52 protein-coding genes and 1 tRNA gene (2 of these 53 cut by a window edge) are annotated in these 56493 nt (G+C 67.5%); 32 read left to right on the forward strand and 21 right to left on the reverse strand.

The features are described from left to right. From BM198_RS14395 to BM198_RS14410, 4 genes are all read left to right on the forward strand, one after another. On the forward strand, positions 1-514 hold the 3' portion of the coding sequence (locus BM198_RS14395) for an amino acid ABC transporter substrate-binding protein (protein ID WP_074970800.1). Its footprint begins 515 nt before the window's first position; the window shows 514 of its 1029 coding nt (coding positions 516-1029); the start codon falls outside the window, past its left edge; its stop codon occupies positions 512-514. Between the two features lie 63 nt (positions 515-577). Continuing rightward, positions 578-1762 carry an amino acid ABC transporter permease gene (locus BM198_RS14400; protein WP_074970802.1) on the forward strand — a complete coding sequence of 395 codons (1185 nt, stop codon included), beginning with the start codon at positions 578-580 and terminating at the stop codon, positions 1760-1762. Positions 1763-1772: 10 nt separating this feature from the next. Further along, a complete protein-coding gene (locus BM198_RS14405) occupies positions 1773-2867 on the forward strand; it encodes an amino acid ABC transporter permease (RefSeq protein WP_074970804.1) in 1095 nt (364 codons plus the stop codon). 10 nt (positions 2868-2877) lie between these two features. Further along, the gene (locus BM198_RS14410) at positions 2878-3639 is read left to right on the forward strand and encodes an amino acid ABC transporter ATP-binding protein (RefSeq protein WP_044411703.1); all 762 of its coding nucleotides are present in this window, start codon (positions 2878-2880) and stop codon (positions 3637-3639) included. A 203-nt stretch (positions 3640-3842) separates the two neighbouring features. On the opposite strand, the gene BM198_RS14415 is transcribed toward BM198_RS14410, so the two are convergent. After that, on the reverse strand, positions 3843-4796 hold the full coding sequence (locus BM198_RS14415; RefSeq protein WP_074970806.1) for a GlxA family transcriptional regulator: 954 nt from the start codon (positions 4794-4796) through the stop codon (positions 3843-3845). A 124-nt stretch (positions 4797-4920) separates the two neighbouring features. Here BM198_RS14415 and BM198_RS14420 point away from each other — a divergent pair, with 124 nt between their 5' ends. From BM198_RS14420 to BM198_RS14435, 4 genes are all read left to right on the forward strand, one after another. After that, a complete protein-coding gene (locus BM198_RS14420) occupies positions 4921-5391 on the forward strand; it encodes a nuclear transport factor 2 family protein (RefSeq protein ID WP_074970808.1) in 471 nt (156 codons plus the stop codon). Between the two features lie 80 nt (positions 5392-5471). Then, on the forward strand, positions 5472-6170 hold the full coding sequence (locus BM198_RS14425; protein ID WP_044411694.1) for a glutathione S-transferase family protein: 699 nt from the start codon (positions 5472-5474) through the stop codon (positions 6168-6170). Next, positions 6167-6475: a GIY-YIG nuclease family protein gene (locus tag BM198_RS14430; protein ID WP_074970810.1), complete on the forward strand. Its 309-nt coding sequence runs from the start codon at positions 6167-6169 to the stop codon at positions 6473-6475. The genes BM198_RS14425 and BM198_RS14430 overlap by 4 nt, the downstream gene beginning before the upstream one ends. 50 nt (positions 6476-6525) lie before the next feature. After that, entirely contained in the window at positions 6526-7458 is a 933-nt protein-coding gene (locus BM198_RS14435) for a glutathione S-transferase family protein (RefSeq protein ID WP_074970812.1), read from the forward strand. 21 nt (positions 7459-7479) lie between these two features. Here the strand turns inward: BM198_RS14435 and BM198_RS14440 are convergent, their stop codons facing one another. The 5 genes from BM198_RS14440 to BM198_RS14460 form a co-directional block, all read right to left on the reverse strand. Next, positions 7480-9882, reverse strand: a complete 2403-nt coding sequence (locus BM198_RS14440; protein WP_074970814.1) for a TonB-dependent siderophore receptor — start codon at positions 9880-9882, stop codon at positions 7480-7482. Between the two features lie 92 nt (positions 9883-9974). Beyond that, complete coding sequence (locus tag BM198_RS14445; RefSeq protein ID WP_074970816.1) at positions 9975-10922, reverse strand: FecR family protein; 948 nt, start codon at positions 10920-10922, stop codon at positions 9975-9977. Further along, the gene (locus BM198_RS14450; RefSeq protein ID WP_074970819.1) at positions 10919-11425 is read right to left on the reverse strand and encodes a sigma-70 family RNA polymerase sigma factor; all 507 of its coding nucleotides are present in this window, start codon (positions 11423-11425) and stop codon (positions 10919-10921) included. Before BM198_RS14450 ends, BM198_RS14445 begins: the two co-directional genes overlap by 4 nt. A 158-nt stretch (positions 11426-11583) precedes the next feature. Then, positions 11584-12591: a nucleoid-associated protein YejK gene (gene yejK, locus BM198_RS14455; protein ID WP_074970821.1), complete on the reverse strand. Its 1008-nt coding sequence runs from the start codon at positions 12589-12591 to the stop codon at positions 11584-11586. 172 nt (positions 12592-12763) lie between these two features. Further along, positions 12764-13147, reverse strand: a complete 384-nt coding sequence (locus BM198_RS14460; protein WP_074970823.1) for a hypothetical protein — start codon at positions 13145-13147, stop codon at positions 12764-12766. Positions 13148-13363: 216 nt separating this feature from the next. Between BM198_RS14460 and BM198_RS30165 the strand changes: the two genes are divergently transcribed. Continuing rightward, on the forward strand, positions 13364-18328 hold the full coding sequence (locus BM198_RS30165) for a C39 family peptidase (protein ID WP_074970825.1): 4965 nt from the start codon (positions 13364-13366) through the stop codon (positions 18326-18328). Positions 18329-18376: 48 nt separating this feature from the next. On the opposite strand, the gene BM198_RS14470 is transcribed toward BM198_RS30165, so the two are convergent. Next, positions 18377-19717: a TAXI family TRAP transporter solute-binding subunit gene (locus tag BM198_RS14470; RefSeq protein ID WP_074970827.1), complete on the reverse strand. Its 1341-nt coding sequence runs from the start codon at positions 19715-19717 to the stop codon at positions 18377-18379. Positions 19718-19855: 138 nt separating this feature from the next. Here BM198_RS14470 and sbcD point away from each other — a divergent pair, with 138 nt between their 5' ends. Next, positions 19856-21076 carry an exonuclease subunit SbcD gene (gene sbcD / locus BM198_RS14475; protein WP_074970829.1) on the forward strand — a complete coding sequence of 407 codons (1221 nt, stop codon included), beginning with the start codon at positions 19856-19858 and terminating at the stop codon, positions 21074-21076. 4 nt (positions 21077-21080) lie between these two features. On the opposite strand, the gene pdxR is transcribed toward sbcD, so the two are convergent. Further along, a complete protein-coding gene (gene pdxR / locus BM198_RS14480) occupies positions 21081-22565 on the reverse strand; it encodes a MocR-like pyridoxine biosynthesis transcription factor PdxR (protein WP_074970831.1) in 1485 nt (494 codons plus the stop codon). 152 nt (positions 22566-22717) lie between these two features. On the opposite strand from pdxR, the gene BM198_RS14485 reads away from it, so the two are divergent. Then, the gene (locus tag BM198_RS14485; RefSeq protein ID WP_074970833.1) at positions 22718-26140 is read left to right on the forward strand and encodes an AAA family ATPase; all 3423 of its coding nucleotides are present in this window, start codon (positions 22718-22720) and stop codon (positions 26138-26140) included. A gap of 390 nt (positions 26141-26530) precedes the next feature. Here BM198_RS14485 and rlmF read toward each other — a convergent pair whose 3' ends face one another. Further along, the gene (gene rlmF / locus BM198_RS14490; RefSeq protein ID WP_074970835.1) at positions 26531-27517 is read right to left on the reverse strand and encodes a 23S rRNA (adenine(1618)-N(6))-methyltransferase RlmF; all 987 of its coding nucleotides are present in this window, start codon (positions 27515-27517) and stop codon (positions 26531-26533) included. A 207-nt stretch (positions 27518-27724) separates the two neighbouring features. On the opposite strand from rlmF, the gene BM198_RS14495 reads away from it, so the two are divergent. Beyond that, the gene (locus BM198_RS14495; protein WP_074970837.1) at positions 27725-28186 is read left to right on the forward strand and encodes a bacteriohemerythrin; all 462 of its coding nucleotides are present in this window, start codon (positions 27725-27727) and stop codon (positions 28184-28186) included. An 11-nt stretch (positions 28187-28197) separates the two neighbouring features. Here BM198_RS14495 and BM198_RS14500 read toward each other — a convergent pair whose 3' ends face one another. The 8 genes from BM198_RS14500 to BM198_RS14535 all read right to left on the reverse strand — a co-directional run bounded on the left by BM198_RS14500 (position 28198) and on the right by BM198_RS14535 (position 37732). Continuing rightward, positions 28198-30027 carry an SLC13 family permease gene (locus BM198_RS14500; protein ID WP_044406051.1) on the reverse strand — a complete coding sequence of 610 codons (1830 nt, stop codon included), beginning with the start codon at positions 30025-30027 and terminating at the stop codon, positions 28198-28200. A gap of 35 nt (positions 30028-30062) precedes the next feature. Further along, positions 30063-30359 (reverse strand): winged helix-turn-helix domain-containing protein, encoded by a 297-nt coding sequence (locus BM198_RS14505; RefSeq protein WP_074970839.1) that lies wholly within the window; start codon positions 30357-30359, stop codon positions 30063-30065. A 51-nt stretch (positions 30360-30410) separates the two neighbouring features. Next, positions 30411-30875: an SRPBCC family protein gene (locus BM198_RS14510; protein ID WP_074970841.1), complete on the reverse strand. Its 465-nt coding sequence runs from the start codon at positions 30873-30875 to the stop codon at positions 30411-30413. 14 nt (positions 30876-30889) lie between these two features. Further along, positions 30890-32239 (reverse strand): sodium:proton antiporter NhaD, encoded by a 1350-nt coding sequence (gene nhaD / locus BM198_RS14515; protein ID WP_074970843.1) that lies wholly within the window; start codon positions 32237-32239, stop codon positions 30890-30892. Between the two features lie 79 nt (positions 32240-32318). Next, positions 32319-35168, reverse strand: a complete 2850-nt coding sequence (locus tag BM198_RS14520; protein ID WP_074970845.1) for a valine--tRNA ligase — start codon at positions 35166-35168, stop codon at positions 32319-32321. Positions 35169-35258: 90 nt separating this feature from the next. Next, positions 35259-35762, reverse strand: coding sequence for a DNA polymerase III subunit chi (locus tag BM198_RS14525; RefSeq protein ID WP_074970847.1), 504 nt, complete (start codon positions 35760-35762; stop codon positions 35259-35261). A gap of 8 nt (positions 35763-35770) precedes the next feature. Continuing rightward, positions 35771-36190: a DNA polymerase III subunit chi gene (locus tag BM198_RS14530; protein ID WP_074970849.1), complete on the reverse strand. Its 420-nt coding sequence runs from the start codon at positions 36188-36190 to the stop codon at positions 35771-35773. Positions 36191-36247: 57 nt separating this feature from the next. Beyond that, positions 36248-37732, reverse strand: a complete 1485-nt coding sequence (locus BM198_RS14535; protein WP_074970851.1) for a leucyl aminopeptidase — start codon at positions 37730-37732, stop codon at positions 36248-36250. A gap of 141 nt (positions 37733-37873) precedes the next feature. Between BM198_RS14535 and lptF the strand changes: the two genes are divergently transcribed. Together lptF and lptG are read left to right on the forward strand one after the other, a co-directional pair. Beyond that, on the forward strand, positions 37874-38992 hold the full coding sequence (gene lptF, locus BM198_RS14540; protein ID WP_044406030.1) for an LPS export ABC transporter permease LptF: 1119 nt from the start codon (positions 37874-37876) through the stop codon (positions 38990-38992). Further along, complete coding sequence (lptG, locus tag BM198_RS14545; RefSeq protein WP_074970853.1) at positions 38985-40046, forward strand: LPS export ABC transporter permease LptG; 1062 nt, start codon at positions 38985-38987, stop codon at positions 40044-40046. The genes lptF and lptG overlap by 8 nt, the downstream gene beginning before the upstream one ends. 49 nt (positions 40047-40095) lie before the next feature. On the opposite strand, the gene BM198_RS14550 is transcribed toward lptG, so the two are convergent. From BM198_RS14550 to BM198_RS14560, 3 genes are all read right to left on the reverse strand, one after another. Beyond that, on the reverse strand, positions 40096-40593 hold the full coding sequence (locus BM198_RS14550) for an RDD family protein (RefSeq protein ID WP_044406027.1): 498 nt from the start codon (positions 40591-40593) through the stop codon (positions 40096-40098). Positions 40594-40698: 105 nt separating this feature from the next. After that, a complete protein-coding gene (locus tag BM198_RS14555; protein ID WP_044406025.1) occupies positions 40699-40911 on the reverse strand; it encodes a cold-shock protein in 213 nt (70 codons plus the stop codon). 327 nt (positions 40912-41238) lie between these two features. After that, positions 41239-41324: transfer RNA gene (locus BM198_RS14560), tRNA-Leu, on the reverse strand. 106 nt (positions 41325-41430) lie between these two features. Between BM198_RS14560 and queA the strand changes: the two genes are divergently transcribed. The 6 genes from queA (at position 41431) to BM198_RS14590 (ending at position 47594) form a co-directional block, all read left to right on the forward strand. Next, positions 41431-42480: a tRNA preQ1(34) S-adenosylmethionine ribosyltransferase-isomerase QueA gene (queA, locus tag BM198_RS14565; protein ID WP_074970855.1), complete on the forward strand. Its 1050-nt coding sequence runs from the start codon at positions 41431-41433 to the stop codon at positions 42478-42480. 14 nt (positions 42481-42494) lie between these two features. Beyond that, positions 42495-43610: a tRNA guanosine(34) transglycosylase Tgt gene (gene tgt / locus BM198_RS14570; RefSeq protein ID WP_162484937.1), complete on the forward strand. Its 1116-nt coding sequence runs from the start codon at positions 42495-42497 to the stop codon at positions 43608-43610. 57 nt (positions 43611-43667) lie between these two features. Then, positions 43668-44009, forward strand: a complete 342-nt coding sequence (yajC, locus tag BM198_RS14575; protein ID WP_044406020.1) for a preprotein translocase subunit YajC — start codon at positions 43668-43670, stop codon at positions 44007-44009. 60 nt (positions 44010-44069) lie between these two features. Beyond that, positions 44070-45932, forward strand: a complete 1863-nt coding sequence (gene secD, locus BM198_RS14580) for a protein translocase subunit SecD (protein WP_044406018.1) — start codon at positions 44070-44072, stop codon at positions 45930-45932. Between the two features lie 7 nt (positions 45933-45939). Continuing rightward, complete coding sequence (gene secF, locus BM198_RS14585) at positions 45940-46854, forward strand: protein translocase subunit SecF (protein WP_074970857.1); 915 nt, start codon at positions 45940-45942, stop codon at positions 46852-46854. A 173-nt stretch (positions 46855-47027) separates the two neighbouring features. Then, the gene (locus BM198_RS14590) at positions 47028-47594 is read left to right on the forward strand and encodes a glycine zipper 2TM domain-containing protein (protein WP_044406016.1); all 567 of its coding nucleotides are present in this window, start codon (positions 47028-47030) and stop codon (positions 47592-47594) included. 60 nt (positions 47595-47654) lie between these two features. Here BM198_RS14590 and suhB read toward each other — a convergent pair whose 3' ends face one another. Continuing rightward, positions 47655-48470: a type III secretion system regulator SuhB gene (gene suhB, locus BM198_RS14595; RefSeq protein WP_044406015.1), complete on the reverse strand. Its 816-nt coding sequence runs from the start codon at positions 48468-48470 to the stop codon at positions 47655-47657. 152 nt (positions 48471-48622) lie between these two features. Between suhB and trmJ the strand changes: the two genes are divergently transcribed. The 12 genes from trmJ to rlmN form a co-directional block, all read left to right on the forward strand. After that, positions 48623-49396, forward strand: coding sequence for a tRNA (cytosine(32)/uridine(32)-2'-O)-methyltransferase TrmJ (trmJ, locus tag BM198_RS14600; protein WP_074970859.1), 774 nt, complete (start codon positions 48623-48625; stop codon positions 49394-49396). Then, a complete protein-coding gene (gene cysE / locus BM198_RS14605; protein WP_074970861.1) occupies positions 49396-50172 on the forward strand; it encodes a serine O-acetyltransferase in 777 nt (258 codons plus the stop codon). Before trmJ ends, cysE begins: the two co-directional genes overlap by 1 nt. Positions 50173-50310: 138 nt before the next feature. Beyond that, the gene (gene iscR, locus BM198_RS14610; RefSeq protein WP_044406009.1) at positions 50311-50817 is read left to right on the forward strand and encodes a Fe-S cluster assembly transcriptional regulator IscR; all 507 of its coding nucleotides are present in this window, start codon (positions 50311-50313) and stop codon (positions 50815-50817) included. Positions 50818-50847: 30 nt separating this feature from the next. After that, positions 50848-52062, forward strand: a complete 1215-nt coding sequence (locus BM198_RS14615; protein WP_074970863.1) for an IscS subfamily cysteine desulfurase — start codon at positions 50848-50850, stop codon at positions 52060-52062. 30 nt (positions 52063-52092) lie between these two features. After that, complete coding sequence (gene iscU, locus BM198_RS14620) at positions 52093-52479, forward strand: Fe-S cluster assembly scaffold IscU (RefSeq protein ID WP_044406005.1); 387 nt, start codon at positions 52093-52095, stop codon at positions 52477-52479. A 16-nt stretch (positions 52480-52495) separates the two neighbouring features. Next, positions 52496-52819: an iron-sulfur cluster assembly protein IscA gene (gene iscA, locus BM198_RS14625; protein WP_044406003.1), complete on the forward strand. Its 324-nt coding sequence runs from the start codon at positions 52496-52498 to the stop codon at positions 52817-52819. Positions 52820-52827: 8 nt separating this feature from the next. Then, the gene (hscB, locus tag BM198_RS14630; protein ID WP_044406001.1) at positions 52828-53349 is read left to right on the forward strand and encodes a co-chaperone HscB; all 522 of its coding nucleotides are present in this window, start codon (positions 52828-52830) and stop codon (positions 53347-53349) included. Between the two features lie 49 nt (positions 53350-53398). Then, positions 53399-55258 carry a Fe-S protein assembly chaperone HscA gene (hscA, locus tag BM198_RS14635; protein ID WP_074970866.1) on the forward strand — a complete coding sequence of 620 codons (1860 nt, stop codon included), beginning with the start codon at positions 53399-53401 and terminating at the stop codon, positions 55256-55258. 4 nt (positions 55259-55262) lie between these two features. Continuing rightward, entirely contained in the window at positions 55263-55601 is a 339-nt protein-coding gene (gene fdx, locus BM198_RS14640) for an ISC system 2Fe-2S type ferredoxin (protein ID WP_044405997.1), read from the forward strand. A 10-nt stretch (positions 55602-55611) separates the two neighbouring features. Next, the gene (gene iscX / locus BM198_RS14645; protein ID WP_074970868.1) at positions 55612-55812 is read left to right on the forward strand and encodes a Fe-S cluster assembly protein IscX; all 201 of its coding nucleotides are present in this window, start codon (positions 55612-55614) and stop codon (positions 55810-55812) included. 94 nt (positions 55813-55906) lie between these two features. Beyond that, positions 55907-56338 carry a nucleoside-diphosphate kinase gene (gene ndk, locus BM198_RS14650; RefSeq protein WP_044405994.1) on the forward strand — a complete coding sequence of 144 codons (432 nt, stop codon included), beginning with the start codon at positions 55907-55909 and terminating at the stop codon, positions 56336-56338. Positions 56339-56362: 24 nt separating this feature from the next. Continuing rightward, positions 56363-56493 carry the beginning of a dual-specificity RNA methyltransferase RlmN gene (gene rlmN / locus BM198_RS14655; RefSeq protein ID WP_074970870.1) on the forward strand. Its footprint extends 1018 nt past the window's final position, so only the first 131 of its 1149 coding nucleotides appear in the window; it begins with the start codon at positions 56363-56365; its stop codon lies beyond the right edge, outside the window.

A 56493-nucleotide genomic window follows, 5' to 3' on the forward strand; every position in this document is an offset into this window, starting at 1 on the left:
GTACACCCCCATCACCTACGACACCTCCGACGAGAGCGCCAAGTCCCTCGAATCCGGCCGTTGCGACGTGCTGACCTCCGACCAGTCCCAGCTCTACGCCCAGCGCATCAAGCTGGCCGCGCCGAACGAGTACGTGGTGCTGCCGGAAGTCATCTCCAAGGAACCCCTCGGCCCGGCCGTGCGCCAGGGTGACGAAGAGTGGTTCGACATCGTGCGCTGGACCCTGTTCGCCCAGCTGAACGCCGAGGAACTGGGCATCGACTCGAAGAACGTCGAAGCCACCGCCAAGTCCACCAAGAACCCCGACGTTGCCCGCCTGCTGGGCGCCGAGGGTGATTTCGGCAAGGACCTCAAGCTGCCGAAGGACTGGGCCGTCCAGATCGTCAAGCAGGTCGGCAACTACGGCGAGATCTTCGACCGCAACGTCGGTGCCGGCAGCGACCTGAAGATCGAGCGCGGCCTCAACGCCCTGTGGAACAAGGGCGGTCTGCAATACGCACCTCCGGTGCGCTGACCGACCACGCTGCCGCCTGCGGAGGCGGGCGGCAGCGTTCCGTTCCAATCGTCGAGGGCTGTCATGCACAACACTTCCCAAGCCCCGCGTGCCCGAGGGTCGGCACTGACCGATCCCAAGGTGCGCGCGTGGCTATTCCAGATCATCGCCGTGGTCGCCGTCGTGGCCTTCGGCTGGTTCCTCTTCCATAACACCCAGGTCAACCTCGAGAAGCGCGGGATCCTTTCCGGCTTCGGCTTTCTCGACCAGAGCGCCGGCTTCGGCATCTCCCAGCACCTGATCGACTACCAGGAAAGCGACACCTACGGGCGCGTCTTCTTCATCGGCCTGCTCAACACGCTGCTGGTGACGGTGATCGGCATCATCCTCGCCACCATCCTCGGCTTCATCCTGGGCGTGGCCCGGCTGTCGCCCAACTGGCTGGTGCGCAAGCTGGCCACCGTGTACATCGAGACCTTCCGCAACATCCCGCCGCTGCTGCAGATCTTCTTCTGGTACTTCGCGGTGATGCTGCCCATGCCCGGGCCGAAGCAGAGCCTCAGCCTGGCCGACACCTTCTTCATCAACAACCGGGGCGTGTACATGCCCTCGCCCACCGTGGCCGATGGCTTCTGGCCCTTCGCCATTGCCGTGCTGCTGTGCCTGGTGGCCATCTATGCCCTGCGGCGCTGGGCCCGCAAGCGCCAGGACGAGACCGGCCAGCGCTTCCCCGTGCTGCTCAGCGCCATCGCCCTGCTGGTGCTGGTGCCCGGCCTCAGTGCCCTGCTGATCGGCAGCCCCTTCCACTGGGAGGTGCCGCAGCTCAGCGGCTTCAACTTCCGTGGTGGCTGGGTGGTGATCCCCGAGCTGGTGGCATTGATGATGGCGCTGTCCATCTACACCGCCGCCTTCATCGGCGAGACCGTGCGCGCCGGCATCCAGGCGGTCAGCCACGGCCAGACCGAAGCCGCCCACTCCCTGGGCCTGCGCCCCGGCCTGACCCTGCGCCTGGTCATCGTGCCCCAGGCCCTGCGGGTGATCATCCCGCCGCTCACCAGCCAGTACCTGAACCTGGCGAAGAACTCGTCCCTGGCGGCCGGCATCGGCTACCCCGACATGGTCTCGCTGTTCGCCGGCACCACGCTCAACCAGACCGGCCAGGCCATCGAGGTGATGGGCATCACCATGAGCGTCTACCTGGCCATCAGCATCAGCATTTCGCTGCTGATGAACGCGTACAACAAGCGCATCGCGCTGATCGAGCGGTGAGGGCACAGCCATGAACACCCATACCTTCAAGCCCGATCTGCCGCCGCCGAGCAACGTCGTGGGGCCGGTCGCCTGGCTGCGCCACAACCTGTTCGCCAGCCCGCTGCACGTCGTGCTCACCCTGCTGTCGCTGTACCTGTTGTGGCTGATCCTCCCGCCGCTGCTGAACTGGGCGGTGATCCACGCCACCTGGAGCGGCACCACCCGCACCGACTGCACCGGCGAGGGCGCCTGCTGGGTCTTCATCCAGCAACGCTTCGGCCAGTTCATGTACGGCTTCTACCCCAGCGAACTGCGCTGGCGGGTGGACGTCACCGTGTGGCTGGCGATCATCGGCGCTGCGCCGCTGTTCCTGAAGAAGATGCCCCACAAGGCCCTGTACGGGATCGGCTTCCTGGTGGTCTACCCGCTGCTGGCCTTCTGGCTGCTGCACGGCGGGCTGGGCCTGCAGGAAGTGTCCACCAGCCGCTGGGGCGGCCTGATGCTGACCCTGGTGATCGGCTACGTCGGCATCGCCGGCGCCCTGCCGCTGGGCATCCTGCTGGCCCTGGGGCGGCGCTCCAAGCTGCCGGCGATCAAGGTCATCTGCGTGACCTTCATCGAGTTCTGGCGCGGCGTGCCGCTGATCACCGTGCTGTTCATGTCCTCGGTGATGCTGCCGCTGTTCCTGCCCGAGGGCATGAACCTCGACAAGCTGCTGCGTGCCCTGGTGATGGTGATCTTCTTCGAGGCGGCCTACGTCGCCGAAGTGGTCCGCGGCGGCCTGCAGGCCATCCCCAAGGGCCAGTACGAAGCCGCCGCCGCCCTCGGCCTGGGCTACTGGCGCAGCACCGCGCTGGTGATCCTGCCGCAGGCGCTGAAGCTGGTCATCCCCGGCATCGTCAACACCTTCATCGCCCTGTTCAAGGACACCAGCCTGGTGATCATCATCGGCCTGTTCGACCTGCTCAACAGCATCAAGCAGGCGACCACCGACCCCAAATGGCTGGGCATGTCCACCGAAGGCTACGTATTCGCCGCCCTGGTCTACTGGATCTTCTGTTTCAGCATGTCGCGCTACTCCATGAGGCTGGAGCGCAAGCTGCATACCGGGCACAAGCGTTAGGAGAATCTGAATGAGTGAAGCAATCCGCAATGACGCCGCTGCGCCGATCATCCAGCTGCAGGGCGTGAACAAGTGGTACGGCCAGTTCCACGTGCTCAAGGACATCAACCTGAACGTCAAGCCGGGTGAGCGCATCGTCCTCTGCGGCCCGTCCGGCTCCGGCAAGTCCACCACCATCCGCTGCATCAACCGACTGGAAGAGCACCAGCAGGGCCGCATCGTGGTCGACGGCACCGAGCTGACCAACGACCTCAAGCAGATCGAGACCATCCGCCGCGAAGTGGGCATGGTGTTCCAGCACTTCAACCTGTTCCCGCACCTCACCGTGCTGCAGAACTGCACCCTGGCACCGATGTGGGTGCGCAAGATGCCCAAGCGCCAGGCCGAAGAGATCGCCATGCACTACCTGGAGCGCGTGCGTATCCCCGAGCAGGCCCACAAGTTCCCCGGCCAGCTCTCCGGTGGCCAGCAGCAGCGCGTGGCCATCGCCCGCGCCCTGTGCATGAAGCCGAAGATCATGCTGTTCGACGAACCCACCTCCGCCCTCGACCCCGAGATGGTGAAGGAAGTGCTCGACACCATGGTCGGCCTGGCCCAGGACGGCATGACCATGCTCTGCGTGACCCACGAGATGGGCTTCGCCCGCACCGTGGCGGACCGGGTGATCTTCATGGACAAGGGCGAGATCGTCGAACAGAACGAACCCAACGCCTTCTTCGACAACCCGCAGAACGAGCGCACCAGGCTGTTCCTCGGGCAGATCCTGCACTGATCGTCAGCGCGATACGGAAAGGGGCCTTCGGGCCCCTTTTTCGTTTCCGCCGTAGCCCGGACTTCAGTCCGGGAGCGCCGGTTATTCCATTCCTGGGCTGAAAGGCTTCGCGAGCAGAGCTCGCTCCTACGGTCCGGCTGGACACGAGTAGCCCGGACTTCAGTCCGGGAATGCCGGCCACTCCGCACGGTGCATGAAGCGGATCACGCCTGTTCCCGCAGGCGCCTGCGGAAGGCCCCTGGCGTTTCCCCGCACACCTGCTTGAACAGCTTGGCGAAGGTCGCCCGGTCGCCGTAGCCCACCTGCGCCGCCACCTGCTCCAGGGAGCGGCCCGGGTGGCGCAGGGCGAGCTGGGCGGCGCCGATGCGCAGGCGCTGCACGTACTCGTTCGGGGTCAGCCCGGTCACCGTGCGGAAGCGCCGCAGCAGGGTGCGGGTCGAGCAGTGGGCCCGCGCCGCCAGGCCCGGCAGGTCGATGGGCTCGGCGTAGTGGGCCTGCAGCCAGGCCAGCAAGGCACCCAGTTGCGGGTCGTCCAGGCCGGCCTCGGGGACCAGCGGGGCGAAGCGGTTCTGGCCGCCGCGTTCGCGCTCCACCACCAGCGCGCTGGCCACCCGCTGGGCCAGCCACTCGCCGGCGTGCCGGGCGATCAGGTGCAGGCACAAGTCCAGCCCGGCCTGGGCGCCGCCGGAGCAGAAGCGCTCGCCGTCCTCGGTGTACAGCGCATCCGCCTCCAGGCGCACCCCGGGGAAGCGTTGGCGAAAGGCGCCGGCCAGGGCCCAGTGGGTCGTGGCACGCCGGCCTTCCAGCAGCCCGGCGGCGCCCAGCAAGAAAGCGCCGCTGCACAGGCTGGCCACCTGCTGCCGGGCGGGCCGCTGCGCCAGCCAGTGCAGCAGCTCCGGGTTGGCGGCGATGGTGCGTTCCACCGCGCTGCCGGTGGCCGGCAGCATCACCAGGCGCGCACCTTCGGCCAGGCCCAGGTCGCCATCCACGCGGATGCTGGCCATGCCCAGGTCCACCGGCTGGCCATCCCGGCTGACCCTTAGCACCTCGAACAGCGCCTCGCCCGCCAGGGCATTGGCCAGGCGGAACGCGTCGTCGGCCATGGCCAGACTGGAGCAGACCGTCTGTGGGCAGACCAGCAGGGCGATTCGGATCATCACAAGGCTCGGCACGGGGGAGGGAAGGGTGGCGATTATTGCCACAAAGATGGCGATACAGCCAATCGCCGCCCAGCGGAAAGGCGTCGATACTCTCCTCACCCCACTTGCCGCGAGCCGCCCCATGAGCCACCCCAACGCCGCCCTCATCGAACGCTTTTACCGCGCCTTCCAGGCCCTGGACGCCGAGACCATGGCCGCCTGCTACGCCGCCGACGTGCGCTTCGCCGACCCGGTGTTCACCGACCTGCGCGGCAGTGAGGCGGCGGACATGTGGCGCATGCTGACCCAGCGCGCCCAAGCCTTCTCCCTGACCTTCGACGGTGTCGAGGCCGATGACCGCGAGGGCCGCGCGCGCTGGGTCGCCACCTACCTGTTCAGCCAGACCGGGCGCACCGTGGTCAACCGCATCGAGGCGCGCTTCCGCTTCGAGAACGGCCTGATCGTCGAGCACCGCGACAGCTTCGACCTGTGGCGCTGGGCCCGCCAGGCCCTCGGCGCCAAGGGCCTGCTGCTGGGCTGGCTGCCGCCGGTGCAGGCGGCGATCCGCCGCCAGGCCGCCCACGGGCTGGCCGCCTGGCGCGCCAACCACTGAGCAGCCGGAGCCGGGGTGGCGCGATGCCACCCGGGCAACCTGCTAAGCTCGCCGGCGGATTGTTCACCGGTAACTTCTTCATGATCAGGCTCTACCAGTTCCCTGCCGGGTTCGACGTGCCCAACGTCAGCCCCTTCTGCCTCAAGCTGGAGACCTTCATGCGCCTGGCCGGCGTGCAGTACCAGGTGCGTGCGCTCCGCGACCCGCGCAAGGCCCCCAAGGGCAAGCTCCCCTACATCGACTTCGACGGCGAGCTGATCGCCGACAGCGCCATCATCCAGCGGGTGCTCACCGAGCGCCTGCACCTGGAACTCGACCAGCACCTCGACGCCGAGGCCCGTGGCCGCGCGGTGGCCGTCACCCGCCTGTGCGACGACCACCTCTACTGGCTGCTGGTGTACTTCCGCTGGCTGGAGCCGGAGGGCTGGCAGCAGACCCGCCAGGCCTTCTTCGGCCACCTCGGCCCGGCGCTGCTGACGCTGATCACCCCGCTGATCCAGCGCCGCGTCAGGGCCGATCTGAGCGCCCAGGGCTTTGCCCGCCACGAGCGGGAAGACCTGCTCACCTTCGCCCGGGAAGATCTGCAGGCCCTCACCGACCTGCTCGGCGACGCCCCGTTCTTCGGCGGCGACCACCCCTGCAGCGCCGATGCCTCCGCCTATGGCGTGCTGGCCAACCTGGTGTTCTGCTCCCTGCAGACCCCGCTCAACCGCCTGGCGCGGGAATACCCCGTGCTGGTGGACTACTGCCAGCGCCTGCGAGCCGTGGCCTGGGCATGAGTGCAGCGCCACCCCGGCCCTGGTTCGTCTACCTGGTGCGTGCGTTGAACGGCGCGTTGTACTGCGGCATCAGCGACCACCCGCTGCGCCGCTTCGAGCAGCACCAGAGTGGCAAGGGCGCGCGCTTCTTCCATTCCAGCCCGGCCCAGGCGCTGGTCTACGTCGAGGTCTGCGCCAGCAAGGGCGACGCCCTGCGCCGCGAGCGCGCCATCAAGGCCCTGAGCAAGCGCGCCAAGGAAGCGCTGGTGGCGACCTGCATCAGCGAGGCTGATGGCCTGTCATGCCCGCTGGGCGATAGGCCGTAGCGCGCTGGCCGGTTAAGCTGCGGCTCCCACGCCACCCGATGGAGCGCGCCATGCACGAGCTGATCCTGCACCACTATCCCGCCTCGCCCTTCGCCGAGAAGGCCCGCCTGATGCTGGGCTTCAAGCAGTTGTCCTGGCGCTCGGTGCACATTCCCCGGGTGATGCCCAAGCCCGACCTGATGGCCCTGACCGGCGGCTACCGCAAGACGCCGGTGCTGCAGGTGGGCGCCGACATCTACTGCGACACCGCCCTGATCGCCCGTCGCCTGGAGCAGGAAAAGGCCGTCCCGGCGCTGCTGCCCGATGCCCATGCCTTCAACATCGCCAGCTTCTGCCACTGGGTGGACGCGGTGATCTTCCAGCACGCCGTGACCCTGGTGTTCCAGCCCGAATCGGCCGCCGTGCGCTTCGCCGGCCTGCCGCCGGAGGCGATCAAGGCCTTCATGGCCGACCGCGCCGCGCTGTTCAGCGGCGGCACCAGCAGCCGCCTGCCGCTGGAGGTGGCCCGGCACAACTGGCCCACCTTCATGGCCCGGGTCCAGGCGCAACTGGCCGCCGGCGGCGACTTCCTCTTCGGCGAGCCGAGCATGGCCGACTTCTCCCTGGCCCACTGCCTGTGGTTCCTCAAGGGCACCCCGGTCACCGCCCCGCTGGTGGATGACTACCCGGCGGTCGCCGCCTGGCTGGGCCGTGTACTCGGCTTCGGCCATGGCGCCTCCAGCCAGCTGAGCGCCGCCGAGGCCATCGAGATCGCCCGCGCCGCCGAACCGGCCCCGCTGCCGGCCGAGCCCTTCAGCGACGCCAATGGCCTGGTGGCCGGCCAGGCGGTCAGCATCGCCGCCACCGACTACGGCGTCGACCCGGTGGAAGGCGAGCTGCTGTTCGTCGGCCTGGAAAGCCTCATCCTGCGCCGCGAGGACGACCGCGCCGGCGTGGTCCACGTGCACTTCCCGCGGGTCGGTTTCCGCATCGAGGCACGCTGACAACACCGAGCGTCGGTCCCTTCAGAAATCGCCGCGCAGGGTGAGCATGTAACTGCGCGGCGTGCCGTACGTGGTGCCTCGCGTCCAGTAGCCGGTAGAGGCGAAGTAGGTGCGGTCGAACAGGTTCTCGACGTCCAGGGCGACGGTCCAGTTCGAGTCGACCTTATAGGCCGCCCGCGCGTCGAAGATCGCCCGGCCGCTGTTGTCGGTGCCGTTGTAGGCATCTTCGTAGCCGGATTGCGCGGACACACCGCCGCCGACGCTGAAGCGGTTCCACTCGCCCGGCAAGGTGTAGAGGGTATTGAGACGCAGCAGGTGCTTGGGTGTCTGCGCGGAGATGGGCCCGCCATCCTCCGAGCGGGTGGTGTTGAAGGTGTAGCCGGCCGCTACCTGCAGCCCTGGCAGTACCTCTCCGCTGGCTTCCGCCTCGAAGCCCTTGCTGCGGCTGATGCCATCGCTGTTCACCCAGCAGCGTCCCGCGACATCCTGCGTGCACTTGCCGTCGTTGGCGTAGTCGCGGGCTGCCATGTCCTCCTGCTCGATGTAGAACAGCGCGAAGGACAGATTCAGGCGTTTGTCGAACAGCTCGCCCTTTATCCCGGTCTCGTAGTTGGAGCCGATGGAGGGGTCCAGCATGCGACCGCCCACGGTGCGATAGCTGGCCTGGGGCATGAAGATGTCGGCGTAACTGGCATACAGGGTCCAGGTTTCATCGAGGTCGTAGAGGGCGCCGACGAAGGGCGTGAACTCGTGCTTCTGCTGGTTGGTGGAGAGCAGGTCGCCGTTCCAGGCGTCGGTCTTGTACCAGCTCAGACGGCCGCCGAGGACCAGGCTGAGGGCTTCGGTCATGTGCAGGCGGGCGTTGAGGTAGGTGCCGTAGCGGGTTTCGAGGGTGTCGTCCTTGGCGTCCCAGGCCTGGCGGGCGAGGCGGGGCACGTTGCCGTGGTCGGGATTGAACACGTCGAGGGGGATGGGGCTGGGCAGTGCGACAGTGGCGTCCTTGTCATTCATCTTGCGCCTGGACCAGTTGGCACCCAGGGTCACTTGGTGGGACAGGCCGAAGGCCTCGAACTCGCCGTCCAGGTGGCCGTCGACGGCATTCGAGGTGGCATCGAACTTGTGGTAGCCGATGCCGCTGACCATCGGGCCGCCGGGGCTGCCGTAGGTCAGCGTATCGCCTGCGCTCCATTCGATGGCGCTGCGGTTGTAGCTGCTTTCGGAGTGGGACAGCGCCAGTTTGCCGGTCCAGGTTTCGTTGAAGCGATGGTCGAGGTCGGCGAACACTTCGTCGATGCGGCTCTGCAGCTTGGCCCAGTCCTGTCCGAGGAAGGTCGAGCGCTTGAGGTGCGGGTTGCTGCCATCGGGGTTCATCGGCAGGCCCAGCACGCTGTAGCCGTCGATGCGCGAGGTCTGCCGGCGCAGCCCGAAAGCGACCGTGGTGGCGTTGTTCAGGTCGGCTTCGAGGATGCCGTAGAGCAGCGGGCGCTTGGACGTGGTGACATCAATGAATGAACCGCGATCCTCATAGGAAGCGACCATGCGGCCCCGCAGGGTGCCTTCGTCGTTCAGTCGGCCGCTGGCGTCCAGGTCGAGGCGGTAGGTGTCCCAGGACCCGGCGCGGGTGGTGATGGTGAAGCGCGGGTCCAGGGTCGGGCGCTTGCGCACCAGGTTCACCGCGCCGCCTGGGTTGCCGGCTCCTACCAGAAGCCCGGAGGCGCCACGCAGTACTTCGACGCGATCGAAGATCGCCATGTCCGGCGGCATCCAGCCGGTGTAGGCGAAGGCTTGTCCGGGTACGCCGTCGACCATGTAGCTCTCGTCGGTGAGATCGAAGCCCCGGGAACTGAAGTGGTGGTTACCGTAGCCACGGTTGGCGCGGGTGATGCCCGGTGTCTGGGCCATCACCTGGTCGAGGGAGACGAGGTTCTTGTCGTCCATCAGCTGGCGCGTGACCACGGTCACCGATTGCGGGGTTTCGCGCAGGGAGCGCGCGGTCTTGCCGAGGGTCACCGCGCCGGTGGTGTAGGAGCCGCTGCCTTCGGTGGTTTCGCCCAGTCCGCTGCTGTTGATGTCGGTCGCGCTCAATTCGAGTGCACCGCCGGCATCCACGGCCGGTGCCACGCTGAAGGTGCCGCTGCTGGTGACGATCACCTGCAGGCCACTGCCTCGCAGGGCACGCTGCATGGCCTGCAGCGCACTCATCTCGCCCTGTATGGCCGGCGCGTATTTGCCGGCTACCAGCGCCGGGTCGAGGGCTATCACCTGGTCGCACTGACGGGCGATGGCGTTGAGCGTCTCCGCCAGGCCGGCAGCTGGCAGGTCGAAGCGCTGCACGGCGTGCTGGACGGAACCGTCGGCTCGGACAAAGGCCGAGGGGGCGGCAGCCAGGGCTATGGCGAGAGCAAGGGGCCAGGGTTTGAGCACGGGGGTTCTCCTGAAAGGGTGGGCGTGTCAGGAGAGAGGTGCAACGAGTACGAAAAACCGGACATGAATGCGAAAGTTTTTCACTCGCACTTTCAGCGGGTGTCGATCAGCGTCAGCCAGGGGCCGTAGCGCTCGATGCGGATTGGCAGGGTTTCCGCCAGTGCGGCAAGGGTGCGTTCGCTGTCGTCCAGGGGGAACACGCCCTGCACACGCAGGTCGCGTACTGCCGGGCTGACACGGATCAGCCCGGCACGGTAAGGGCGCAAAGCATCGACCACCGCCGCCAGGGGTTCGTCGAGCACGCTGAGGCGGCCCTCGACCCAGTCAGCCCGGAAGGCCTGGCCGCGAGGCAGTGGCTCGATGCGCTGGTCGTGCAGCAGGGCGGCCTGGCCTTCAGTCATGTCCAGCGTGGTGCGGTTGGGCAGCGAGGCGCGCACGGCATGCTCCAGCACCACCACGCGGGTGGCCCCCGTCAGTTGCTCGACCAGGAAGCGTGTGCCGAGCGCACGGATCTCACCTTGAGCACTGCGCACAACGAAGGGGCGCGACGGGTCCGCTGCCACCTGGACCACCAGGGCGCCCTGGTACAGGTGCAGCAGTCGATGCTCGGCGGAGGGGGCGAAATCGGCTGCGCTGCCGGCGTTCAGGTCCAGCTGGCTGCCATCAGCCAGGGTGAAATGGCGTCGTTCGCCGGTGCCGGTGCGCAGGCTTGCCATCAACGCCTGGCCTGGCTGGCTGCGGCCGCCGAGCCAGAGCCCGCCACCGAGCAGGCCGATACCGACCAGGCTGCGCAGCAGGTCGCGGCGGCCTGGTTCGTGTTGCAGCAGGCTTTCGCGCAGGGCTTGGGGGGCTCGGCTCACGATGTCGTAGTGGCCGCCCAGGCCGCGTTGCAATTGCGCCCAGGCGTGCGCATGGGCGGGCGCTTGCTCCAGCCACTGCTGGAACAGCGCCTGCTGGTGTGCGTCGGTGTGCCCGGTGCGCAGGCGCACCATCCAGGCGATGGCCTCTTCGGCGGCCGGAGCCAATGCGTCGCGGCTCACGGCTGGGCCCCGCTCAGGTAGCACTGGCGCAGGGCCTGGGTCATGTAGCGGCCGACGGTGCGCTCGGAGACGTCCAGGCGCCGAGCTATCTCCGCGTAGCCGAGACCGTCGAGCTGGCTCATGAGAAAGGCCTTCTTTACCGTCAGCGGCAGGCCGGCAAGGCTGCGGTCGATGGCGTGCAGGGCCTCCAGCAGCAGGTGGCTTTCCTCCGGGGAGGGCACCAGTTCCTCCGGCAGCAGCATCAGCCGCTCCAGGTAGGCCTGCTCCAGGCGTTTGCGGCGGTGGCGATCGAAGATCAGTCGGCGAGCGATGGTGGAAAGGTAGGCACGGGGCTGTTCGATGCTGTCCGGGTCGACCCGCGCAGCGAGCAGCTGGCAGAAGGTTTCGGCTGCCGTGTCCTCGGCATCCGCGCGGTTACGCAACTGCCGCTGCACGTGCTGCAGCAACCAGCGATGGTGGTCGCTGAAGAAGAAGCCCAGTTTGCTGGAGGAGGAGGCGGGCAAGGGAGCGATCCGGGCTCAAATGAGAATGCGTCGCATCTTATCGGGGCCAGTGCCTGTTCCGCAATCACGGGAAGGCTGGGGGTGCTGCCGAGTACCCAGAGAAAACCCGGCGTGTGCCGGGTTTCCGTCCTGCATGCCTCACCAGGGTGGCGCTGCGATCAGTTGTCCTTGCGGCGCTTGAGCTGATCCTTCAGCTGGGTCGGCACCTGCCGGATGATCAGCATGTCGCGGCCCTCGTCGTACTCGATCTTCGAACCCAGCAGGTGAGCCTCGAAGCTGATGGACAGGCCCTCGGCACGGCCGGTGAAGCGCTGGAACTGGCTGAGGGTGCGTTTGTCCGGCGGGATCTCCGGAGACAGGCCGTAGTCCTTGTTGCGGATGTGCTCGAAGAACGCACGCGGGCGGTCCTCGTCGATCAGCCCGGACAGTTCTTCCAGGGTGATGGCCTCGCCCAGCTTGGCCTGGGTGGTGGCGTAGTCCACCAGGGTCTTGGTCTTCTCGCGGGCCTGTTCCTCGGCCAGGTCCTCCTGCTCGACGAAGTCGCTGAAGGCCTTGAGCAGGGTGCGGGTCTCGCCGGGGGCGTCGACGCCTTCCTGGCAGCCGATGAAGTCGCGGAAGTAGTCCGAGACCTTCTTGCCGTTCTTGCCCTTGATGAAGGAGATGTACTGCTTGGACTGCGCGTTGTTGCGCCATTCCGAGAGGTTGATGCGTGCCGCCAGGTGCAACTGGCCCAGGTCCAGGTGGCGGGCGGGGGCCAGCTCCAGGGACTCGGTCACCGTCACCCCTTCGCTGTGGTGCAGCAGGGCGATGGCCAGGTAGTCGGTCATGCCCTGCTGGTAGTGGGCGAACAGCACGTGGCCGCCGGTGGAGAGGTTGGACTCGTCCATCAGCTTCTGCAGGTGCTCCGCCGCCTGGCGGGTGAAGGGCGCGAACTCGCCGCCTTCCAGGTAGGCCTTCAGCCAGCCGCTGAAGGGGTAGGCGCCGGACTCCTCGTGGAAGAAGCCCCAGGCCTTGCCCTGCTTGGCGTTGTAGCTGTCGTTGAGGTCGGCCAGCAGGTTCTCGATGGCCTTGGACTCGGCCAGCTCGCTGTCGCGCGCGTGCAGGGTGGAGGCGCTGCCGTCGGGCTTCTTGTCGATGAGGTGGACGATGCAATGGCGAATCGGCATGGACGTATCCGGGAACGGTGGACGGGGCGACCGCTGGGGTCGGCTGAGGGGCGGAAGTCTAACAGGCTCCCGGCGCAACGGCGCGGCGGGTGGTCGTTTCGCGGGAGGGGTAACAAGGGGGCGGTAAACGAAAACGCCCGCATGTGCGGGCGTCTTCCGGGGGCCGGACGCGCTATTCCTCGCGGTAGCCGTCGTTATCGCGGTCTTCATCCGTACCACCGAAACGAACGTCACGCTTGCCGTCGTTGTCGATGTCCTCATCGGTGCCGCCGTACAGGGCATCGCGCCGCCCGTCGTTATCGCTGTCCTCGTCCGTGCCACCGAACTCGGCATCACGGCGCCCATCGTTGTCCAGGTCCTCGTCCGTGCCGCCGAAGCGGGCATCGCGGCGGCCATCATTGTCCAGATCCTCGTCCGTACCACCGTAGGTGGCATCGCGGTATCCGTCGTTATCCACATCCTCGTCCATGGCATGGGCCGTCACCGCCCCCAGCGCCACCACGGTCAAAAGCACGCCCAACACACGTTTGGTGAAGACACCCGCTTTTGTCGCCATCTCGTTTCTTCGCTCCTGAAGGAACCCGACGACTGCTACCCGGTTCACACCCCTGTGAACCGATGAGCCGTCGCGCAGTAGAACGCGGCCGCAGGCGCTGGTTCTGCCCGGTGCCGGGCATTATTCTTTTCAGCCTGTTTCGCGGATGAATCCGCTCTCACCTTGAGCGTGGCGCCACGTCAGCGTGGCGGCCCCGCCTGACCAGGGATGGTTCCGATGACCGACATCGCCCTCGATCTACCCGCCCACCAGCGCGCCGAGCTGCTGCACGCCATCGAGGCGCTGGCCGACCGTGGCCTGTTCCTCCAGGCCCATGCCCTGGCCGGCCGCCTGGGTGACTACCGCCAATGGCGCGACCCCGCCGCCCTGGCGCTGGCCTGCCGCCTGGTCGGCCACATGGGCGCGCCGCGCCTGGCCGACGCCCTGGCCTGGCGCACCTACCGCCGCCACCCCGAATCCCCCGAGGCACGCCTGCGCTATGCGCGCTTCCTGCTCTCGCGTCGCGGGCAGTTCCGCGCCTGGCGCTTCGTCCAGGGGTTCGACGGCTGGCTGCCCGAGGCGCCGGAGCTGCGCGCCGAATGGCTGTCCTTCCTCGGTTACCTGCACGCGCTGCTGCGTGATTTCGACCGCAGCGCCGAATGCCACGCCGAAGCCGAGCGCCTGCTGCCCGGCGATCCGTGGTTGCCGGTGGAGCGCTCCTACAGCCTGGAGCAGGAGGACCGCTACGAAGAAGCCCTGGCCCTCTGCGAAGCCGTGCTCGCCGAACGCCCCGACTACCGCGGCGCCCAGCACCAGGCCGCGCAGCTGGAACTGCAGCTCGGCCGCGAGGACGCTGCCCTGGCGCGCCTGCGGGCCGATTGTGCGCGCAGCGAGAGCGCCAGCCTGTGTGCCCAGCTCACCGACCTGCTGATCGAACGCGAAGCCCTCGACGAGGCCGAGCACTGGCTGGCCCATGGCGAACAGCTGGCGCCGCTGATGGAGAAGGGCATGCGCGGCTGGTATGCCGCCCGCCGTTGCGACATCGCCTGCCTGCGCGGCGACCTGGCCGCCGGGCATCGCCTGGCCCTGGAGTCGGAGTCGCCGTTCTACCGCAAGGTCGCCGAGAACCTCGCCGAGCCCCAGGGCCGGCGCTGCCTGCTGCCGGTGCGCTTCGTCCGCCAGCACCACATGACCTGCGTACCGGCCACCCTCACCGCGCTGTCCGGTTACTGGGGCCGCCCCGTCGGCCACCTCGAAGTGGCCGAGGAGATCTGCTACGACGGCACCTCCCACCAGGCCGAGCGCGCCTGGGGCGAGCGCAACGGCTGGCTGGCCCGCGAGTTCACCGTGGACTGGGCCACCAGCCGTGCCCTGATCGACCGCGGCATCCCCTTCACCCTGACCCTGCAGTACACCGGCAGCGGCCACCTGCAGGCCGTGGTGGGCTACGACGAACCCCGTGGCACCCTGCTGATCCGCGACCCCGGCCAGGCCCACTTCGGCGAATCCCTCGCCGTCGGCCTGCTGGAGAGCCAGCGCCCCTCCGGCCCGCGCGGCATGCTCCTGCTGCCCCCCGAGGAAGCCCACCGGCTGGACGGGCTGGAACTGCCCGAAAGCGACGTGTGGGATCACTACTACCGCCTGGTCAGCGCCCTGGAAGTGCACGACCGCGAAGAGGCAGAGGCCGCCCTCCAGGCCCTGCGCCAAGCCGCGCCCGAGCACCGCCTGGCCTACCAGGGCCTGCGCGCCCTCGGCTGGTACGACGGCCGCGAGAGCCAGGTGCTGGAAGCCACCGAGGCGCTGCTGCAGCGCTTCCCCGAAGACGCCAACCTGATCCTCTCCAAGGCCACCTCGCTGTCCCAGCTGGAAAGCCGCGAAGTCCACCTCGACTGGCTCGCCCAGCACTGCCAGGAACGCTGGTGCGACCCCGTGCTGCTGGTGCGCTACACCAGCGTCCTCGGCGAAGACGGCCGCGACGCCCCCGAGGCCCGCCGCCTGCTGGCCCGCGTCCTGCGCCAGGCACCGACCAACGCCCTGGCCTGGAACGAACTGGCCAGCCAGCTGTGGAGCGCCGGCGAGCGCGAGGCGGCCTGCGACTACTACCGCATCGCCGCCTGCCTGCACGACACCAACGAAGGCTTCAGCGTCCAGTACTTCCGCGCCCTGCGCTTCCTCGGCCGGCAGGAGGAGGGCCTGGCCTTCCTGCGTCGCCGGCAGGCACGCCTGGGCAGCCTGGACGCCGGCCCGAGCCTGACCCTCGCCGAATGCCTGGAGGAGCTGGACTTCTCCCGCGAGTGCCGCGAGGTCCTGGAGCAGGCCGTCGAACAGCGCCCGCGCGACCCCGCGCTGCTGCTCAGCCTGGCCGACTTCTACGGGCGCATCGGCGAACTGGAGCTGAACCAGGCCCTGCTCGAACGCGCCGAACCGGTCAGCCGGCGCGGCAACTGGCTGCGCGCCGCCGTGCTGCACAGCCAGCGCGCCGGCGGTGACCTCGAACAGGCCCAGGCCTGGTGCCGCGAAGCCGCCGAACTGGACCCGCTGAACATGCGCGTGCACCGCCTGCAGGCAGACCTGCTGCTGCAGAGCGCCGGCGAAGAGGCCGTGGACGCCTACGTCGAAGCCCTGGTGGCGCGCTTCCCCCATCACCGGGGCATCGCCGACCTGGCCGTGGAGCGGGCCAAGCGGCGCTCCCTGGAAGACACCGAGACCGCCCTGCTGCGCCTGCTGGCCAGCCACCCCGAGCACGCCTGGGCGATCCGCGAACTGGCCGTGACCCTGGCCCGCCTCGGGCGCGACGACGAAGCCCTGGAGACCTGCGAGCGGGCCATCCAGGTGGAGCACGGCGCCACCAGCGCCCAGTCCACCCTCGGCTTCGTGCACCTGCAGGCCGGCCGTCGCGAGGCCGCCCGCGAGGCCTTCCGCCTGGCGCTGGCCCGCAGCATCGACAACGACTACGCCCTGAGCATGCTGCTGGACAGCTGCGCCAGCCGCGAGGAACTGGACGAAGCCCTGGCCTACATCCACACCCAACTGGTGCAGCAGGTGAACTTTGGCGACGGCTGGCTCACCTACGCCTACCAGGCCCGCGCCCTGCTGGACGATGCCGCGCTGCTGGAGCAGCTCCAGGCCGCCCTGGAGCGCCAGCCGGACACCTGGCAGCTGTGGGTGGTCACCGCCCGCCAACTGGCCTTCCTCGAACGCACCGACGAGGCCGACGCCCTGCTGGCCCGTGCCCAGGAACGCTTCAGCCAGATGCCGCGCCTGGGCCTGGAGCGCGCCCTGCTGCTGCGTGACCAGGGCCGCTACGCCGAGTGCCGCGAGACCCTGCGCGACAGCCTGCGGATCAACCCGCTGTGGACCCAGAGCGTGCGCCTCTACGTGGAGACCCTGGTGGAGGAGGGCACCGGCCTCGATGAGGCCGAAGCCATGCTGCGCGGCGTGCTCCAGCGCACCCCCGACAACACCGACCTGCGCGCCTGGCTCGGCTACGTGCTGGGCGAGCGCGGCGAGATGGCCGCCGGTGCCGACGAGGCCGAGCGCGTCCTGCTCGACGAACCCGGCAACGGCTGGGCCTGGAACCAGCTGCGCCGCTACAGCGCCGCGCTGGACCAGCCCGAGCGGCCCCTGGCCCTGGCCCGCAACCTGGTGGAACGGCGCGCCGGCGACAGCGACGCCTGGCTGGCCCTGGCCGAGCAGGAAAGCGCTGACGAAGCCCGCGAACAGGCCCTGCGCCGCGCCCTGCAGCTCACCCCCCGGCACCGGGGCGCCAACGACCAGCTGGCCCGCCTGCTGCTGGAAGGCGGCCGCCAGGACGAACTGGATGCCTTGCTCCAGGCGCCCTGCTGGGGTGGCGCGCCACCGGTGGAACTGGCGCTCTACGGCCCCCGCGTGCGCCTGCGCAACGACGACCGCGAGGGCGCCCAGGCCGAACTCGACGCACTGCTGCGGGTGCACCCGGATGCCTACGACGGCTGGCGCGAGCTGGCCGACCTGCACGACAACGGCGGCAACGCCGAGGCCTACCTGGCCGCCGCCGACCAGATGGTCCGCCTGGAACCGCGCAAGGCCGTCTCCCATGGCTTCCGTGGCCATGCCCTGCTGATGGCCGAACGCAAGGCCGATGCACTGCCGGCCTTCCTCAAGGCCTTCGAGCTGGACCGCGACTACAGCTTCGCCGGGCTGCATGCCTTCGACCTGCTGGCCGAGAACGGCCGGCACGCCGAATCGGCCGACGTGGTGCGCCGCCTGCTGGCCGGCGAGGCCAGCCCCTCCGCCCTGGTGCGCGGCGTGCGGGCGGCCGGGATGGTCAACGACCGCGAACTGAAGCGCCAGACCCTGGAGCGGGTCTGCACCACCGCCGCGGGGCTGGACGCCTGGGACGGGGTCGTCGAGGTGCTCGGCGCCCCGGCGGACGACCGCCTCTGGCGCGAAGTGATCGAACAGTTCGCCCCGAGCGGCGAGCTGCACCGCATCGCCTACCGCCACTGGTTCGCCATGGAGGATGCCCGCTGGCTGCCCGGCACCCTGTGGAAGGCCTTCCAGCGCGTGCTGCCCCAGGATGAAAGTCATGCCGCCCGCCACGGCATGCTCGACCTGCTGGCCGAGCGCAAGAACGCCAGCGGGCTGCTCACGCGCACCCTGGAAGCGTGCGCCCCGGCCATCCGCGAGAACCCCGTGACCTGGGGCATGGCCAGCTACGCGCTGAGCAGCCAGGAACGCTACTCGGCGATGCTCCACTGGATGGGCGACTGGCGCGAGCGCGACGACCTGCCTGCCTGGGCGCTGGACAACCTGTCCCTGGCGCTGCGTGCCCTCAAGCGCGATGCCGAGGCGGCGCAGGTGTCGCGCCTGTCCCTGCAGCGTGACCCCAACAACTACGACGCCATGGCCTGGCTGGTGGGCGACGCCGCCCTGGCCGGCGACCGCGAAGCGGTGGCGGAGTGGCTGGCCCGGCTCGACGGCGTGCAGCTGCGAGGCTTCTACCTGTGCATGAAGCAGCTGGCTGAAGGTGCCGCCAAGGCCTGGGAGCAAGGCGATGCGCGGGCCGCCCGGGCCCTGTTCGGTGAGGCGCGCACCTTCGCCCGCAGTGCCGGCAATCACCCGTACTACCGGCGCCTGCGCCATGGCCTGGCGCGGCGCCTGGCCTTTGGTCCGCTGACTCCGCGCTGGGCGGCACTGTGGCGCTGGTTGCAGTTGGCGTAGGTCGTTGAATCGGGCGTTGCGGGCCGGGGTAACCCGGCCCGCTTGCGTTCAGTCCCGCATGCCTGGTGCGTCGGCCTGGCGCTGGGCGCGCAGGGCCTTGAGGCGTTCGATGACGTAGCGCAGGTGCATGTGCAGGTCGTACAGCTCGTGGGTGTAGGAGAGCGGTACGTCGACCCGGTCCAGCTGTGCCTCCAGGGCTTCCAGTCCGCGTATTTCCTCGTCCAGGGCCGGGAAGGCGGTGCCGTGCTGCAGCTTGCGGTCGATTTCCCGCAGGTGCTTGTACCAGCGGTAGATGCGTGCGCGGACGCGCCAGCGGTACACCGGGCCCACGGCCTTGAACAGCGGGAACATCACCACCAGCAGCGGGATCAGCAGGATGATGTAGCGGTCCGCCAGGGAGGCGATGCGGAAGGGCAGGTAGCGCTGCAGGATCGGCAAGCCGTTGCGGTAGTAGTAGCTGGCCTCGTCCAGGGCGGCGAGGGTCATCGGCTGCTCCTTCGGGTAGGTGCCGGACGGGTCCAGCAGGCTGCCGTTCTGCATCACCTCGCGGGCGGCTTCGAGGATCAGCGGCGTCAGCGAGGGGTGGAAGCCTTCGCCGGCCACCAGGGTGGCCACCGGGCCGAGGGTCAGCACGTCCTGGCGGGGCACGTTGTTGGCCAGGTTGAGCAGCCCTTCGCCCACTTCCAGGCGCGTCAGGTAGGGCAGCCGTGCGCGGTAGGCGGCGCTGCGGCGGAAGCTCACCAGGTCCACCCCCGGGCTGGCGGCCAGGCGCTGCACCACGGCGTTCTCCGCCGGGCCGACGAAGAAGGCCGCATCCAGCTCGCCATTCAGCAACTGCTCGGCAGCGCGGCTGCCGCTGTAGGCCTGCCAGCTGGCCGGGTAGCTGTCCGTGGGGATGGCGTTGGCGGCGAACAGCGCATCGGCGATGGCGCGGGTGCCGCTGCCGGGCTTGCCGATGGCCACCCGCAGCTGCTGCAGGTCGGCCATGCTGTCGATGTCCACGTCGGCACGGCGGAACAGCCACAGCGGCTCCTGGTACATCACGCCGAGGCCGTGCAGGCGCTGGCGCACCTCCACGGGCAGGGTCAGTTCCTGGCCGCTCTGCACCAGGGCCATCTCCACTTCGCCCTTGCGCAGCTTCTCCAGGTTGTCCAGCGAGCCGTCGCTGGGCACCAGCTCCAGGTCGAAGCCCTGGCGCGCCAGTTCTTCCTTGAGGCGCTGGCCGAACACCGCGTAGCCACCATTGGCACCGCCGGTGGCCAGGCGCGCGTGCATGGGCGGCGGCGGGGCGACGAAGTAGAACAGCGCGCCCACCAGCGCAGCCAGCACCGGCACCGTCCACAGGTTGGCCAGCAGCATGATCTTCAGGTCTTTCAACAGCCTCGGCATGGGGACTCCGTTGCGGGTATGACGGCTACAGGATAGTGCGTGCCGCTGCGCTGGGCAGCACGAGCCGCTTGCGGTGGTTGCCAGCGCCGGTGGCCGATGACAAGGTGGCCGCCTTCATCGTCTTCAGCGTGGTTTCCGATGCGCATCCTGCACACCTCCGACTGGCACCTGGGCCAGCATTTCATGGGCAAGACCCGCCAGGCCGAGCACCAGGCGTTCTGCCAGTGGCTGCTGGAGCAGGTGCGGCTGCATGAGGTGGACGCGGTGCTGGTGGCCGGCGATGTGTTCGACACCGGCGCGCCGCCCAGCTACGCCCGCGAGCAGTACTACCGCTTCATCGTCGACCTGCGCGCCAGCGGGGCGCGGCTGGTGGTGCTGGGGGGCAACCACGACTCGGTGGCGATGCTCGGCGAGAGCCGCGAGCTGCTGGCCCAGCTGGACACCTGGGTGGTGCCGGCGGTGGTGGCCGACCCGGACGAACAGGTGCGGGTGCTGCCCCGGCGCGACGGCCAGCCCGGTGCGGTGCTCTGCGCGGTGCCCTTCGTGCGCCCCCGCGACGTGCTGCTGAGCCAGGCCGGGCAGAGTGCCGAGGACAAGCAGCTGGGGCTGCAGCAGGCCATCCAGGCCCACTACCAGGCGCTGTTCGAGCGCGCCCTGCAATGCCGCGCCGCCTCGGGCGGCGACCTGCCGATCATCGCCACCGGCCACCTCACCACGGTGGGCGCCAGTGCCAGCGAGTCGGTGCGGGAAATCTACGTCGGCGCGCTGGAGGCCTTCCCCACCAGCGCCTTCCCGGCGGCCGACTACATCGCCCTGGGGCACATCCACCGGCCGCAGAAGGTCGGCGGCCTGGGGCACATCCGCTACAGCGGCTCGCCCATCCCCCTGGCCTTCGACGAGGCGCGCCAGCAGAAGGAGGTGCTGCTGGTGGAGCTGGACGGCAGCGGCCTGCGCGAGGTGCAGGCGCTCCCGGTGCCGTGCTTCCAGCCGCTGCTGAGCCTGCGCGGCAGCCTCGCCGAGCTGCCCGAACGCCTGGCCGAGGCCGCCCGCGAGGGCACCCCGGAGCGCCCGGCCTGGCTGGAGGTGGTGGTGACCACGGACGACTACCTCAATGACCTCCAGGCCCGCCTGGCACAGCTGTGCGACGGGCTGCCGGTGGAGGTGCTGCGCATCCGCCGCGAGCGCGGTGCCGCGCGCCCCGGCCTGCAGGGCGAGGCGCGGGAAACCCTCGACGAGCTGAGCGTGGAAGAGGTGTTCCAGCGCCGCCTGGGGCTGGAAGCCCTGGAAGAGGCCGAAGCCGCGCGGCTGACCGACCTCTACCGCCAGGTGCTGGAGCAGGTGCGCGACGACACGGCCTGAGCCATCACGCCCCCAGCGCGTCAGCCAGGCGCCGTACCGCCCCTTCGATCTCGTGGTCGCTGAGGGCCGAATAGCCCAGCAGCCAGCCCTGGCGTTTCTCCGCCCCCAGGTACAACCGACTGAGCCCCGGCAGCAACAGCCCGGCACGGGCGGCGAGCGCCTGGGTGCGCGCCTCCGTCCAGCCCTCGGCGAGCAGGCAGGGCAGTTGCAGGCCGCCCGGCGGCCGCAGGGCCTGGACCACGCTCGGCAGGTGGCGCTCCAGGGCACCCACCAGCACCGCCTGGCGCTGCGCGTAGAGCTTGCGCATGGCGCGCACGTGGGCGTTGTAGTGGCCGTCCTCCATGAAGCGCGCCAGGGTCAGCTGCAGCACCTGCGGGCTGTGGCCGTCGATGATGCTGCGGGCATGGGTTAAGGCGGGCACCAGTGCCGGGGGCAGCACCATGTAGCCCAGGCGCAGGCCGGGGTACAGGGCCTTGCTGAGGGTGCCCAGGTAGAGGGTGCGCTGCTGGTCGTCCAGGCCCTGGACGCAGGCGGTGGGCAGGCCGTCGTAGTGGAACTCGCTGTCGTAGTCGTCCTCGATGATCCAGCCCCGGCGCTCGGCGGCCCAGCCGATCAGCTCCAGGCGCCGCTGCAACGGCAGGGTGGCGCCGGTGGGGTACTGGTGCGACGGCGTCACGTACACGCAGCTGGCGCCGCTGCGGTCGGCCCGCAGCGCCTCGGTGCTCAGGCCCTGGGCGTCCACCGGGACCGGCAGCACCCGCGTCCCGGCGGCCTCGAAGGCGCGGCGGGCGCCGATGTAGCCCGGGTCTTCCAGCAGGATTGGGCGGCCCTCGTCCACCAGCAGCTGGGCACAGAGGAACAGGCCCTGGCGGGTGCTGCTCAGCACCAGCACCTGGTCCGGGCTGCAGCGGGCGCCGCGTTCGAGGTTCAGGTAGGTGGCGATGGCCGTGCGCAGCGCCTCGCAGCCTTGCGGGTCACCGTGCAGCAGGGCGCCCGTGTCCTTCTGCGCCTGGCGTTGCAGGCGCGTCCAGGTGGCGAGGGGGAAGGAGCGGGTCTCCGGCAGGCCGGTGGCGAAGGCGCGCACCTGCCGGTGGTCCTGGATGCCGCCGCTGGCGAGGATCGCCTCGCCCCGCCGGCTCAGCCCGCTGGTGGGGCTGGCGGTGGCGGCGGGGCGGGGTGCCCGGCGCTGAGCGGGGGCGCCGCGCAGGCGTTGGCCGAGGCTGTCGGAGACGAAGCTCCCCGAGCCCTGCTGGCGGGCGATGTAGCCGTCGCGCTGGAGCTGCACGTAGGCGTTCTCCACCGTGTCGCGGGCCACCCCCAGGGCAGTGGCCAGGCTGCGGGTGGCCGGCAGGCGCAGGCCGGGGGCCAGGGTGCCGTCGAGGATCAGCCCCTGCAGCGCCCGCTGGATGCGCTGGTGCAGGTCCAGGGGCTGCAGCTCGGCCTGGGCGATGCGCATCTTCAGGGTGTCCAGCTCGAAACGTGTCGCCATGGCATGGCCTGTGGGTGGTCTGGCAGGAAGTCGGCGAGTGTAAGGCTTTGGCAGGCCAATGGCGTGGGGCTGCTGCGCAGGTGCGGATGCGGGTCGGCACGGGCGCGCGGGGATGACAGAATGCCGGCTTCCCGGATGAGCACGACCCCCGCATGAAAATCCTCAGCCTGCGCCTGAAGAACCTCAACTCGCTCAAGGGCGAGTGGAAGATCGACTTCACCGCCGAGCCCTTCGCCGGCAACGGCCTGTTCGCCATCACCGGCCCCACCGGTGCCGGCAAGACCACCCTGCTGGACGCCATCTGCCTGGCGCTCTACCACCGCACGCCGCGCATGAGCAGCGTCTCCGCTTCGGCCAACGAGCTGATGACGCGGCACACCGCCGACTGCCTGGCCGAGGTGGAGTTCGAGGTCAAGGGCGTGGGCTACCGTGCCTTCTGGAGCCAGCGCCGGGCCCGCGACAAGGTGGACGGCGGGCTGCAGCCACCCAAGGTGGAGCTGGCGCGCATCGCCGATGGCGAGATCCTCACCGACAAGATCAACGACAAGCTCAAGCAGACCGAAAGCCTCACCGGGCTCGATTTCGAGCGCTTCACCAAGTCCATGCTGCTGGCCCAGGGTGGGTTCGCCGCCTTCCTCGAAGCCAGCGCCAACCAGCGCGCCGAGTTGCTGGAGGAACTCACCGGCACCGAGGTGTACGGGCTGATCTCCCAGCGGGTATTCGAGTCCACCCGCGAAGCCAAGGCGGCGCTGGAGCAGACCCGCGCCCGCGCCGAGGGTGTCGAACTGCTCGACGACGCGCAGCGCCAGGGCCTGCAGGACGAACTCGCCGCCCTCGATCCCCGCGAAGCCGCCCTCAGCCAGCAGCAGGAGGCCCTGCAACGCCAGCGCCAGTGGCGCGAGGCCGTGGCCAACGCCGAGGCCCGCCTGCACGCCACCCAGGCCCAGGGCGAGGCCGCCCGGCAGGCCCGGGACGCCGCCGAGCCGGAGCTGCAGCAACTGGCCGCCAGCGAGCCGGCCGAGCGCCTGCGCAGTGCCCACCGCGACTGGCAGCGTGCCGAGCAGGCCGCTGCCGAAGCCGTGGCGGCCCTGGCGCAGGTGCGTGAACAGAAGGCCGAGGCCGCCCGCGAGGTGGCCGACGGCCTGTGGAGGGCGCGCGGCTACAGCCAGCAGCAGGTGGCAGCCCTGGCTGCCCGATGCGAGGCCCTGGCCGGGCAGAGGCGGCAGGTGGAGGCACAACTGGCGGCCAACCCGCAGCATGGCCTGCTGGGCGAGCGCCTGGGCGCCTGGCGCGAGCAGTTCGGTGCGCGCCGCAACCTGGCCCAGGCCATCGCCCAGTCGCTGGCCCGCCAGCAGCAGGACCGGCAAGACGCGGAGCGCGTGGCGCAGCGCATCGCCGACCTCCAGGCTGTGTTGGCTGACAGTGACCAGCACCTAGAGCGGGCCCGCGCCGACGACGCGCAACACCAGGCTGCCCTGGGCGCCTTGCTGGCCGGTGAGTCCGAAGCCGCGTTGCGTGATCGCTGGCAGCGCCTCAGCGACCAGGGCCACCAGCTCAGCCGTCTGCAGCAGCTGGCGGACACCCGCACGCGCCTGGCGCGTCAACTGGCCGAGGCACAGGCCGGCATCGACGCCGACAGCCGTGCCCAGGCGGAGAAGGCGGCGGCGCGGGATGCCCTGCGCCTGCAGTTCACCGACCTCAAGCAACAGATCCAGGACAAGGAAAAACTGCTGGAACAGGAGCAGCGCATCCTCAAGCTGGAGGCCCACCGTGCGGCCCTGCAGCCGGGGGAGGCCTGCCCGCTGTGCGGCTCCTGCGAACACCCGGCCATCGAGGCCTACGGCGCGCTGGACACCTCGGAGACCCAGCGGGCCCTGCAAGCCAAGCGCGCCGAGCAGGACCAGGTGCGCGAGCGCGGCGAGGCACTGCGCGACGAACTGGCCGCCCTGGAGGCGCAACTGCGCCAGCGCCAGCAGGATGCCCAACGCCTGCAGGATGAATTGCAACAGCTGCAGGCCCAGTGGCAGCAGCTGTGCACGGCACTGGGCCGGCCACTGGCCGATGCCCAGGCGGTGGAGGCGGCCCTGGCGCAACAGCAGGCGGACCTGGCCGCCCTGCAGCGCAGCCTGGGTGAGCTGGATGGCCTCAAGCAGGCCCTGGAAAACGTCCGAGCCCGGCATGTGCAGGCGCAGCGGCAGCAACAGGAGGCCGCCAAGAATCTCGCCCTGGCCGTGCAGGAGCAGGACGCCCTGCGCCGCCGCGAAGCGGAGAACACCGAACACCTGGGCCAGCTCCAGGCGCAGCAGGCCCGCCAGGAGGCAGAACTGCGCGCCGCCCTGGAGGCACTCGGCTACGCCCTGCCCGAGGATGGCGAAGGCTGGTTGAGCGAGCGCGAGGCCGAAGCCCGGACCTGGCGCGAGGCCCAGACCCTGCAACAACGCCTGGAGCGGGATGAGCAGGCGCTGGTGGTGGAGCTGCAGGCGGCCGAAAGCGCCGCCAGCCGCTGGCAGCAACGCTGGCGCGAACTCGGCCAGGCCGATGGCGAGCCCCTGGCCCCTGTGGATAACCCTGTCGCCGCCCTGGAGCAGGCCGATCAGCGCCTGGCGCTGGCCCAGGAACGCAGCCAGGCCCTGGTCGGGCGCGAACACACCCTGGTCGAGCAGGGCGAGGCCGCCCGTGGTTCCCTCGACGCCCAGCGCAGCGCCTGGGAACAGGCCCTGGCCCACAGCCCCTTCGCCGACGAGGCGCAGTACCGGGCGGCCCTGCTGGACGAAGACACCCGCAACCGGTTGCTGGCCCTCCAGGCGCGCCTGGACAAGGCCGCCACCGAAGCCCGGGCCCTGGAAGCCTCGGCCCGGGAGGCCCTGGATGCGCTGCTGGCGGCGCCGCAGACCGAGCAGACCCTGGCCCAGCTCGACGAGCAGCTGCAGGCCGTGCAGGCGGAGCGCCGTGGCCTGGCCCAGCGCCAGGGTGAGGTCCGTGGGCTGCTGGTCGCTGATGCCCAGCGTCGGGAAGGGCAGCAGGCGCTGTTCGCCGAGATCGAGCGGCAGACCGCCGCCTACGACCTCTGGCAGCGCCTCAACAGCCTCATCGGCGCCGCCGACGGCGCCAAGTACCGGCGCTTTGCCCAGGGCCTGACCCTGGATCACCTGGTGCACCTGGCCAACCGCCAGCTGCAACGCCTGCATGGGCGCTACCAGCTGGCACGCAAGACGGAGGGCGAACTGGAGCTGGAGGTGCTGGACACCTGGCAGGGCGACGTCGCCCGGGATTGCCGCACCCTCTCCGGCGGCGAGAGCTTCCTGGTCAGCCTCGCGCTGGCCCTGGCGCTCTCCGATCTGGTCAGCCACAAGACCAGCATCGACTCGCTGTTCCTCGACGAAGGCTTCGGCACCCTCGACGGCGAGACCCTGGAAATCGCCCTCGATGCCCTGGATGCCCTCAACGCCAGCGGCAAGATGATCGGCGTCATCAGCCACGTCGAAGCCCTCAAGGAACGCATCCCCGTGCAGCTCAAGGTGCACAAGGGCGTCGGCATGGGCTACAGCCGCCTGGAACAATGCTTCGCCGTGTAGCTGGGCAGGGCTGTTCGCAGGGTGGGCTTCAGCCCACGCGGTGCGTTTTTTGGTGGGCTGAAGCCCACCCTACGGCCAGAGCAGGCCGTTGCGCGGAATGTTCGTGGTCGAGCCCTGTAGCCCGGGCTTCAGCCCGGGGATGTGTGCACCGGCTTTCCCGGACTGAAGTCCGGGCTACGGGGCTACGGCGCTGGGTGGTGCTGTTCGTAGGGTGGGCTTCAGCCCACGCGGTGCGTTTGTTGGTGGGCTGAAGCCCACCCTACGGCTAGAGCAGGCCGTTACGCGGGCCATTCGTGATCGAGCCCTGTAGCCCGGGCTTCAGCCTGGGAATGGATGCGCCGGTTGTCCCGGACTGAAGTCCGGGCTACGGCAGTTTGGGCTGCGCGGTGCTTATGGCCAACGTGCCTTGCGCCAGGCGCGGCGCTGGTTTTTCTCCAGGTAGGTCCAGGCGACGAAGCGGCTCTGCTTCTGGCCCTGGGCCATATGCACCACGCGGATGTCGGTGGCGCCGAGGGCCTTGAGGCGCTCCTGCAGGGGGGCGACGTTGCCGACCTTGGAGACCAGGGTGCTGAACCAGAACACCTGCTGGGCGAAGGCGGCGCTCTCGTCGGCCAGGCGGGCGATGAAGGCGGCTTCGCCCCCTTCGCAATGCAGCTCGTTGGACTGGCCGCCGAAGTTCAGCACCGGCAGCTGGCGGCTCGGGTCCTGCTTGCCGAGGTTCTTCCACTTGCGGGTGCTGCCGCTGCGGGCTTCGTCCAGGGAGGCGTGGAAGGGCGGGTTGCAGAGGGTGAAGTCAAAGCGTTCGTCCGCCTGCACCAGGCCCTGGAAGATGTGCTGCGGGTTTCCCTGGCGACGCAGTTCGATGGCGTCGCCGAAGCGTGGGTTGGCGGCGAGGATGGCGGCGGCGGAATCCAATGACTGCGGGTCGATGTCGGCGCCGACGAAGCGCCAGCCGTAGTCGTGGTGGCCGATCAGCGGGTAGACGCAGTTGGCCCCGACGCCGATGTCCAGCCCGCGCAGACCGGGGCCTTGGGGGATGACGCCGTCGTGGGCGGCGCCGAGCAGGTCGGCCAGGTGGTGCAGGTAGTCGGCACGCCCGGGGATCGGCGGGCACAGGTAGCCGGCGGGGATGTCCCACTGGCGGATGCCGTAGAACTGCTTGAGCAGGGCCTGGTTGAACACCTTCACCGCCTCGGGGCTGGCGAAGTCGATGCTCGGCTTGCCGTAGGGGTTGGTGATGACGAAGGCACCCAGCTCGGGGCTGCCGGCGATCAGCGCGGGAAAGTCGTAGCGGCCCTGGTGGCGATTGCGCGGGTGCAGGGCGCCCTTGCCGGCCTGGGCTTCAGGCGTGCGGGGGCGTTTCGGCGGCTGGGGCATGGGGCGGCTGTCGGCTGGGGTTGGGCGCGGGATTTTCCCACGGCTGGAGGCTGAAGTCAGCGGTCGGATGCGCAGCCAGTGCCTTGTGGGAAGCGCCTGTTTTGCCGTGCAACCCCGTGGCGAGGGGAACTCTGTTGATGCGTGTCATGGGGCGAGAGGGGCGGGCCGCTTAGGTTGTCGGGCAGACCGCGAGATCAGGAGGACACCATGGCTTTTCTTCAATGGCGTGACGAGCTGGACAGTGGCATCAGCGTGATCGACGACCAGCACCGGCGCATCGTCGACATGATCAACCAGCTCCACGAGGCGCAGCTCCGGGCGGATGCCGGGGTCGTCGCCACGGTGATCGAGGAGCTGGTGGACTACACCCTGTCCCACTTCGCCTTCGAGGAATCGATGATGGAGGAGGCCGGCTACGCCTTCACCCGTGCCCACAAGCGCGTGCACGAGCTGTTCATCCGCCGGGTGGGGGAGTACCGCGAGCGCTTCGCACGGGGCCAGGACGTGGCCGATGAGCTGAAGTCCCTGCTGGGCCGCTGGCTGTTCAACCACATCCTCAACGACGACCGCGACTACGTGGGCGCGGTGCGCGAGAACCTCACCCGCCTGGCGGCCGAGTCCAACTGGCTGCGCCGCGCCACCAAGCGCTTCTTCCTGCGCACGGCCTGAGGGCTGCCCGCTCAGAGCGGGAACAGCCAGGGCACCAGCACCACGCTGACGAGCATCACCAGCAGGGTGAAGGGCACGCCGATCTTCACGAAGTCGCCGAAGCGGTAATGCCCGGGGCCGACCACCAGGGTGTTCACCGGGGAGGAGATCGGCGTCATGAAGGCGGCCGAGGCGGCGAGGGCGACGATCAGCGCGAAGGGCAGCGGCGAGGCACCCAGTTGCTGCGCCGTGGCGATGGCCACCGGGCCCATGAGCACGGCGGTGGCGGTGTTGGAGATGAACAGGCCGATCAGCGCGGTGACGGCGAACAGGCTGGCCAGCATGGCGTAGGGCCCGGCGTTGCCGAGCAGGGCGACCAGGCCCTGTACGGCGAGGTCGATGCCGCCGGTGCGCTGCAGGGCGGTGGCGAAAGGCAGCATGCCGACGATCAGCACCAGGGTCGGCCAGTGGATGGCGCGGTAGGCGCTGTCCAGGTCGATGCAGCGGAAGGCGCCCATCAACAGGCAGCCGATCAGCGCGGCGAGTACGTTGGGCACCAGCCCGGACACCATCAGCGCGATCATCACCCCCAGGCTGAGCAGGGCGTAGGGCGCCTTGCGCGCGGTGGGGGCGACCTCGTCCACCTCGGCCGGCAGGCTGAGCACCAGGAAGTCGCGGCTCAGCCCCTGCAGGCGGTGGATGGCCCGCCATTCGCCGGCCACCAGCAGGGTGTCGGAGGCCTTGAGCTTCTCGTCCACCAGCACCCCTTCCAGGGCCTTGCCGCTCCGGCGCAGGCCGACCACGTTGAGCTTGTGCCGGGTGCGGAAGCCCAGTTCCTGGATGGTCTTGCCCGGCAGTTGGGATTCCGGCGGCATCGCCACCTCGGCCAGGCCGAGCTGGTGGGCGTGCAGGCTGAAGTAGGAATCGGCCAGGGGCATGGGTTCCAGCCCCAGTTGCTGGTAGGCGCCGAGCAGGCCGATGGCGGGGCTGGCCAGGTCCACCAGCAGCACGTCGCCGGGCTCCAGCTGGGTGTCGCCGGTGGCCATCAGCAGCAGGGTGCGGAAGCGCCGCTGGCGTTCCACGGCGATGACGTTGATGCCGTACTGGCTGCGCAGCTCCAGTTCGTTGAGGGCCTGGCAGGCCAGGGGCGAGTCGGCGCGCACCCGCAGGCGTCGTTCGCGTTCGTCCAGGCGGTAGGCACGGGCGAGGTCGGCGAGGGTCAGGCGTGGGGCATTGGCGTGGCCGTCATCGCCCCGTGGGGTGAGCCAGCGGCGTACCAGCAGCATGTAGCCGATGCCGAGGACCAGTACGGCGAGCCCCACCGGGGTCATGCTGAAGAAGCCGAAGCCCTCCAGGCCGGCGCGCTTGAGCTCGGCGTGGACCACCAGGTTGGGGGCGGTGGCCACCAGGGTGAGCATGCCGCTGATGAGCCCGGCGAAGGCCAGCGGCATCATCAGCCGGCCCGGCGGAATGCGCAGGCGCGAGGCGACGCCGAGGGCGACCGGGATGAAGATGGCCACCACGCCGGTGGAGCTCATCACCGAGCCGAGCCCGGCAGCGGCCAGCATCAGCAGGACCAGCAGGCGCGTTTCGCTGCTGCCGGCCCTGGCCACCAGCCAGTCTCCCAGGCGGTAGGCGATGCCGGTGCGCACCAGGCCGTCGCCGATGATGAAGAGGGCGGCGATCAGCACCACGTTGGGGTCGCTGAAGCCGGACAGGGCTTCGCTGGTGTCGAGCACGCCGGTGAGGGGCAGGGCGACGAGCACCAGCAGGGCGACCACGTCCATGCGCGGGCGGTTGAGGGCGAAGAGGGTGACGGCGCCGGCCAGCAGGCCGAGGACCATCAGCAGGTCGTTGTTCACGCGGGGCTTCCTGTTTCTGACGCGGCGGCAGCTTGTCAGGGATAGCCGAGCACCGCCTTGATCGGGCTCAGGTTGGCATCGATCCAGGTCGGGTCGATGGGGCCCCAGTCGTGGATGCGGTAGTGGCCGCTGTTGTTGCGCTCGCCTTCGGCCTGGTCGAAGCGGCAGTCGATGTCCAGTTCGGCGAGGGCGGCGAGGGTGTCCTGGGCGGTGCGGCGGGGCATGCCGGTGGCCTCCATCAGCGCGGGGACGCTGGTGGCGGTGCCGCTGTCGATCAGCCAGGCGACGTAGAGGCGGCGGTAGAAGCTGGTGCGGGTCTTGCTGGTTTCCATGGCAGGTCCTTGTCGAGGCAGGCGAGGGGCGTCGGGCCAGGGGCTGGGGCGCTAATCCGTGGCGGTGGCTCGGTGCCGGAGTACCCGGTGGCGTTGATTGAAGAAGAAACGGGTGAGGGTGCGAACCAGCGTAGCGGCCAGGCGCGGCTCGAAGGTCAACCGGTCGCAGAGCTGCACGCCGCCCTCGACGGCGTGCAGGGTGCGTTCGTGGCGCCACAGGCGCATGCCGGTCATGGGGGAGGCTTCGACGAAGCCGTGGCCGGGTTCGAGGGATTCCAGTGTGAGGTGGGAGTGGCCCATGGGCAGGCAGCCGAGCAGCCAGAGGCGGCTGGTGAACAGGGGGCGTCCCGGTACGAGGGTGAGGTCGTCGAGGGAGCGGACGCCGGGCGGGACGCTCATGCGCAGCCAGGGGCGCATTTCTGTGCGCAGCAGGTCGACGTCGGTGATCCAGCGCCAGGCGGTCTCTGTCGTGATGGGCAGGGTGGATTCGAATTGCAGCTGGATCGGGCTGGACATCCGTGTCGTTCCCTTCAGAGCTGGGCGAGGCCGATGTAGGTGGCGGCGCCAGCCAGGTAGCCGAGCAGTGCCAGGAGGCTTATGCGCTTGAGGTACCAGAGGAAGTCGATGCGCTCCATGCCCATGGCGGCGACGCCGGCGGCGGAGCCGATGATGAGGCAGCTGCCGCCGGTGCCGGCGCAGAAGGCGAGGAGTTCCCAGAAGGTGCCGTCGACGACGAAGTGGCCGAGCCAGCCGGCCTGGTCGCCGGCTGCGGCGACGGCCTCGGGGGTGGCCAGCGGGTACATCTTCATGGCGCCGGCCACCAGGGGCACGTTGTCGACCACGGAGGACAGCAGGCCGATGGCGATGTTGATGGCGTAGACGTTGCCGAGGCTGTCCTTGAGGGCGGCGGCGACCTGGGTGAGGTGGCCGGCGGTGGCGAGGCTGGAGACGGCCAGGAGGATGCCGAGGAAGAACAGGATGCTGGGGGTGTCGATGCGCCGCAGGACGCCGATCACCGAGAGCGGGTGCTTGTCTTCGTCGTGCTTGCCGCGGTGCAGCCATTCGGTGACGACCCAGAGGACGCCGAGGCCGAGGAGGATGCCCATGTACGGCGGCAGGTGGGTGATGCTCTTGAACACCGGGACGAAGAGCAGGGCGCCGAGGCCGAGGACGAACACCAGGTTGCGCTCGAAGGGGGTGGTGGGGTCGTGCTCGGCGGCGTCGGCTTCGTCGTCGGGACGCTGGAATTCGCCCCGCAGGATGAAGCTGAGGATGACGAGGGGGACCAGCAGGCACACCAGGCTGGGGATGAACAGGCTGCTGATGATGCCGCTGGCGCTGATCTGGTGGCCGATCCAGAGCATGGTGGTGGTGACGTCGCCGATGGGGGACCAGGCGCCGCCGGCGTTGGCGGCGATCACCACGATGCCGGCGTAGAACCAGCGCTCGTGCTGGTGGCGGATCAGTTTGCGCAGCAGGGACACCATGACGATGGTGGTGGTGAGGTTGTCCAGCACGGCGGAGAGGAAGAAGGTGATGAAGCCGATCAGCCAGAGCAGGGTGACGCGCTTGTGGGTCTGGATGCGGTCGGTGATGACCTTGAAGCCTTCGTGGGCATCGACCAGTTCGACGATGGTCATGGCCCCGAGCAGGAAGAACAGGATCTCGGAGATTTCCCCCAGGTGGTGGCGCAGTTCGCCGCTGACGCCGTGCTCACCCTGGGCCAGGCCGGGGGCGATGCTGTCGACGCCGAGGACCAGGGCGGTCCAGCAAAGGACGGCGGTGATCAGGGCCGAGGCGGCCTTGTCCACCTTGAGCGGGTGTTCCAGGGCGATGCACAGGTAACCGGCGATGAACAGCAGGGCCATCAGCGCGTACATGGGGACATCCTTTCAGCGGTGAACGGGGTCGCAGGGAGTAAAAAGCCCGCCGATCTGTCGATGGGCGGGCTCTTGTGCATCACAGGCTGGCGATGCGCCCGCGCTGCTCGGTGAGGTTGGCCAGGGCCTGTTCGGCCTCGGCCAGCTTGGCGCGCTCCTTCTCGAGCACCTCGGCCGGGGCCTTGGCGACGAAGCCTTCGTTGGCGAGCTTGCCGCCGACGCGCTTGACCTCACCGTCCAGGCGCTGGATTTCCTTGTCCAGGCGCGCCAGTTCGGCGTCCTTGTCGATCAGGCCGGCCATGGGCACCAGCACCTGCATGTCGCCCACCAGGGCGGTGGCGGACATGGGGGCTTCCTCGCCGCTGGCCAGGACGCGGACGGATTCGAGCTTGGCCAGCTTGTTCAGCAGGGGCTCGAAGTCGGCCAGGCGGCGCAGGTCTTCGGCATTGGTGTTGGCGACGATGATGTCGATGCGCTTGGCCATGGAGATCTTCATCTCGCCACGGATCTGGCGCACGCCGAGCATCAGGGTTTTCACCCATTCGATGTCGCCTTCGGCAGCGGCGTCGATGCGGCTTTCGTTGGCCACCGGCCAGGGCTGCAGCATGAGGGTGTCGCCGCTGACGCCGGCCTGGCCCTTGATGCGCTGCCAGATCTCTTCGGTGATGAAGGGCATGAACGGGTGGGCCAGGCGCAGGATGACCTCCAGCACGCGCACCAGGGTGCGGCGGGTGCCGCGCTGGCGCTCGATGGGGGCGTTCTCGTCCCAGAGCACGGGTTTGACCAGTTCGAGGTACCAGGCGCAGTACTCGTCCCAGACGAACTCGTAGAGGGCCTGGGCGGCCAGGTCGAAGCGGAAGGCGTCGAGCTGGCGGGTGACTTCGGCTTCGGTGCGCTGCAGCTGGCTGATGATCCAGCGGTCGACGGAGGAGAGGTCGACGGCTTCGCCGTTGACGCCGGTGTCCTGGCCATCGGTGTTCTCGATGACGAAGTTGGCGGCGTTCCACAGCTTGTTGCAGAAGTTGCGGTAGCCCTCGACGCGGCCCATGTCGAACTTGATGTCGCGGCCGGTGGAGGCCAGCGAGCAGAAGGTGAAGCGCAGCGCGTCGGTGCCGAAGCTGTTGATGCCGTCGGGGAACTCGATGCGGGTCTGCTTGGCGATCTTCTCGGCGAGCTTGGGCTGCATCATGCCGCTGGTGCGTTTCTCCAGCAGGGCGTCGAGGGTGATGCCGTCGACGATGTCCAGCGGGTCGAGGACGTTGCCCTTGGACTTGGACATCTTCTGACCCTGGCCGTCGCGCACCAGGCCGTGGACGTAGACGGTCTTGAACGGAACCTGCGGGGTGCCGTCCTCGTTCTTCACCAGGTGCATGGTCAGCATGATCATGCGGGCGACCCAGAAGAAGATGATGTCGAAGCCGGTGACCAGGACGTCGGTGGGGTGGAAAGTCTTGAGGAACTCGGTCTGTTCCGGCCAGCCGAGGGTGGAGAAGGTCCACAGGCCGGAGCTGAACCAGGTGTCGAGGACATCTTCGTCCTGGCGCAGCGGCTGGTCGCCGAGGTTGTGCTTGGCGCGGACTTCGGCCTCGTTGCGGCCGACGTAGACGTTGCCGGCCTCGTCGTACCAGGCGGGGATACGGTGGCCCCACCAGAGCTGGCGGCTGATGCACCAGTCCTGGATGTCACGCATCCAGGAGAAGTACATGTTCTCGTACTGCTTGGGCACGAACTGGATGCGGCCATCTTCCACGGCGGCGATGGCCGGTTCGGCCAGGGGCTTGGTGGAGACGTACCACTGATCGGTCAGCCAGGGTTCGATGACGGTACCGGAACGGTCGCCCTTGGGCACCTTGAGGGCGTGGTCTTCGATCTTCTCCAGCAGGCCGAGCTGTTCGAAGGCGGCGACGATCTGCTTGCGTGCTTCGAAGCGGTCGAGGCCGGCGAACTGGGCCGGGAGGGTGGCGTCGAGGCTGTCGTTGACGCTGCCGTCGAGGTTGAACACCTGGGCGGTGGCGAGCACGGCGGCGTTCTTGTCGAAGATGTTGATCAGCGGCAGGTCGTGGCGCTTGCCGACTTCGTAGTCGTTGAAGTCGTGGGCGGGGGTGATCTTGACGCAGCCGGTGCCGAACTCGGGGTCGCAGTATTCGTCGGCGACGATGGGGATGCGACGGCCGACCAGGGGCAGTTCGACGAAGCTGCCGATCAGGGCCTTGTAGCGTTCGTCTTCCGGGTGCACGGCGACGGCGCTGTCACCCAGCATGGTTTCCGGGCGGGTGGTGGCGACGATCAGGTAGCCGTTGCCTTCGGCGGTCTTCTTGCCGTCGGCCAGGGGGTAGCGCAGGTTCCACAGGTGGCCTTTCTCGTCGTGGTTCTCCACTTCGAGGTCGGAGATGGCGGTGTGGAACTTGGTGTCCCAGTTGACCAGGCGCTTGCCGCGGTAGATCAGGCCGTCTTCGTGCAGGCGCACGAAGGCTTCCTTGACCGCTTCGGAGAGGCCGTCGTCCATGGTGAAGCGCTCGCGCGACCAGTCGACGGAGGAGCCGAGGCGGCGGATCTGGCGGGTGATGGTGCCGCCGGACTGCTCCTTCCACTCCCAGACCTTGTCGAGGAACTGCTCGCGGCCGAGGTCATGGCGGCTGATGCCCTGGGCGGCCAGTTGGCGCTCCACCACCATCTGGGTGGCGATGCCGGCGTGGTCGGTGCCGGGCTGCCACAGTGTGTTGCGGCCCTGCATGCGGCGGAAGCGGATCAGCGCATCCATGATCGCGTTGTTGAAGCCGTGGCCCATGTGCAGGCTGCCGGTGACGTTCGGCGGCGGGATCATGATGGTGTAGGGCTCGCCGGAACCTTGCGGGGCGAAGTAGTTGTTCTTCTCCCAGGTCTGGTACCAGGAAGTTTCGATGGCGTGGGGCTGGTAGGTCTTGTCCATGTGTGCGGCGGGACCGTGTCGGCAACTGATCGGAAAGCCGCCGAGTATAACGGGCAAAACCCAGGCGGCCAAAGGCCGCTAAGCAGGCGGTCAGCTGCGTCGCGGCAGTTGGGGAAGCAGGCGGGCGAGGCGGGCGTTGAGGCGGCGCTTGAGCTCGGCTTCGATCTGCGGGACGAAGTCGTCGATGACGTCCTGCAGGATCAGTTGGGCGGCGGCGCGCAGCTCGCCGTCCAGGCGATCGAGCTGGGTTTGCGTGGCGGCTTCGATGCCGGCGCGCACGGAGGGCTGGGCGGCACTGGGCGCCGGGACGACGGGCGGTACGGGGGCGGCGGCCTTCACGGGAGCGGGCGTCGGTGCGGGTGCCGGGCGCGGGGCTGCGGGCGTCGCCGGCTGGGCGGCCTGGGGTGCGGGTGCGGGGCTGAGGCTGAACGGCGGCGGTTCGACGATCTCGGACAGCAGGGGGATGCTGGCAGGGTCCACCGATTCGGTGAGCAGGGGCGGCTCGCTGCTGGTGTGTTCATCGAGCAGGGCGCGGATGGACTCGAGGTCGTCCAGCAGGTGGGCCGGGCGGGGAGGCTGGCTGGGGTTGTCCATGGTGCGGCTCAGAGTTCGACTCGTTTGGGATCATAGCCCCGCTGCCGGTAGGTGCGGAAATTCTCCCGGCAGGCGGCAAGCAGGTCCGGCTCCTGGTTGACGATCTCGATGACCCGGCTGAAGTGGCCGAGGTGAGGCGAGAGGGTCGGGTCGAGGTTGATCAGCAGGCCCTGGCTGGCGCCGGGCTGCTGGTCCCGGCCGATGACCACCGGGGCGTGCGGATCTTCCCCGTGCTGGGCGTGGGGGATGAAGGTCTCGGCGCGGAACTGCCAGAGCAGTTCGTCCAGGGCCTGGCCCTGGGCGTCGTCTGCGCAGCGGACGAACACCGGCATGCCGTGGCGCCAGGCCTTGCCGGCCAGCTGGCAGGCGGCGCGCAGGCGGTCTGCCGGGGTACTGGTGGACAGGACGTAGAACTCGACGCGGGTCATTTCGGTGTTCCTGGAAAGAGGCCCGGCGCCTGGGGCGCCGGGAGGTGTCGCAGTGGATCAGAGACGGTCGAGCAGGTACTGGGTGAGCAGCGGGACCGGGCGGCCGGTGGCGCCCTTGTCCTTGCCGCCGCTGACCCAGGCGGTGCCGGCGATGTCCAGGTGGGCCCAGTGGAACTTCTTGGCGAAGCGCGACAGGAAGCAGCCGGCGGTGATGGTGCCGGCCTTGGGCCCGCCGATGTTGGCGATGTCGGCGAAGGGGCTGTCGAGCTGCTCCTGGTATTCCTCGAACAGCGGCAGCTGCCAGGCGCGGTCGTCGGCGTACTCGCCGGCCTTGAGGATCTGCTTTACCAGGGCGTCGTTGTTGCCCATCAGGCCGGAGGTGTTGGCGCCCAGGGCGACGATGCAGGCTCCGGTGAGGGTGGCGATGTCGATCACGGCCTGGGGCTTGAAGCGCTCGGCGTAGGTGAGGGTGTCGCACAGCACCAGGCGGCCTTCGGCGTCGGTGTTGAGGATCTCGACGGTCTGGCCGCTCATGGTGGTGACGATGTCGCCGGGGCGGGTGGCGCCACCGCTGGGCATGTTCTCGGCGCAGGCCAGCAGGCCGACGAGGTTGATCGGCAGCTGCAGCTCCAGCACGGCACGGAAGGTGCCGAGGACGCTGGCGGCGCCGCACATGTCGTACTTCATCTCGTCCATGCCGGCGGCGGGCTTGATGCTGATGCCGCCGGTGTCGAAGGTGATGCCCTTGCCGACCAGGGCGAAGGGTTTGTCGTCCTTCTTGCCGCCCTGGTAGTTGAGCACGATCATCCGCGGCGGCTGCTCGCTGCCCTGGGCGACGGCGAGGAAGGCGCCGGCGCCGAGCTCCTTGAGCTTCTTCTCGTCCAGCACCTCGACCTTGAGGTTCTTGTGGGCCTTGGCCAGGGCCTTGGCTTCCTCGGCGAGGAAGCTGGGGTGGCAGAGGTTCGGCGGCAGGTTGCCCAGGTCGCGGGTGTAGGCCATGCCGGTGGCGATGGCGCGGGCGTGCAGGCTGCCGCGCTCGACGTCGGCTTGCTCTGCCTTCTCGGCCAGCAGGGTGATCTTCTTCAGGGCCGGGGCATCGGCCTTGGTGCTCTTGAAGCGGTCGAAGCGGTAGCTGCCGTCGGCCAGGGTCTCCACCAGCAGGCGGGCCTTGCCGTAGGCATCGCGGCCCTTGACCTTGAGTTCACCGAGGGTAAGCACGGCATCGCTGCCGCCCAGGCCCTTGAGCACGCCGCCAACGGCAGCGGCCACCTTGCGGAACTGACGGTCGGTCAGCTCGCGCTCCTTGCCGACGCCGACCAGCAGCACGCGGTCGGCCTTCAGGTTGGGCAGGCTGTGCAGCAGCAGGGTCTGGCCGACCTTGCCGGCCAGATCGCCGCGCTTGAGCAGGGCGGCGATGGCGCCGCCGGTGGCGGTGTCCAGCGCGGCGGCAGCGGTGCCGAGCTTGCGGCCTTCGCCGACGGCGACCACCAGGGTGGCGGTCTTCAGGGTTTCCGGGCGTGCGCTTTTGACGAGGAATTCCATGTGATGTCCCCAAGACAAAGAGTCGGGATTGCAGGGTATAATGCCGGCCATTTTCCGTGGCGTGCCCGTTCGGGCGTGCCGGCCACAAAGCGGCTAGTTTGAGCGTAGCCGCCTGAGCCTGACAACCCTGGAGTGTCTGGTTTGATCGTCTTCCGTTACCTGTCCCGCGAAGTCCTGGTGACCCTCAGCGCGGTGAGCGCCGTGTTGCTGGTGATCATCATGAGCGGTCGATTCATCAAGTACCTGGCCCAGGCGGCGCAGGGTGCCCTGGACCCTGGCGTGCTGTTCCTGATCATGGGCTACCGCATACCGGGCTTCCTTCAGCTGATCCTGCCGCTTGGCCTGTTCCTCGGCTTCCTGCTGGCCTACGGTCGGCTGTACCTGGACAGCGAGATGACGGTGCTTTCCGCCACTGGCATGAGTCAGCAGCGCCTGATGGCGTACAGCCTGGCGCCGGCGACGCTGGTCGCACTGATGGTGGCCTGGCTGAGCCTGGGCCTGGCGCCCCAGGGCGTGACGGCGGTGGGCCGCATCCTCAACCAGCAGGACGCGCTGACCGAGTTCGACACCCTGGTGCCGGGGCGCTTCCAGACCCTGAAGAATGGCAACCGGGTGACCTACACCGAGAGCCTGTCGGCGGACCGTGGCGAGCTGGGCGGGGTGTTCATCTCCGAGAAGCGCCTGTCCCAGGACAACAAGGAGCAGGGCATCGGGGTGCTGGTGGCTGAGAGCGGGCGCCAGGTCATCCATGAGGATGGCAGTCGTTACCTGATCCTGGAGAACGGCTACCGCTACGACGGTAATCCGGGCAAGGCCGACTACCGGGCCATCAAGTACGGGACCTACGGCATCCTCCTGCCGAAGCCGGAGATCAGTGCCGAGATCGGCGAGCGCGAGGCGATCCCGACCCGCGACCTGCTGGGCAGCGACAACCCGCGCTACCAGGCCGAGCTGCAGTGGCGCCTGTCCATCCCGGTGCTGGTATTCGTGGTGACCCTGCTGGCGGTGCCGCTGTCGCGGGTGAATCCGCGCCAGGGGCGCTTCCTCAAGCTGCTGCCGGCGATCCTTCTTTATATGGCTTACCTGTCGATGCTGATCGCCGCCCGTGGCCAGCTCGACAAGGGCAAGATCCCGATGGCCCTCGGCTTGTGGTGGGTGCATGGCATCTTCCTGAGTGTGGGTCTGCTGTTGCTTTACTGGGAACCGCTCCGCCTGAAGTGGGCTGCCCGTCGTTCCGCTCGTGAGGTGGCCCATGGCTAAGCTGGACAGGTACATCGGTACCAGCGTGTTCTTCGGCATCCTGGCGGTGCTGGGTGTGATCGTCAGCCTGGCGCTGCTGTTCGCCTTCATCGATGAGTTGGGCGACATCCAGGGCAGCTACACCCTGATGGACGCCATCTGCTACGTGCTGCTCACCGCGCCGCGCCGCGCCTACGAGATGCTGCCCATGGCGGCGCTGATCGGCAGCCTGATCGGGCTCGGCACCCTGGCCAGCAGCAGTGAGCTGACCATCATGCGGGCGGCCGGTGTTTCCATCGGCCGTATCGTCTGGGCAGTGATGAAGCCGCTGCTGGTACTGATGCTGGCGGGCATCCTGCTGGGCGAGTACGTGGCGCCCTGGAGCGAGAACCTGGCCCAGGCCAACCGCGCCCTGGCGCAGGGCGGCGGCGAGGCCCAGACCTCCAAGCGCGGCCTGTGGCACCGCCAGGGCAACGAGTTCGTGCACATCAACGCCGTGCAGCCCAATGGCGTGCTCTATGGCGTGACCCGCTATGAGTTCGACGGTGAGCGGCACATGCAGGCCGCCAGCTTCGCCCGGCGTGCGTTGTACCAGGGCGATCACTGGCAGTTAGAGGAGGTGACCACCACGCACTTCCGTGGCGACCACACCGAGGTGGTAGAGGCGGGCAGCGAGCGCTGGGACATCCAGCTCAACCCGCAGCTGCTCAGTACGGTGGTGATGGAGCCCGAGGCGCTGTCCATCAGTGGCCTGTGGAGCTATGTGCACTACCTGGCGGAGCAGGGGCTGAACAACAGTCGCTACTGGCTGGCCTTCTGGACCAAGCTGCTGCAGCCATTGGTGACGGGGGCGCTGGTGCTGATGGCGATTTCGTTTATCTTCGGGCCGCTGCGTTCGGTGACCCTGGGGCAGCGCATCTTCACCGGTGTGGTCATCGGTTTCGTGGTGCGTATCAGCCAGGACCTGCTGGGACCGTCGAGCCTGGTGTTCGGCTTTCCGCCGTTCCTGGCGGTGCTGATTCCTGCGGGTATCTGTGCGTTGGCAGGTGTCTGGTTGTTGCGCCGGGCTGGCTGATCAGATCGCTCATGAAAAAGCCGGCTTCGAGCCGGCTTTTTCGTGTTCGCTATTTCTTGTGAGCGCTCTTGGGAAGTTGCACCACGATGCTCTCCGAGTAGCGGTCGTGCCAGGTGCGTTTGTCCTTGTCCCAGAGCATCCACAGGAAGCCGAGGCCGAAGCAGAGCCAGGAACCCATGGCGACCACGAAGCGCAGCAGGGCCTGCCACAGGCTGACTGCCGAGCCGTCGCGATTCTGGATGCGCACACCCCATACCTGCATACCGAGGGTCTGGCCGTTGTGGGTCCAGAACTTGGCGAAGAAGGCGAACAGGCTGAAGAGCAGCACGGTGGACAGGACCGGGTCATGGGCCAGCAAGCCCTGCTCGGCCATTTCCCGCAGGCGCTCGCCGCCGTAGATCGAACGCAGGATGACCTGCTGGTAGAAGAGGGTGACCACCATCAGCAGGGCGACGCTTAGGAGGAAGTCATAGAAGATGGCGGCGAAGCGGCGAACGGCCCCGGCTGTGGGGAACTCGCCTTCCGGGCGCAGGATGTGTTTCGGCATGGAGGGCCCTTGTGACGTGTGAAGACGCCGCATTCTAAGGGCAGGCACTGAAACGCGGGCATAAAAAAACCCCTGATGAAACATCAGGGGTTCTCTTGCAGCGACTTAGGCCAGGACTTGGACTTTGTCAGCTTGCATGCCTTTCTGGCCTTGGACGGCTTCGAAGGTGACCTTCTGGCCTTCCTTCAGGCTGCGGAAGCCGCTGCCTTCGATGGCGCGGAAGTGTACGAACAGATCCGGACCGCTCTCGGGGGTGATGAAGCCAAAGCCCTTCTCGTCGTTGAACCACTTAACGGTGCCGGTTTGACGATTCGACATGTCTCAATTTCCTTGGAACTGGAGTTGATTTTCAGCCTCTGCCCGACATTGGGCCGAGGGCTAGGAACTGGTTGCAAAGAGTAAGAGAAGTCGAGCGGGATGTAGCGGATCTGTCGGATCTACTGCATCAGGTCACGATTCAACAGCGACCCATGCAAACACAGTGCGTGACACTCTACGCTAACTGTCCGGGGCTGCCAATCCCCCGTGCGGGCGAGTTTCGACGCGGCATGTGCGCAAGCGACGACATGTCGTTCTGGGAACGCTGAACAGCGCAGACAAGGACGAATTGATACGAGGGGAGGTGGTCTTGCGACCTAAGGATCGTGGTGCCCCGGGAGAGACTCGAACTCTCACTCTGTCGCCAGAAACGGATTTTGAATCCGCCGCGTCTACCATTCCGCCACCGAGGCACGATGGCGGCGCAGTATAGGGAGGGCGCCTGGGGCGGTCAATCCGCCTGCGTGGTCAGATTTGCGTAATTCCGCTACTATTCGCGCCCCTGTGAGACGACCCACCATGCGCGTTGCCGATTTCCATTTCGACCTTCCCGAACACCTGATCGCCCGCCACCCGCTGAGCGAGCGACGTGCCAGTCGCCTGCTCGTGCTCGATGGCGCCAGCGGCGAAATGGCCCACCGTGGCTTTGCCGATCTGCTCGACTACCTGCGCCCTGGCGACCTGATGGTGTTCAACAACACCCGGGTGATCCCGGCGCGTCTGTTCGGGCAGAAGGCTTCGGGCGGCAAGCTGGAGATCCTGGTGGAGCGTGTGCTGGACAGCCATCGCGTGCTGGCCCACGTCCGTTCGAGCAAGTCGCCCAAGCCGGGTTCGACGATTCTCATCGACGGCGGCGCCGAGGCCACCATGCTGGCTCGCCATGACGCGCTGTTCGAGCTGGGCTTCGCCGAAGAGGTGCTGCCGCTGCTGGAGCGGGTCGGGCACATGCCGTTGCCTCCTTATATAGATCGCCCTGACGAGGACGCCGACCGCGAGCGCTACCAGACGGTGTACGCGCAGCACGCTGGTGCCGTTGCGGCGCCCACTGCGGGCCTGCATTTCGACCAGGCCCTGCTGGACGCCATCGCCGCCAAGGGAGTCGAGCGCGCCTTCGTCACCCTGCACGTGGGGGCCGGTACCTTCCAGCCAGTACGGGTGGAGCGTATCGAGGACCACCACATGCACAGCGAGTGGCTCGAGGTGAAGCAGGATGTGGTGGATGCCGTCGCCGCCTGCCGGGCGCGCGGCGGGCGCGTGATCGCCGTCGGCACCACCAGTGTGCGTTCGCTGGAAAGCGCCGCGCGGGATGGTCAGCTCAAGCCCTTCAGTGGTGACACCGACATTTTCCTGTACCCCGGGCGGCCCTTCCATGTGGTGGATGCCCTGGTCACCAATTTCCACCTGCCCGAATCCACCCTGCTGATGCTGGTCTCGGCTTTCGCCGGCTACCCGGAGACCATGGCCGCCTACGGGGCGGCGGTGGAGCAGGGCTATCGCTTCTTCAGCTACGGTGATGCCATGTTCATCACCCGCAACCCCGCTCCGCGCGGGCCCGAGGACCTCGCATGACGCGCACCTGCCGCATGAGCTTCGAACTGCTCGCCACCGAGGGCAAGGCCCGTCGCGGGCGCCTGACTTTCCCCCGTGGCGTGGTCGAGACACCCGCCTTCATGCCCGTAGGCACCTACGGCACGGTGAAGGGGATGCTGCCGCGTGATATCGAAGGCATCGGTGCGCAGATCATCCTCGGCAACACCTTCCACCTCTGGCTGCGCCCGGGTACCGAGGTGATCAAGCGCCACGGCGACTTGCACGACTTCATGCAGTGGCAGGGCCCGATCCTCACCGACTCCGGCGGCTTCCAGGTGTTCAGCCTGGGGGCGATGCGCAAGATCAAGGAAGAGGGCGTGACCTTCGCCTCGCCGGTGGATGGCGCCAAGGTGTTCATGGGGCCCGAGGAGTCCATGCAGGTCCAGCGTGACCTGGGCTCCGACATCGTGATGATCTTCGACGAATGCACCCCGTACCCGGCGGACTTCGACACCGCGAAGCGCTCCATGGAGCTGTCGCTGCGCTGGGCCAAGCGCTCCAAGGCTGCCCATGGCGAGAACACCGCCGCGCTGTTCGGCATCGTCCAGGGCGGTATGCACGAGGAGCTTCGTCTGCGCTCCCTCGAAGGCCTGCTGGAAATCGGCTTCGACGGCCTGGCCATCGGCGGGTTGTCGGTGGGCGAGCCCAAGGAAGAGATGATCCGCGTGCTCGACTTCCTCCCGCCGCACCTGCCGGCGGACAAGCCGCGCTACCTGATGGGTGTCGGCAAGCCGGAGGACCTGGTGGAAGGCGTGCGCCGTGGCGTCGACATGTTCGACTGTGTGATGCCCACCCGCAACGCGCGCAACGGCCACCTGTTCATCGACACCGGCGTGCTGAAAATCCGCAACGCCGTGCACCGTCACGATGATTCGCCGCTGGAACCTGGCTGCGACTGTTACACCTGTAAACACTTCTCACGGGCTTATCTCCACCATCTGGATAAATGCGGCGAAATGCTCGGCAGCATGTTGAATACAATCCACAACTTGCGGCATTACCAGCGCCTGATGGCTGGTTTGCGCGAGGCTATTCAACAGGGTAAATTGGCCGACTTCGTCGATGCCTTCTACGCCCGGCGCGGACTACCGACACCGCCCCTGGACTGATAACGCCGCATTTTTCCAAGCCGAACACTTTTCAAATTTCCGCAACAGGAGTGCTACATGAGCTTTCTGATCCCCGCCGCCTACGCCGACGCAGCCGCTCCGGCCGCCGCCGCAGGTCCTGCCGGCACCGGCTTCGAGTGGGTTTTCCTGATCGGTTTCCTGGTCATCTTCTACCTGATGATCTGGCGTCCCCAGTCCAAGCGCGCCAAGGAGCACAAGAACCTGCTCTCCGGCCTGCAGAAAGGTGACGAAGTGGTCACCTCCGGCGGCATCGCCGGCAAGGTGGTCAAGGTGTCCGATGACTTCGTGGTCATCGAGGTGTCCGACACCGTCGAGCTGAAGATCCAGAAGGTCGCTATCGCCGCGACTCTGCCGAAAGGCACGCTGAAAGCCATCTAACGAATCATCTTCACCATTCACGGGGCGCCTTGGGCGCCCCGCGTCATAACGGGCGGTGTCATGCTCAACAAATATCCCCTGTGGAAGTACCTGCTGATCCTGGCGGTCCTCACCGTCGGCCTCATCTATTCCGCACCCAACCTCTACCCCGATGATCCGGCGATCCAGATTTCCGGTACCAGCACCGCGCTGAAGATCCAGCAGCCCGATGTGGACCGCGCGCTGGCGGCGCTGAAGGAAGCCGGCATCGAGGTCAAGAGCTCCAGCATCAGCGAGCGTGGAGGCCTGTTCCGCCTGACCAAGCTGGGCGACCAGCTGCCGGCCAAGGACGCCATCCGCCGTGCACTGGGTGACGACTACGTGGTTGCCCTCAACCTGGCCCCCACCACGCCCCAGTGGCTGCGCAGCCTGGGGGCCTCGCCGATGAAGCTGGGCCTCGACCTCTCCGGTGGTGTGCACTTCCTGCTGGAAGTGGACATGGAGAAGGCCCTGACCTCGCGCCTGAAAATCTACGAAGGTGAAGTCCGCACCCTGCTGCGCAAGGAGCGCGTGCGCTACCGCAGCCTGCCGGGCGTCGACAACGGCTTCCAGCTGGGCTTCAGCGACCAGGAGAGCCTGGACAAGGCCCAGTCCCTGATCCGCAAGACCTTCAATGACTTCGACCTGAAGACCGGCGAGCGGGGTGACCAGCAGGTCCTGACCCTCACCCTGACCCAGGCCAAGGTCACCGAGATCCGCGAATACTCCATCAAGCAGAACCTCACCACCGTCCGCAACCGCGTGAACGAGCTGGGCGTCGCCGAGCCGCTGGTCCAGCGCCAGGGCGCCAACCGCATCGTGGTGGAACTGCCCGGCGTGCAGGACACCGCCGAAGCCAAGCGTATCCTCGGTAAGACCGCCAACCTCGAATTTCGCCTGGCGGCTGCGGCCGATGCCAACAAGGCCAGCACCGAGTCCTTCGAATTCCGCGAGCCGGGTCGTCCGCCGGTGCCGCTGGAGCGCAGCCTGATCATCACTGGTGACCAGGTCACCGATGCCCAGGCGAGCTACGACGAGAATGGCCGCCCGCAGGTGAACATCCGCCTCGATGGCCACGGCGGCGAGCTGATGAACCGTGCCACCCGCAACAACGTGGGCCGCAGCATGGCAGTGATCTTCATCGAGCAGCGTCCGCAGAGCCGCTACGTGAAGCAGGTGGTGGACGGCGTCGAGAAGGAAGTCGAGGTCCAGAGCTTCAAGGAAGAGAAGAAGATCATCAGCCTGGCGACCATCCAGTCGCCGCTGGGCAGCCAGTTCCGTATCACCGGCCTGAACGGCCAGGGTGAATCCTCCGAACTGGCCCTGCTGCTGCGTGCCGGTGGTCTGGCTGCGCCGATGTACTTCGCCGAAGAGCGCACCATCGGCCCGAGCCTGGGTGCCGAGAACATCGTCAAGGGCATCGAGTCCACCGAGTGGGCGATGGTCTTCGTGTCGCTGTTCATCATCGCGATCTACCGCTTCTTCGGTGTGCTGGCCACCGTGGCCCTGGCATTCAACCTGGTGCTGCTGGTCGGCCTGATGTCGGTGATCGGTGCCACCCTGACCCTGCCGGGTATCGCCGGTATCGTCCTGACCCTGGGCATGGCGGTGGACGCCAACGTGCTGATCTACTCGCGGATACGCGAGGAGCTGGCCAACGGGATGGGGGTCCAGCGTGCGATCCACGAGGGCTTCGACCGTGCCTACACCGCGATCGTCGACTCGAACCTGACCACCCTGCTGGTGGGCGGCATCCTCTTCGCACTCGGTACCGGGCCGATCAAGGGCTTCGCCGTCACCATGTCGCTGGGTATCGTCACCTCGATGTTCACCGCGATCATGTTCACCCGAGGCCAGGTCAACCTGATCTTCGGTGGCCGCAACTTCAAGAAACTGTGGATCTGAGGCAGCCATGATCAAGTCAACCATTCGCTTCATGGCGATCCGCAACCTCGCGTTCGCCATCACCGTCGTCATCAGCCTGATCGGCATCGGTGCCCTGTTCATGAAGGGCCTGAACTTCGGTCTGGACTTCACCGGCGGCACCCTGATCGAGCTGTCCTACGAGAAGCCGGCCAACCTGGAGCGCATCAAGGAAGAGCTGGGGCAGGCCGGTTACCGCGATGCGGTGGTGCAGAGCTTCGGCGCCACCACCGACGTGCTGGTCCGCCTGGCTGGCGAAGACCCGCAGCTGGGTAACCAGGTGGCGGCTTCGCTGCGCAAGATCGACGCCGACACCCAGTTCACCGTGAAGCGCGTCGAGTTCGTCGGCCCGCAAGTGGGTGAGGAACTGCGCGACCAAGGCGGCCTGGCGATGCTCCTGGCGCTGGGCGGCATCCTGCTGTACCTCGGCTTCCGCTTCCAGTGGAAGTTCGGCGTCGGTGCGGTGGCATCGCTGATCCACGACGTGATCGTCACACTGGGCATCCTGGCGTTCTTCCAGGTGCCGTTCGACCTGACGGTGCTGGCGGCGGTGCTGGCGATGATCGGTTACTCGCTCAACGACACCATCATCATCTTCGACCGGATCCGCGAGAACTTCCGCGTCCTGCGCAAGGCGGACCTGATCGAGAACATCGACGTGTCCTGCACTCAGACGCTGCTGCGTACCATCGCCACTTCCACCTCCACGGCATTGGCCCTGCTGGCGCTGCTGCTGTTCGGTGGCGACAGCCTGCACGGCTTTGCCCTGTCGCTGATGGTGGGTGTGGTGGTGGGGACCTACTCCTCGATCTACATCAGTGCGCCGGTGCTCATCTGGCTGAAGCTGACCTCCGAGGACCTCATCCCGCCGGCCGCGACTGCCGAAGTGGACGAGCGCCCCTGACAGCAGGTGTGCTTCATCTGAAAGGCCCGCGTAAGCGGGCCTTTCTCGTTTCTGGCTTTGTGAAAGACATCCCATTGACTGTGTTGCTGGTCGGTCTGTAGGAACTTGGGTGAGTGCGTGTAATCCAAGGCAAGGCATAGGGCGAAAGCCCGGAGTGAAACCAGGAGGTTCAAGTGAACAAGTCGATGCTCGTCGGCGCGGTGCTGGGTGCGGTCGGTGTAACCGCCGGTGGCGCCGTCGCAACCTACAGCCTTGTGGGCAACAGCCCGGAATACGCCGAGGTGCTCGCGGTACAGCCCGTCAAGGAGACCATCAAGACCCCGCGCGAGGTCTGCAAGGATGTCGCCGTGACCCGTCAACGGCCGGTCCAGGACCAGCACCAGATCGCCGGTACCGTGCTCGGCGCGGTGGCGGGTGGCTTGCTGGGCAACCAGGTCGGCGGCGGCAACGGCAAGAAGATCGCGACCGTGGCTGGCGCCGTGGGCGGTGGTTATGCGGGTAACAAGGTGCAGGAGCACATGCAGAACAGCGACACCTACACCACCACCGAAACCCGCTGCAACACCGTGCACGAGACCAGCGAGAAGGTGGTCGGCTATGACGTGCAGTACCAGCTGGATGGTCGTGTGAACCAGGTGCGTATGGATCACGATCCGGGTGCGCAGATCCCGGTGGGCAAGGACGGTCGCCTGATCCTGTCGCAGCGCCAGCCGTTGCAGCAGGCTGGCGTCAACCAGTAACCGCTGGTTCTCGCCCATGAAAAAGGCGCCGTAAGGCGCCTTTTTCGTTGCGGTCGCGGTTCAGCGCTTCAGCGAGGGCGGCAGGTGCGGCTGGATGGCAGTCAGCACGGCCTTGAAGCACTTGGTGTTGCCGGCCACGACGTGGCCCTTTTCCAGGAAGTCGTGGCCGCCGGTGAAGTCGCTCACCAGGCCGCCGGCTTCCTGTACCAGCAGGGCGCCTGCTGCCATGTCCCACTCGGACAGGCCGAACTCCCAGAACGCATCGAAGCGGCCGGCGGCGACATAGGCCAGGTCCAGGCTCGCGGAGCCGGCGCGGCGCAGGCCTGCGGTCTGGCCGACCAGGCTGCGGAACATGTTCAGGTAGTTGTCCAGGTGGTCGAGCTGGCTGTCGCGGAAGGGGAAGCCGGTGCCGAGCAGGGCGCCTTCCAGGCTCTTGCGGTTGCTGACGCGCAGGCGGCGACCGTTCAGGGCGGCGCCACGGCCACGGCTGGCGGTGAACTCTTCCTGGCGGACCGGATCGAGGACCACGGCATGTTCCAGGCGGCCCTTGTATTTGCAGGCGATGCTGACGGCGAAGTGCGGGACGCCGCGGATGAAGTTGGTGGTGCCGTCCAGCGGGTCGATGATCCACTGGTAGTCGGCGCCCTCGCCGGTGCCGGCGATGGAGGTGCCTTCCTCGCCCAGGATGCCGTGGGTCGGATACGCCTTGCGCAGGGCCTGGATGATGGTTTCCTCGGCAGCGCGGTCGACTTCGGTGACGTAGTCCTTGGCGTCCTTCTCGTTGATGGCGATCACGTCCAGGCGCTCGATCGAACGGAAGATCAATTCGCCGGCGCTGCGAGCGGCGCGCAGGGCGATGTTCAGCATGGGCTGCATGGGGGCGTATACCTGGGGTCGTTAAAGAAAGCCGCGAATTCTAGCAGAAAAGGCCGGGCCATGTAGATGCGCCCATCGGCCTTCGTGGTGTTTACCCGACTGTTTCTGTAAGATTTGCCACCCTTTTGTAGTCCAGGTGGGAGCAGGCGGGCGTGCTGCAGAACATTCGTGTGGTGCTGGTCGGAACCAGTCATCCCGGCAACATCGGTGGTGCCGCGCGGGCGATGAAGAACATGGGCCTGTCGAAGCTCGTGCTGGTCCAGCCGGAGCAGTTCCCCGATCGCGAGGCCTATGCCCGCGCCTCGGGTGCCGACGATATCCTCGAATCCGCCCTGGTGGTGGATACCCTGGAGCAGGCGTTGGTGGGCTGCAGCCTGGTCTATGGCACCAGCGCGCGGGATCGCCATATACCTTGGCCGCTGCTGGACCCTCGCGAGTGCGCGGCCAGTTGTGTCGAGCAGATCAGCGACGGGGCCGAGGTCGCCCTTGTTTTCGGGCGCGAATACGCCGGCCTGACGAACGACGAGCTGCAGCGTTGCCAGTTCCATGTGCATATCCCGTCCGACCCGGCCTTTGGCTCCCTGAACCTGGCGTCCGCCGTGCAGGTGCTGACCTACGAGGCGCGCATGGCCTGGCTGCAGGTCCAGGGTCAGCCGACCAAGATGGAGAAGGTGGAGCTCACGGCCGAGGAGAATGTGCAGCCGGTGACGGTCGACGAGCTCGAGCGCTTCTTCGGTCACCTGGAGCAGACCCTGGTGGACATCGCCTTCCTCGACCCTGAGCGTCCCCGCCACCTGATGACCCGCCTGCGCCGCCTCTACGGGCGCGCCTCCATCAGCAAGCTCGAGATGAACATCCTGCGCGGCATCCTCACCGAGACGCAGAAGGCAGCGCGCGGCGAGATCCAGAAGCGGAGGGAGAAGTGATGCTGGCTCGCATGCGAGAAGACATCCGGGGTGTATTTCACCGTGACCCGGCAGCGCGCACGGCCTTCGAGGTGCTCACCTGCTACCCGGGGCTGCACGCCATCTGGCTGCATCGCGTCGCGCACGCGCTGTGGGTTGCCGGGTGGAAGTGGGTGGCGCGGCTGGTGTCGAACTTCGGTCGCTGGTTGACCGGTATCGAGATTCACCCCGGTGCGCGGATCGGTCGGCGCTTCTTCATCGACCACGGCATGGGCGTCGTCATTGGCGAGACGGTCGAGATCGGTGACGACGTCACCCTCTACCAGGGCGTGACCCTCGGTGGCACCAGCTGGAACAAGGGCAAGCGCCATCCGACTCTTGAAGATGGTGTGGTGGTGGGAGCGGGGGCCAAGGTGCTTGGCCCGTTCACGGTCGGGGCGGGGGCCAAGATCGGCTCCAATGCGGTGGTGACCAAGGCTGTCCCGGCTGGCGCCACGGCGGTCGGCATTCCTGCGCGTATCATCATCAAGGGGGATTCCGAGCAGGCTGCGCGGCGCCAGGCTCTCGCCGAACGCTTCGGCTTCGATGCCTATGGCGTCGGTCAGGACATGCCGGATCCGGTGGCGCGCGCCATCGGTCAACTGCTCGATCACGTCCAGGCGGTTGATCAGCGCCTCGATGGCATGTGCAAGGCGCTCACCGAGCTGGGTAGCGACTACCGCGCGACAGCCCTGCCCGAGTTGCGTTGCGAGGCCTTCGAGGATGAAAAGGGCGCTACGGAGCGTCCGGCGGTCTGATAGGCGAGGGGGTGAAATTCTGATATCATTCGCGCCCCTGTCTAGCGCAATACCTGACTTATTTAATCAGGCTTATAGTTGACTTAAATAGTCGGGAATAGCATACTCGCTCGCACTTCAGCGAACCGTGGACTTCCCATGCGACTGACCACCAAAGGCCGCTACGCCGTCACAGCCATGCTCGACCTGGCTTTGCACTCGCAGCAAGGTCCGGTTTCTCTGGCAGATATTTCCGAGCGTCAGGGCATCTCCCTCTCTTATCTCGAGCAGCTGTTCGCCAAGTTGCGCCGTGGCAACCTGGTCAGCAGCGTTCGCGGCCCGGGCGGCGGCTACCAGCTGTCCCGCGACGTTTCCAGCATCTACGTGGCGCAGGTCATCGATGCGGTCAACGAGTCCGTCGACGTCACGCGCTGCCAGGGCCAGGGCAACTGCGACTCCTCCGGCGGTGCCTGCCTGACCCACCACCTGTGGGATGACCTCAGTCTCCAGATCCACGACTTCCTCAGCAGCATCAGCCTGAGCGACATCGTCAGTCGCAACGAGGTCCAGGAAGTCGCCCAGCGTCAGAACGAGCGCCATGGCCAGCGTCGTCCCAGTGGACGGAATTCGAGCCCCGAAAAGATTGAAGTGTCCGCCATCGAATGAGCAGGGCACCCGCCTGATAGGAGACAACCGATGAGATTGCCGATTTACCTGGATTACTCCGCAACCACTCCGGTCGACCCCCGCGTTGCTCAGAAGATGAGCGATTGCCTGCTGGCCGACGGCAACTTCGGTAACCCCGCTTCCCGCTCCCACGTGTTCGGCTGGAAAGCCGAGGAGGCGGTGGAGAACGCCCGTCGCCAGGTGGCTGAACTGGTCAATGCCGACCCCCGCGAAATCGTCTGGACCTCCGGTGCGACCGAGTCCGACAACCTCGCCATCAAGGGTGTCGCGCACTTCTACCAGAGCAAGGGCAAGCACCTGATCACCTCCAAGATCGAGCACAAGGCGGTCCTGGACACCACTCGCCAGCTGGAGCGCGAAGGCTTCGAGGTCACCTACCTGGAACCCGGTGAAGACGGTCTGATCACCCCGGCGATGGTCGAGGCGGCCCTGCGCGACGACACCATCCTCGTCTCCGTCATGCACGTGAACAACGAGATCGGCACCGTCAACGACATCGCTGCCATCGGCGAGCTGACCCGCGCCCGCGGCATCCTGTTCCACGTGGATGCGGCCCAGTCCACCGGCAAGGTGGAGATCGACCTGGAGAAGCTTAAGGTCGACCTGATGTCCTTCTCCGCCCACAAGACCTACGGCCCGAAAGGCATCGGCGCTCTCTACGTGCGCCGCAAGCCGCGGGTGCGTCTGGAGGCGATGATGCACGGCGGCGGTCACGAGCGCGGCATGCGCTCCGGCACCCTGGCCACCCACCAGATCGTCGGCATGGGCGAAGCCTTCCAGATCGCCAAGCAGGAAATGGCCTCCGAGAACGAGCGCATCCGTGGTCTCAGTCAGCGCTTCTGGGCTGCCCTGGAAGGTATGGAAGAGCTGTACCTGAACGGCAGCGCCACCGCCCGCGTTCCGCACAACCTGAACCTCAGCTTCAACTACGTCGAAGGTGAGTCGCTGATCATGGCGCTCAAGGACCTGGCCGTTTCCTCGGGTTCGGCCTGCACCTCCGCCTCCCTCGAGCCGTCCTACGTGCTGCGTGCCCTGGGCCGTAACGACGAGTTGGCGCACAGCTCCATCCGCTTCACCTTCGGCCGTTTCACCACCGAGGAAGAGGTCGATTACGCGGCCGCCAAGGTGCGCGAGGCGGTGGACAAACTCCGTGAGTTGTCCCCCCTGTGGGACATGTACAAAGAGGGCGTCGACCTCTCCAAGGTCGAATGGCAGGCGCACTGACGCCACCCCTGATGAGCGAGGAATAAGCACATGGCATACAGCGAAAAGGTCATCGACCACTACGAGAACCCCCGGAACGTCGGCAAGCTCGACGCCGAGGACCCGAACGTCGGCACCGGCATGGTCGGCGCCCCGGCATGCGGCGACGTGATGCGCCTGCAGATCAAGGTCAACGAGCAGGGCGTGATCGAAGACGCCAAGTTCAAGACCTACGGCTGCGGCTCCGCCATCGCCTCCAGCTCCCTCGCCACTGAGTGGATGAAGGGCAAGACCCTGGACGAGGCCGCTGCCATCAAGAACACCACCATTGCCGAAGAGCTGGCCCTGCCGCCGGTGAAGATCCACTGCTCGGTCCTGGCCGAGGACGCCATCAAGGCGGCCGTCCAGGACTACAAGCAGAAGAAGGGTCTGATCTGATCATCGAGGAGTCGTTATGGCCATCAGCATGACCGAAGCCGCCGCCAGCCATGTCCGTCGCTCCCTCGAAGGGCGCGGCAAGGGCGAGGGCATCCGACTCGGCGTCCGCACCACCGGCTGCTCCGGCCTGGCCTACGTGCTGGAGTTCGTCGACGAGGTGGCGTCCGAGGATCTCGTCTACGAGAGCCACGGGGTCAAGGTGATCATCGATCCCAAGAGCCTGGCCTATCTCGACGGCACCGAACTGGACTTCGTCCGCGAAGGCCTCAACGAGGGCTTCAAGTTCAATAACCCGAACGTTCGCGGCGAGTGCGGTTGCGGCGAAAGCTTCAACGTCTGAGGTCCGGTGTGGGTAGTCCCTGTCACTTCGCGCTGTTCGATCTCAAGCCCGGCTTCGAGATCGATCCGGAGCGCCTGGCGGTTCGCTATCGCGAGCTGGCCCGTACCGTCCACCCCGACCGCTTCGTCGATGCGCCCGAGCGCGAGCAGCGTCTGGCGCTTGAGCATGCCGCCCAGCTCAACGAGGCCTACCAGGTCCTGCGCAGTGCCCCACGGCGTGCGCTCTACCTGTTGGCGCTGAAGGGGCGCGAGCTGCCGCTTGAAGCGACCGTCCAGGATCCCGGCTTCCTGCTGCAGCAGATGCAGTGGCGCGAAGAGTTGGAAGACCTTCAGGACTCCGCCGATCTCGATGGTGTGGCCTCGTTCAAGCGCCGCCTGCGCTCGGCCCAGGCCGAGCTCGAGTCGGCGTTTGCCGCCTGCTGGGATGACGAAGCCCGCCGCGATGAAGCCGAGCGCCTCGTGCGCCGCATGCAGTTCCTTGACAAGCTCGCCCAGGAAGTGCGCCAACTCGAAGAGCGCCTCGACGACTAACCCTGTCGCCCTCGCCATGGCGGGGGCGCCGCCTGACTAGCAGACCAGCATGGCCCTACTGCAGATCGCCGAACCCGGACTGAGCCCCAAGCCGCACCAGCGTCGCCTGGCTGTGGGGATCGACCTCGGCACCACCAATTCCCTTGTCGCCGCCGTCAGAAGCGGTGTCGCCGAGCCCCTGCCCAATGCTCAGGGCGATGTGATTGTCCCTTCGGCCGTTCGCTACCATGCCGACCGGGTCGAGGTCGGGCGTACCGCCCGTGACACCGCCCTTGAAGATCCGCTGAACACCATCCTCTCCGTCAAGCGCCTGATGGGGCGTGGCCTGGAGGATGTGAAGCACCTCGGCGAGCACCTGCCATACCGCTTCGTCGCGGGCGAATCCCACATGCCGTTCATCGAGACCGTGCAGGGCGTCCGCAGTCCGGTCGAGGTGTCCGCCGAAATCCTTCGCGCATTGCGTCAGCGTGCCGAGTCGAGCCTGGGGGGCGAACTGGTGGGTGCGGTCATTACCGTGCCGGCCTATTTCGATGACGCCCAGCGGCAGGCCACCAAGGACGCCGCACGCCTGGCTGGCCTGAATGTGCTGCGCCTGCTCAATGAGCCGACGGCGGCAGCGGTCGCCTACGGACTGGACAAGCAGGCCCAGGGTGTTGTCGCCATCTATGACCTGGGCGGCGGCACCTTTGACGTTTCCATCCTTCGCCTGACCCGTGGCGTCTTCGAGGTTCTGGCCACCGGCGGTGACAGTGCCCTCGGCGGTGATGACTTCGACCATGCCATCGCTGGCTGGATCGTCGAGCAGGCCGGTCTTTCCGCTGACCTGGATGCCGGTGCCCAGCGCAACCTGCTGCAGGTGGCCTGCGCTGCCAAGGAAGCGCTTACCACGGCCGACGAGGTAGACGTTGCCTACCGTGGCTGGACGTCCAGCCTGACCCGTGCCCACTTCGAGTCGCTGATCGAGCCCATGGTGGCGCGCAGTCTCAAGGCCTGCCGCCGCGCCGTGCGGGATGCCGGCATCGAAGTCGAGGATGTCGAGGCGGTGGTGATGGTCGGCGGTTCGACCCGCGTGCCCCGCGTTCGCGAGGCGGTAGGCGGCCTGTTCGGGCGTGAGCCGCTCACTGACATCGATCCGGACCAGGTGGTGGCCATCGGCGCCGCTATCCAGGCTGACATCCTGGCGGGCAACAAGCGCGGCGAAGAGCTGCTGTTGCTCGACGTGATCCCGCTGTCCCTCGGCCTCGAGACCATGGGCGGATTGATGGAGAAGGTCATCCCGCGCAACACCACCATCCCAGTGGCGCGCGCGCAGGATTTCACCACCTACCGTGATGGCCAGACCGCCATGATGATCCACGTGCTCCAGGGCGAGCGCGAGCTGGTCAAGGACTGCCGCTCCCTGGCGCGCTTCGAGCTGCGTGGCATCCCTCCGATGGTGGCCGGTGCAGCCAAGATCCGCGTCACCTTCCAGGTGGATGCCGACGGCCTGCTGGGCGTGACCGCGCGCGAGCTGGGCTCGGGTGTCGAGGCGAGCATCCAGGTCAAGCCGTCCTACGGCCTGACCGATGGCGAGATCGCCCGCATGCTGCAGGACTCTTTCCAGTACGCCAATGACGACAAGCAGGCCCGGGTGCTGCGTGAGCACCAGGTCGAGGCCCGTCGCCTGATCGAGGCGGTCGAGGCGGCTGTCCAGGCGGACGGCGACACCCTGCTGGACGCCGACGAACGTGCCGCTATCGCCTACCAGCTGGATCAGTTGCGCGAACTGCTCGAAGGCAGTGACGGCGTGGCGATCGAGCAGCAGACCAAACGACTGGTCCAGGTGACCGACGCCTTCGCGGCGCGGCGCATGGATGCCAGTGTCAAGGCAGCCCTCGCCGGGCGCCGACTGAATGAAATCGAGGAATGACCCCATGCCGCAGATCGTATTCCTGCCCCACGCCGAGCACTGCCCCGAAGGGCTGGTGGTAGAGGCCCAGCCGGGCGAGACCATCATCGCGGCGGCGCTGCGCAACGGCCTGGAGATCGAGCACGCCTGCGAGATGTCCTGCGCCTGCACCACCTGCCACGTGGTCGTGCGTGAAGGCTTCGCCTCCATGGAGCCCTCCGACGAGCTGGAGGACGACATGCTGGACAAGGCCTGGGGGCTTGAGGCCGAGTCGCGCCTGTCCTGCCAGGCCGTCGTAGGCGAAGAGGATCTGGTGGTGGAGATTCCGAAGTACACCATCAACCAGGTTTCGGAAAAGCACTGAGGGCCGCGCCATGAGTCTGAAATGGGTCGATGTGCTGGAAATCGCCGTCCAGCTCGCCGAAAGCAAGCCTGACGTGGACCCGCGCTACGTCAATTTCGTCGATCTCCACAACTGGGTGACCAGCCTGCCCGAGTTCGACGATGACACCCAGCGAGGCGGGGAGAAGGTCCTGGAGGCGATCCAGGCGGCCTGGATCGAGGAGGCCGACTGAGGCCTGCTCAGCCACCCTACGCATTTAACAGGAACCCGCGTATAATTCGCGGGTTTAATTTTTCGCTTTAATCCATAGTTTCCGGAGTAATTCCATGGCTGTTGAACGTACCCTCTCCATCATCAAGCCGGACGCCGTTTCCAAGAACGTCATCGGCGAGATCGTCACCCGCTTCGAAAAGGCCGGCCTGCGCGTCGTTGCTGCCAAGATGGTCCAGCTGTCCGAGCGTGAAGCCGGTGGTTTCTACGCCGAGCACAAAGAGCGCCCCTTCTTCAAGGACCTGGTGTCCTTCATGACTTCCGGTCCGGTCGTTGTCCAGGTCCTGGAAGGCGAAGGCGCCATTGCCAAGAACCGTGAACTGATGGGCGCTACCGATCCGAAGAAAGCCGACGCCGGCACCATCCGCGCTGACTTCGCCGTTTCCATCGACGAGAACGCCGTACACGGTTCCGACTCCGAGGCCTCCGCTGCTCGCGAGATCGCCTACTTCTTCGCCGCCACCGAGGTGTGCGCTCGCATCCGCTGATCGCGGCTGGGAGAGGGTGAAGCCATGACTGCATCGACCGGTAAAGTGAACCTGCTGGGTCTGACCCAGTCGCAACTGGAAAGCTTCTTCGAAACCATCGGGGAGAAACGCTTCCGCGCCGGTCAGGTGATGAAGTGGATTCACCACTTCGGCGT

This window comes from Metapseudomonas otitidis (assembly GCF_900111835.1).
GTDB classification, from domain to species: domain Bacteria; phylum Pseudomonadota; class Gammaproteobacteria; order Pseudomonadales; family Pseudomonadaceae; genus Metapseudomonas; species Metapseudomonas otitidis.

Coding starts and splice junctions, on each gene's coding strand:
- BM198_RS14400 (WP_074970802.1), top strand. CDS start 578: ATGCACAACACTTCCCAAGCCCCGCGTGCCCGAGGGTCGGCACTGACC.
- BM198_RS14405 (WP_074970804.1), top strand. CDS start 1,773: ATGAACACCCATACCTTCAAGCCCGATCTGCCGCCGCCGAGCAACGTC.
- BM198_RS14410 (WP_044411703.1), top strand. CDS start 2,878: ATGAGTGAAGCAATCCGCAATGACGCCGCTGCGCCGATCATCCAGCTG.
- BM198_RS14415 (WP_074970806.1), bottom strand. CDS start 4,796: ATGATCCGAATCGCCCTGCTGGTCTGCCCACAGACGGTCTGCTCCAGT.
- BM198_RS14420 (WP_074970808.1), top strand. CDS start 4,921: ATGAGCCACCCCAACGCCGCCCTCATCGAACGCTTTTACCGCGCCTTC.
- BM198_RS14425 (WP_044411694.1), top strand. CDS start 5,472: ATGATCAGGCTCTACCAGTTCCCTGCCGGGTTCGACGTGCCCAACGTC.
- BM198_RS14430 (WP_074970810.1), top strand. CDS start 6,167: ATGAGTGCAGCGCCACCCCGGCCCTGGTTCGTCTACCTGGTGCGTGCG.
- BM198_RS14435 (WP_074970812.1), top strand. CDS start 6,526: ATGCACGAGCTGATCCTGCACCACTATCCCGCCTCGCCCTTCGCCGAG.
- yejK (WP_074970821.1), bottom strand. CDS start 12,591: ATGCCGATTCGCCATTGCATCGTCCACCTCATCGACAAGAAGCCCGAC.
- BM198_RS14460 (WP_074970823.1), bottom strand. CDS start 13,147: ATGGCGACAAAAGCGGGTGTCTTCACCAAACGTGTGTTGGGCGTGCTT.
- BM198_RS30165 (WP_074970825.1), top strand. CDS start 13,364: ATGACCGACATCGCCCTCGATCTACCCGCCCACCAGCGCGCCGAGCTG.
- BM198_RS14470 (WP_074970827.1), bottom strand. CDS start 19,717: ATGCCGAGGCTGTTGAAAGACCTGAAGATCATGCTGCTGGCCAACCTG.
- sbcD (WP_074970829.1), top strand. CDS start 19,856: ATGCGCATCCTGCACACCTCCGACTGGCACCTGGGCCAGCATTTCATG.
- pdxR (WP_074970831.1), bottom strand. CDS start 22,565: ATGGCGACACGTTTCGAGCTGGACACCCTGAAGATGCGCATCGCCCAG.
- BM198_RS14485 (WP_074970833.1), top strand. CDS start 22,718: ATGAAAATCCTCAGCCTGCGCCTGAAGAACCTCAACTCGCTCAAGGGC.
- rlmF (WP_074970835.1), bottom strand. CDS start 27,517: ATGCCCCAGCCGCCGAAACGCCCCCGCACGCCTGAAGCCCAGGCCGGC.
- BM198_RS14495 (WP_074970837.1), top strand. CDS start 27,725: ATGGCTTTTCTTCAATGGCGTGACGAGCTGGACAGTGGCATCAGCGTG.
- BM198_RS14505 (WP_074970839.1), bottom strand. CDS start 30,359: ATGGAAACCAGCAAGACCCGCACCAGCTTCTACCGCCGCCTCTACGTC.
- BM198_RS14510 (WP_074970841.1), bottom strand. CDS start 30,875: ATGTCCAGCCCGATCCAGCTGCAATTCGAATCCACCCTGCCCATCACG.
- nhaD (WP_074970843.1), bottom strand. CDS start 32,239: ATGTACGCGCTGATGGCCCTGCTGTTCATCGCCGGTTACCTGTGCATC.
- BM198_RS14520 (WP_074970845.1), bottom strand. CDS start 35,168: ATGGACAAGACCTACCAGCCCCACGCCATCGAAACTTCCTGGTACCAG.
- BM198_RS14525 (WP_074970847.1), bottom strand. CDS start 35,762: ATGGACAACCCCAGCCAGCCTCCCCGCCCGGCCCACCTGCTGGACGAC.
- BM198_RS14530 (WP_074970849.1), bottom strand. CDS start 36,190: ATGACCCGCGTCGAGTTCTACGTCCTGTCCACCAGTACCCCGGCAGAC.
- BM198_RS14535 (WP_074970851.1), bottom strand. CDS start 37,732: ATGGAATTCCTCGTCAAAAGCGCACGCCCGGAAACCCTGAAGACCGCC.
- lptG (WP_074970853.1), top strand. CDS start 38,985: ATGGCTAAGCTGGACAGGTACATCGGTACCAGCGTGTTCTTCGGCATC.
- BM198_RS14550 (WP_044406027.1), bottom strand. CDS start 40,593: ATGCCGAAACACATCCTGCGCCCGGAAGGCGAGTTCCCCACAGCCGGG.
- BM198_RS14555 (WP_044406025.1), bottom strand. CDS start 40,911: ATGTCGAATCGTCAAACCGGCACCGTTAAGTGGTTCAACGACGAGAAG.
- queA (WP_074970855.1), top strand. CDS start 41,431: ATGCGCGTTGCCGATTTCCATTTCGACCTTCCCGAACACCTGATCGCC.
- tgt (WP_162484937.1), top strand. CDS start 42,495: ATGAGCTTCGAACTGCTCGCCACCGAGGGCAAGGCCCGTCGCGGGCGC.
- yajC (WP_044406020.1), top strand. CDS start 43,668: ATGAGCTTTCTGATCCCCGCCGCCTACGCCGACGCAGCCGCTCCGGCC.
- secD (WP_044406018.1), top strand. CDS start 44,070: ATGCTCAACAAATATCCCCTGTGGAAGTACCTGCTGATCCTGGCGGTC.
- secF (WP_074970857.1), top strand. CDS start 45,940: ATGATCAAGTCAACCATTCGCTTCATGGCGATCCGCAACCTCGCGTTC.
- suhB (WP_044406015.1), bottom strand. CDS start 48,470: ATGCAGCCCATGCTGAACATCGCCCTGCGCGCCGCTCGCAGCGCCGGC.
- cysE (WP_074970861.1), top strand. CDS start 49,396: ATGCTGGCTCGCATGCGAGAAGACATCCGGGGTGTATTTCACCGTGAC.
- iscR (WP_044406009.1), top strand. CDS start 50,311: ATGCGACTGACCACCAAAGGCCGCTACGCCGTCACAGCCATGCTCGAC.
- BM198_RS14615 (WP_074970863.1), top strand. CDS start 50,848: ATGAGATTGCCGATTTACCTGGATTACTCCGCAACCACTCCGGTCGAC.
- iscU (WP_044406005.1), top strand. CDS start 52,093: ATGGCATACAGCGAAAAGGTCATCGACCACTACGAGAACCCCCGGAAC.
- iscA (WP_044406003.1), top strand. CDS start 52,496: ATGGCCATCAGCATGACCGAAGCCGCCGCCAGCCATGTCCGTCGCTCC.
- hscA (WP_074970866.1), top strand. CDS start 53,399: ATGGCCCTACTGCAGATCGCCGAACCCGGACTGAGCCCCAAGCCGCAC.
- fdx (WP_044405997.1), top strand. CDS start 55,263: ATGCCGCAGATCGTATTCCTGCCCCACGCCGAGCACTGCCCCGAAGGG.
- iscX (WP_074970868.1), top strand. CDS start 55,612: ATGAGTCTGAAATGGGTCGATGTGCTGGAAATCGCCGTCCAGCTCGCC.
- ndk (WP_044405994.1), top strand. CDS start 55,907: ATGGCTGTTGAACGTACCCTCTCCATCATCAAGCCGGACGCCGTTTCC.